The following is a 57671-nucleotide window of genomic DNA, read 5'->3' as shown; positions in this document are numbered from 1 at the left end:
GGTTTCCAGGCTTATGAAGGTTCTTGTGGATATCTGCCACGAGCACGGCAAGGAAGCCATGATGTTTTTGGGAGACCACTGGATCGGTACGGAACCGTTTGGAGAATATTTTAAACAGGTTGGACTGGATGCGGTAGTGGGAAGTGTGGGGAATGGAACCACTCTTCGTCTGATTTCCGATATTCCGGGAGTAAAATATACGGAAGGCCGTTTTCTGCCTTACTTCTTCCCCGATGTGTTCCACGAAGGGGGCGATCCCATAAAGGAAGCAAAGGTAAACTGGGTGACCGCAAGGCGTGCCATCTTAAGAAAACCGGTTGACCGGATCGGCTACGGCGGTTATTTAAAGTTAGCCCTGGAATTTCCGGAATTTATCCAGTACATTGAGGAAGTCTGTAATGAATTCCGCCTTCTTTATGAAAATGTGGGAGGACAAAGCCCGTACAGTCATTTCAAGGTGGGAGTGCTGAATTCCTGGGGAAAGATCCGTTCCTGGGGAACCCACATGGTCGCTCATGCCATTGATTATAAGCAGACCTATTCCTATGCCGGAGTGCTGGAAGCCTTAAGCGGAATGCCTTTTGACGTGGAATTCATCAGCTTTGAAGATGTGATCGCAGATCCGGATGTATTAAAGAAATGCAAGGTAGTCATAAATGTGGGCGACGCCTACACGGCTCCCAGCGGGGGCTCCTATTGGACCGAACCAAAGGTCAGCAGTGCCGTAAAGGCCTTTGTGGCCCAGGGAGGCGGATTGATCGGAGTGGGTGAACCATCGGCCTGCGAATATCAGGGCAGGTATTTTACTCTGGCAAATGTGCTGGGCGTTAACAAAGAAGTGGGTTTTTCTATGTCAACCGATAAATACAACTGGGAAGAGCACAGCCATTTTATTACAGAGGACTCCTCTGAAACCATTGATTTCGGGGAGGGGATGAAGAATATCTACGCTCTGTCTGAAGCTGAAATCTTAAAAAGGGACGGGGAGGATGTCCAGATGGCCGTCAACCGGTTCGGAGAAGGAAGAAGCGTATATATCAGCGGAATCCCTTATTCCTTTGAAAACTCCAGAATGCTTTACCGGGCAATCTTCTGGGCAGCAGGCTTGGAGCAGGAGATGAAGAAATGGTATAGCAGCAATTATAATATTGAAGTCAATTATTATCCGGCCACAGGCAAGTATTGTATTGTAAACAACACGTATGAGCCTCAGGAAACCGTGATTTATGACGGAAACGGCAAAGAATGTTCCATGAAGTTAAAGGCAAATGATATTTTGTGGTTTTCATTTTTGTAATCTGATGGCTCAGGAGAATACGCTTGTTATCCAGTTGCTCCCCGTTTTCCCGGGGAGCATTGTTTCCAAATTAAGATTGAAAGAATCTTTTTTCAAGCTTAAAAAATTAGAAAGGGCCCATGATTATGCAGACAAAGGAAACACTTGAAACTTATGAGGCAATTACATTAGCCGAAGTACGCAGTGCGCTAAACCATGTGGTTGCCCAAATCAGAAATAATATTTCAAAATTTTATGATCGTTTCCCGGCAGCGAGCAGCAATGATCAGATATATTCTGCTTCAGAAAACAATGACTGGACCAATGGATTTTGGACCGGACAGCTATGGCTGGCATATGAACAGACAAAGGAGGCGGTTTTTAAGGAGGCCGCCCTTTATAAAGTACCAGGCTTCCGGGACCGCCTGATCCATAGAATTGTAGTGGATCATCATGATATGGGATTTTTATACACACCCTCCTGTGTGGCAGCCTATAAACTTACCGGCGACAAGCTGGCAAAAGAAACTGCCTTGATGGCAGCAGACAACCTGATGGGACGGTTTCAGGATAAAGGAGAATTCTTTCAGGCATGGGGAAAACTGGGTGATCCTAAGGAATACCGGCTGATTATTGATTGTCTTTTGAATATGCCGCTGTTATTTTGGGCATCAAAGGAAACAAAGGAACTCAAATACCGGGAAGCAGCACTTCGCCATATTCGAACCTGCATGAAATATGTAGTCCGTGAAGATTCCTCTACATATCATACCTATTATTTTGATCCGGAGACAGGAAATCCGGTTGGCGGAGCAACGGCACAAGGGCATAGAGACGGGTCCATTTGGGCCAGGGGCCAGGCATGGGGAATCTATGGCTCGGCAATCGCTTATAAATATTGCCCTGACCCAGTGTACATGGAACACTTTAGAAAGATTACAGCCTGTTTTCTGGAGCATTTACCAAAGGATTTGGTACCTTACTGGGATTTTGATTTTTCAGATGGCAGTACAGAACCAAGAGACTCTTCATCCGGGGCAATCGCAGTCTGCGGAATGCTTGAGATGGCAAAGTTCCTGGAACCGGATGAAGCAAAAAATATTTTGCTGCAGGCAAAACGTTTGTTAAAGGCATTGACACAGCATTGTTTATACCGTACCTGGGATAACACCAACGGAATTTTACTTCATTCCACGTATGCAAAAAGTTCTCCATATAACACGGTAACGGATTGTGGCGTCGATGAATGTACCCAGTGGGGGGATTACTTTTATACAGAAGCGCTAGTACGGATGACCGGTCAGTGGGAAGTATACTGGTAGAAAAGAGAGTAAAAATGAAACTTAATGATGAGAGACTTATTAAAATCGTTCCGTCTGACAGGCAGGTAATGCTGCAGATGACAGAATTTTATGCATTTTTTCATTTTACAGTAAATACGTTTACCGGCACGGAATGGGGATATGGAACAGAATCACCGGAGATATTTAATCCTGATCAAATGGATGCATATCAATGGGTACAGGCTGTTAAAGCAGCAGGGATGAAAGGAGCAATCCTTACCTGTAAGCACCATGACGGATTTTGCTTATGGCCCAGTAAATACACAAAACATTCTGTAAAGTACAGCCCTTATGAGAATGGAAAAGGGGATATTGTAAAAGAAGTAGCGAATGCCTGTAAAAAAGCGGGTCTGAAATTTGGTATTTATCTTTCTCCCTGGGATCGGAATCAGAAAACCTATGGACAGGGGAAACCATATGATGATTATTTCGTATCACAGCTGATTGAACTTCTGACCGGATATGGAGATATTTTCAGTGTATGGTTTGACGGCGCCTGCGGGGAAGGCCCTAATGGTAAAAAGCAGGTCTATGACTGGCAGCGTTATTATGACACAGTGCGAAAATATATGCCAAATGCCTGCATATCCGTCAGCGGGCCGGATGTCCGCTGGTGCGGCAATGAGGCAGGTGATACACGTACCAGCGAATGGAGTGTTGTTCCGGCAGCTTTATCTTTCCCAGAGCGGGTGGCTGCTTTCAGCCAGCATAGTGATGACCCTTCTTTCCGGCAGAGGATTATAAGCAGTACGGAAGAGGATTTAGGAAGCAGAGAACGATTGGCTCAGGAACAGCATGGAATCTGGTATCCTGCAGAGGTAGATGTATCCATAAGGCCGGGCTGGTTTTACCATCCGGAAGAGGATGATAAGGTTCGGTCTTTGGAAAATCTGATGGATATTTACGAAAAATCCGTAGGAGGAAATGCTACCCTGCTTTTAAATATCCCTCCCATGCCCAAAGGACTGCTTCATAAGGAAGACGTAAAAAGGCTAAAAGAGCTGGGCTTGGAAATACAAAAAAGATACGGCAGAAACTTGGCGGAACAATCGGAAATTGTGGTCAAAGGAGTTAATGAATGGATGGCTGTTCATGGTATACAAACGGATGACTATGATACTTACTATCATGGAAACGGCCCTAAGGCAGAATTTAAGATTTCCTGGAATTCTCCTCAAAAGATTTCGGCAGTGATTTTAAAAGAAAACATACTAAAAAGCCAGAGAATTGAGGCTTTTGAAATTTTATCCATCAATCATGGAAAGCTTAAAAAAATATATCAGGGAACTACTGTTGGTTATAAGAAAATCGCACGATTTCCCCAGATCGAAACCGATACACTGGTGATACAGATAGTAGACTCAAGGATAGAGCCCACTCTTTCGTTTATTGGTATCTATGAATTATAAAAACGATTTTATGATAAAAATACCCATGGAATGATAAAAATAACACATAAAGTTAAAATACAACCTATATAAACCAGATAAAATGTCAGCTATAATGGGATTATAAACAAAAGGAGGGTAACAGAAATGAAATTAAGAAGTGCATTCAAACGGGGTGCTGCTTTCAGCTTGGCTGCAGCAATGGTTTTAAGTACAGCCGGATGCAGCCAAACCGATGAAACGAAATCCAATGGGGACAGCAAAGCAGCAACCGAAACTGCGCAAAAAGCGGACAGCGGAAAGCCATATGACGGCGTAACCGTAAAGTGGGCATTGACAGATAACGCTGCAACAGCAACGGAAACAAAAGAAATGATCGAACTGATTAAAGAAAAAACAGGTATTAATGTTGAATTTTTCATTACCCCTACCTCAAAAGCGGGAGAAATGGACAAGGTACTTGTAAGCTTGATGGCTGGGGAAGAAATGGATATTGTAAACAGAACCCCGCTTCAATTAGAAGAATTCTACAAAGCTGCTGTATTAGAGCCGATGGATGAGCTTGCAAAAGCAGAAAATTATGATATGGATACGGTGTATGGCGGCCAGACGGTAAAATTTGATAATCAGACATATGCAATTCCAGCAGAAAAAGACATTTGGCTCACCTATTACAACAAGAAGATTTTTGATGAAGCAAACATTCCATATCCAACTGCAGAAGGCTGGACATGGGAAAAATATGTTGAAACTGCTAAAAAATTGAACAATCCAGAGAAAAATGTCTGGGGCTCATTTATGAGCGATGACGTTGCATGCAATTACATGCTGGCAACACAAAAGGGTGCCTCCCCTTACAAGGAAGACGGTTCCGCTAATTTCGATGATCCTGCCTATGCAGATGCAATGAAATGGTTCTTCAGTCTGGGGAATGAGCTGAAAATCCAGCCAAACTGCCTGGATCTGGCTTCCGGTACATATCCATACAACTCCTTTATGGTAAATGGAAACATCGGAATGTACGTTTACGGCGGCTGGGTGGCAAGCGCCTTATCAGACAAGGTGAAATACCCAAGAGACTGGGAACTGGGAATTCTTCCAATGCCTTATCCGGAAGGCTCCGAGGCGTCTTCTCTGACCATTACAAACTGCTATGGGATCCCTAAGACCTCTAAGAATAAGGCTGCGGCGTTTGAGGCGATCAGAACCATTTGTGAAAACAAATATACCTTAGGTTACGGACGTGTTCCTGCCAAGATCTTAACAGAGGATGAAGCAAAGGCTTATATTGAAAGCAGCCTGCTTCCAAAATTCAAAGATGACAACTTAACAGTAGAAGATTTTATGGCAGGCTGGTTTGACAACAGCAGAGCTTACTTGGGTGAAAAGATCATGGGTACTGCGGATACAACCATTGGACAGATTTACACCGAGGAAGGCCAGCTATACGGCCAGGGACAGAAATCACTGGAAGACACCATGAAATCCATTCAGGACAGAGCAAATGAAGCAATAAAAGAAGCACAGTAATCATAAAAAAGCGCTGCTATGGCATTTGGCAGCGCTTTTTAAATGAGGCAAATAAGCGGCAGGAAAGGGAAAGACAAATGGAGGAACGGATTTATCTCCTACCCAAGGAGGGGGCTTTTTATAAAGCGAATATGGTCTGCCATACAACGGTTTCAGACGGAAAACTGACGCCAGAACAGGTAAAAGAAGAATATGGAAAGAGGGGATACCAGATCGTAGCCTATGTAGATCAGGGGAAGTATTGCCCTCATGGGGAACTGACTACAAAGAATTTCCTGGCCCTTGCAGGCTTTGGGGTTGAGAGTAGGGGAGGTATTGGGGACGGGAATGAAACCGGAAAAGGAACCTTTTCCATGAATTTTTATGATGCAGACCCCCAAAAGATGCAGGAGGTAAAGGCAGAAATCTGCGGACGGGAAGCTTGGGATCAGGGTTTAGCCGGGATTAACGTTTCCATAAAGAAGATGAGTCAACTAGGTTTTCTTGCATGCTGCAGCCATCCATACCGGTCCATGCTAAAATTCGGGGAATATACAGGGCTTGATGGACTTTTTGCCATGGGGATCTATGATTACAGCAGCGACATAGAAGCGCTGAATGGTTACAATCCGCAGGCTTATGATGAAATGCTGCGGCAGGGAAAGAAAATTTATTGTCTGGCTTCAGATGGCAACCGGAATGAATATCCAATGGGGCATCCCCTCTGTGATTCTTTCGGTGGTTTTATTAAGGTCAAAGCAAAGGAGCTTACATATTCAGCAGTGATGCAGGCCTTAAAACAGGGGGATTTCTACAGCTCTATGGGACCTGAGATACTTTCCCTCTATATAGAGGGCCTGGACCTGGTGGTAAAGACCAGCCCGGTGGAAAAAATTTATGTAGCAACAGAAAGCAGAAACTGCCATATAAAGGCAGCCGTTCCAGGTGAACGATTGGAAGAGGCCAGATTTCCCTTAACAGGAAGAGAGGGATATATCCGGGTGGTCTGCCGCAGTGAAAATGGGCTTTATGCAAATTCCAACGCATATTTTCTGAAGGATCTGCCCTTGGAATTTATCACAAAGACAGTGTGCCCCGTTTCACCGGGCATTACCTGAATATGCTTGATTCATTAGGAGGCAAAATTTGGACAGAATCGTACAGCAAAAAAAGATCCGGTCAGAGAAAAATCAAACCATGCTGTTCTGGCTATGCTGGGCGGCTTATTTTTCCACATATCTTGGGCGGCTGAATTACTCCGCTTCCTTAACGGAAATCATCAGGGCAGAAGGATATGAAAAAGGAGCGGCAGGCCTTATAGGAACCGCATTCTTTTTTTCCTATGGACTTGGTCAGCTTTTCAGCGGGATACTGGGAGACCGAAAAAAGCCTTATAAAATGATATTGATAGGGGTACTTGGTTCTGGAATCTGCAATGGAGCTATGGGTTTGTCATCATCCGTCCGGCAGATGGCGGCGGTATGGTGCATCAATGGACTGCTCCAGTCCCTGATCTGGTCCCCTATCATTAAACTATTTTCCGACTGGATCCCGGCAGGCAGCCAGAAAAAATTCTGCGTCAACATCAACAGCAGTGTTCCAATCGGCACTTTTGCAGCCTATGGGCTGACTGCCCTCCTTATATGGAAATTCCACTGGAGAACGGTTTTTTTCTTTTCCGCTCTGTGCTTGACAGCGATCAGTGTAATCTGGTATTTGGGCAGTCATAAAATCATGCGTGATGTAGAAGAAAACGGGATTTTAGAAGAACCGGTATTTGTTTCACAAGAGAAAAAACAGGCGGATGTTTCCATGCGGAACCTGGTTTTAGGTTCCGGAATGATATTCTTTTGCTTTGGGCTGATGTTCCAGGGGGTATTAAAGGATGGGGTGACTACCTGGATTCCAACTTATATCCGGGAAGAGTATCATATGGAATCCGTAATTTCCATTATCAGTACCACCATCATACCGGTTTTTAACTTAAGCGGTGTATATATGGCATCCATAGCCAACCGGAAGGTTTTTAAAAGCGAGATTACCACATCTGCATCGTTCTTTGCTCTATGCGCTGGAGCGCTGGTACTATTGCGGCTTTATCAAGGCGGGTCCGTATTGGTCGTGCTGTTATTATTCGGCATGGCGACAACGGCAATGATGGCGGTGAACACCATGCTAGTCAGCATGGTACCCCTATATTTCGCACCTTACGGGAAATCCTCCACTGCCTCAGGGATTTTAAATTCCTCTGCTTATGCGGGAGGAGCGGTCTCTGCCTATGGAATCGGAGTGCTGTCTGAATGGCTGGGCTGGGATGCCACTATTTTGATCTGGATTATCATTGCCGTTTTGGGAGCATGGGTATGCACGGCCGGAATCGCCCGGTGGAAGCGGTTTCTCCAATATGGTATTTAAGGAATGGGAGGAAAACAGGATGGAAAACAGAATTTATTTATTACCTGGGAATGGAAGGTTTTACAAAGCAAACCTTCATAGCCATACAGTGGTATCAGACGGAAGAATGACTCCGGAAGAGGCTAAGGAGAACTATAAGAAGCGTGGGTATGAGATCGTGGCATTTACGGATCACAGGATCTACCGAAATCATGAGGAATTAAATGATGAGGGATTCCTGGCCCTTGCGGCCGTTGAGGTGGATATTAATGAGACCAGCCCGGACAGACTTGGTCCAAAGGACAAAACATACCATATAAATCTGTACGATACAAATCCCGGATTTAAAAGAGCCAAAAAGGAGCAGGGGATATGCCCGGAATGCAGGTACGGGGATTTTGACGGCATCAATAAGTATCTGGAGGAGATGAAGGGGCTGGGATTTCTTTCCTGCTATAACCATCCTTACTGGTCCATGCAGAATTATGAAGATTATAAAGGCTTACAGGGGCTTTTTGCCATGGAGATCTACAATCATGGATGCGAGCATGACGGGCTGTATGGCTATCATCCCCAGTCCTATGATGAAATGCTCCGTTTAGGCAACCATCTGTGGTGCCTGGCAACGGATGACAATCATAACAGCTATCCCTTTGATCATCCTCTATGCGATTCTTTTGGTGGCTTTACCATGATAAAAGCAGATCGCCTAAGCTATGGTTCCGTAGTGAACGGATTGGTAAACGGCCATTTCTACAGCTCCATGGGACCGGAGATAAAGGAGCTTTATGTGGAGGGCAGGAATCTGGTGGTTAAGACCGGGCCGGTCCAGGCCATCTGCGGGATCACGGATATGGGAAGAACCTGCCGCAGAGCCAATGGGCAGGGAGAATCCCTTACGGAAGCAAGGTTTCCTCTTCATGGAAATGAAATGTATATCCGGGTTGAGTGTAAGGATGAGAAGGGACTTTTTGCCAACAGCAATGCCTATTTTCTTTCTGATATGGAATAAAGCTGGCTCCATGAAGGTTAAGTAAACCGTTCATGGAGCTAGTTTCGCCCATCAGGCAGCAAACATGGTCCTGCAAAGCCACCGGCCGGTTCTCATAAAAAATATTTTATAAGTGGGGGTAATTGAAAAAAAATCTCAAATATGATATGCTGTCCTCATAGCAGCATCCTGATACCAAAAATCCGGTTTGAGGTAGAAGGTTCGGCACCTGAGAAATTGTTTATTTTGCCGCGCCTTTATGGCGCGGTTTTTTGCTTTATCAAGCAGGATCCAGAATAAAATTTACGGAGGAATGATGATGGAAACCAGAATTGCAGTAATCGGTATTGTGGTAGAAGAGGAAGAATCCGTAGAATTACTCAATGACATTCTTCATGAGTACCGGCAGCATATCATTGGCCGAATGGGAATCCCTTACCCTAAAAAACAGGTGAGCATCATCAGCATTGCAGTGGATGCACCCCAGAGCATTATTTCCGCCCTGACCGGTAAGATCGGAAAATTAAAAGGTATCAGTTCCAAAACTGCCTATCAGGGAAAACAGGCATAACAAAGCTGTTTTAAAAGGCAAGCCCTTAAGAAAATTTAACTGACGGAGAAGCAGAAGCTGACCCAAAAGAAAGGAAGTAACACTATGTATGATCCGAAATCCCTAAAAGCGGAAGAATTTATTTCCCATGAAGAAATTCTTGATACGCTTGACTACGCGGAAAGAAACAAATCAAATACTGAGCTGATCGATCAGATCATTGCCAAGGCAAGGCTGGCAAAAGGCCTGACCCATCGGGAGGCCTCTGTCTTACTGGCCTGTGACATTCCGGAAAAAATCCAGGAAATCTACGATCTGGCAGAACAGATCAAAAAGGATTTCTATGGAAGCCGCATCGTCATGTTTGCCCCTCTTTATCTATCCAACTACTGTGTAAATGGCTGTACCTACTGTCCCTATCATTTAAAAAACAAACATATCGCCAGGAAAAAGCTGACTCTTGATGAGGTGGAAAAAGAAGTCATCGCTCTTCAGGACATGGGGCATAAAAGGCTTGCCATTGAAGCAGGAGAGGATCCTGTAAACAATCCCATTGAATATATCCTGGATTGTATTAAAACCATATATTCCATCAAGCATAAAAACGGCGCCATCCGCCGGGTCAATATCAACATTGCCGCGACCACGGTAGAGAATTACCGGAAGCTGAAAGAAGCGGAGATCGGAACCTATATTCTCTTTCAGGAGACCTATCACAAGGAAAGCTATGAAAAGCTCCACCCAACAGGCCCCAAGCACAACTATGCTTACCACACCGAGGCAATGGACCGGGCAATGGAAGGCGGCATTGATGACGTAGGCCTGGGTGTTCTCTTCGGATTAGAGCTGTACCAGTATGAATTTGCAGGACTTCTAATGCATGCGGAGCATCTGGAAGCGGTTCATGGTGTAGGACCTCATACCATCAGCGTTCCCCGCATCAAGAGAGCCGATGATATTGATCCCAATGCCTTTGACAATGGAATTGATGATGAAATATTTGCCAAGCTCTGCGCTCTGATCCGGATTTCAGTCCCTTATACGGGAATGATCGTTTCCACCAGGGAAAGCCAGAAGGTAAGAGAAAAGGTGATCCGCCTGGGCGTATCCCAGATCAGCGGAGGTTCCAGAACCAGCGTAGGCGGCTATCAGGAGGAAATACGACCTACGGATACGGAACAATTTGACGTTTCGGATCAGCGTTCTCTGGATGAAGTAGTTCACTGGCTCATGGATATGGGCTATATTCCCTCTTTCTGCACGGCCTGCTACCGGGAAGGGCGTACAGGAGACCGGTTTATGAGTCTTTGCAAAAGCGGTCAGATCCAGAATTGCTGTCAGCCTAATGCCCTGATGACCTTAAAGGAATATTTGATGGATTATGCTTCAGAGGATACAACAAAAATCGGCGAAGCCCTGATTGCGGCGGAATTAAACCACATTCCAAAGGAGAAGGTCCGCCTGATTTGTAAGGACCATTTAGAAAAGATAGAACAAGGGATCAGGGATTTCCGTTTCTGACCCTGCTGACAGTTGCCCAAGTCTGACAAGCCTGACTTGGGCTCGCTGCCATCGCAGTAATTAACAGTAAAAGAGGTGATCGCCATGGGACTTAATGAAACACCATCCTCCGAGCGGGTACACATTGGATTTTTCGGCCGGCGCAATGCGGGGAAATCAAGCGTTGTCAATGCAGTGACCGGGCAGGAGCTGTCCGTCGTGTCAGAGGTGAAGGGAACGACCACAGATCCTGTTTATAAATCCATGGAGCTTCTTCCCATGGGACCGGTGGTCATCATCGATACGCCGGGCTTTGATGATGAAGGCGCTTTGGGAGAGATGCGGGTAAGGAAAACAAAACAGATATTAAACCGGTCCGACTGTGCGGTTTTGGTGGTAGATGGGGCCGCAGGTAAGACAAAAACCGATGAGGAACTGATCCATTTGTTTCAGGAAAAGAAGATTCCTTATGTGGTTGCTTATAATAAGTGCGACCTTACCGGGGAACAGACCTATGAGGACGGACTTTCCGTCAGTGCGTCGGAAGGACTGTTTATTCAGGAGTTAAAGGAACGGATCGGAGGCCTTGTAAATACCGGAGATACAAAAATGAGGATCGTAGGGGATCTGCTGAATCCTTATGACCTGGTGGTTTTGGTGATTCCCATTGACAAGGCTGCGCCAAAGGGACGCCTGATCCTGCCCCAGCAGCAGGCGATCCGGGATATTCTGGAAGCAGGTGCCGTATCAGTGGCAGTGCGTGAAACAGAATTAAAGGGAACCTTGGAAAGGCTGGGAGCCAGGCCTGCCCTTGTTATTACAGACAGTCAGGCCTTTGAGCAGGTAAGTAAGGATACGCCGGAAGAGATCCTTCTCACATCCTTCTCCATCCTTATGGCCAGATATAAGGGCTTTTTAGGGGATGCGGTAAAGGGAGTGGCGGTCATAGGAGATTTGAAAGATGGGGACAAGATCCTGATTTCCGAAGGCTGTACCCACCACCGGCAGTGCGATGATATTGGTACCGTAAAGCTTCCCCGCTGGCTTCGGCAGCATACGGGAAAGGAGCTTGTGATAGAGACATCCTCCGGCCGGGAATTTCCGGAAGATTTGTCGGACTATAAGCTGATCATTCATTGCGGCGGATGCATGCTGAATGAACGGGAAATGGAATACCGGAGAAAGTGTGCGGCAGATGCCGGGGTGCCCTTTACCAATTATGGAACAGCCATCGCTTCTATGAAGGGTATTTTGAAAAGGAGCCTAAAGGTATTCCCTCATCTGAAAGAGCTGCTGCCCTGATAAGTTATGCCTTTGGTTTGCCGGTATCATACAAATGTTAATGGATTGTATAAATATGTTTGTTCCTGTTGACTTGCGGATATGCTTATGATATGTTAATGATAGCCAGATATAGAGGGACAGTCATCATGAGGTAACTGAAAAAGCCTTAATTTTATTGGCAAGCAGTGAGATCAATAACCGGAACTGTCAGGTTCCGGTTTTATTTGAAAAGACAAGGCCTGTGTCCTGGTTAGGAACAGGTCTTGTCTATTTTGATTGCCCGGGAGGTTTTTGACGGCAGGAAAAGATCGTATAGGTGAAGGGAGATAAAAAATGGATTTTTTATTGTCAGGTATTACTTCTATTACAATTCCTCAGTTAGTCATGTATTTCGTAGGGTTTTTACTGATCTATCTTGCGGTTAACAAGGGGTACGAGCCTTCCCTCCTTCTCCCCATGGGATTCGGAGCAATCCTGGTCAACCTTCCCATGTCAGGTGTGGTGGATCAGATCCTCCCCGGCATAGGCAATACCCATGGGATTATTCAGTGGCTGTTTGAATCAGGGATCGAAGCCTCGGAAGCGCTGCCTCTCCTCCTTTTTATCGGTATTGGAGCCATGATTGATTTTGGCCCCCTTTTGTCCAATCCCATTATGATGCTGTTCGGTGCGGCAGCCCAATTTGGTATCTTTCTAACCATATCTGTAGCGGTATTGCTTGGTTTTGAACTTTCTGATGCAGCTTCCATTGGGATTATCGGTGCAGCTGACGGACCCACCTCCATACTGGTTTCTCAGATCCTTAAGTCAAACTACATCGGACCAATTGCGGTGGCGGCTTATTCCTACATGGCCCTGGTTCCTCTGGTCCAGCCTTTTGCCATTAAGCTGGTCACCACCAAAAAGGAACGCCAGATCCGAATGCCTTACAATCCCGTATCAGTGTCCAAAAGGATCCGGATTCTTTTTCCCATCGCAGTTTCCATGATTGCAGGATTTGTTGCCCCCCAGTCTGTTTCTCTGGTAGGCTTTCTGATGTTTGGAAACTTATTAAGAGAATGCGGGGTTCTGCACAGCTTATCCGATGCGGCACAGAATATACTTGCCAATCTGATTACTCTGCTGCTGGGGATTACCATTTCCTTCAGTATGAGAGCTGAAGCTTTTGTGACCTGGCAGACCCTTGTGATTCTTGTCCTTGGTCTTTTTGCTTTTGTATTCGATACCATAGGAGGAGTGATGTTTGCCAAGTTTATTAATCTATTCCGTAAAAACAAAATCAACCCCATGATCGGCGCAGCCGGTATATCCGCTTTCCCCATGTCAGCCCGTGTTGTACAGAAGATGTCCATTAAGGAAGACCCTACCAATCATCTGCTGATGCATGCGATCGGGGCAAATGTTTCCGGGCAGATTGCCTCTGTTTTGGCAGGGGGAATTGTCTTGAACCTTTTGACCACCTTATTATGAACGGGATCCGTTGACGGAATCTCTGCTGACGGATAGAAAGGAGCCAGCTATGTTAGATAAATTTCTTTTGTCACTGGGTATTATGTGGAAGGGAATGCTCAGTATATTTGTAGTTATCATAATTATCACACTGCTTATCATGGGATTTCAGTGGATTGAGAAAAACCTTCTGGATAAAAAGGATAAGTAATGTAAGAAATGACAAGCAATTTTATCGTGAAGGTTAAAATCACTGAAGATTGACAAACTGCCCATACTGTATTATGATAGCTTTGGCTTTTATAAATAAACCTGTTCTTTGCCACCGGGTAAAGAATTTTAAGGTGTTCTGAAGTATTCCGTTAGGTCGTAGAAGGAATATTTTAAGAACACCTTTTTTATGTTATAAGGAGGATAAGAAAGATGGTACAATCTGTTTTAAAAAGCTATGTCAAATATGTAAGCCTTAATATTCTTGGAATGATAGGACTCTCCTGCTATATACTGGCGGATACCTTTTTTGTATCAAAGGCACTGGGCGCTGCAGGCCTGGCGGCGCTGAATTTTTCCATTGGGATTTACAGTCTGATCCATGGCACCGGACTGATGATCGGCATGGGAGGCGCTACCCGGTACAGCATTTTAAAATACCAGAATGAGGGGAAACAAATCAATTCCGTTTTTACCTCCAGCCTAAAGCTTGGGGCCGTTGCCGGAATATTATTTGTAATAACAGGAATACTGGGTACCGATTCTCTGGCTGTAATATTGGGGGCGGATGCAGCCACTTTACCGCTGACCAGGAAATATTTAAGTACCATACTTTCCTTTGCACCGATTTTTATCCTCAATAATGTTATGCTGGCATTTGTGAGGAATGACAATAATCCTAAATTGTCCATGATTGCAATGCTGACAGGGAGCTTTTCCAACATTATTCTGGATTATGTATTTATGTTTCCCATGGGAATGGGGATGTTTGGTGCCGCTTTTGCCACCGGTCTGGCCCCCGTCATCAGTCTTGGGGTTTTATCCCTGCACTTTTTAGGGGGGAAAAGCGGCCTTGGGTGGATTCGAAGCAGAATTCAGCTGAAAACTGTACGGGATATCCTGGGTCTGGGTCTGTCTGCATTGATTACGGAGGTGTCCTCTGCCATTGTTTTGATCACCTTTAATCTGGTTATCCTGGGCCTGGAGGGAAATCTGGGTATTGCATCCTATGGAATTGTGGCCAATATTGCACTGGTAGGGATTTCGGTTTTTACAGGAATTGCCCAGGGGATACAGCCGCTGGTCAGCAAAGCCTATGGCTCAGGGAACGGTGTGATGATTAAGAAACTGCTCCGTTATGCAGTTGCCACCTCTTTGGCTGTAGCATCAGTCATTTATTCTCTGGTATTTTTCTGCTCAGATCAGATGATCAAGGTATTCAATAGTGATCAGAATGCCGTAATTGCATTGCTCGCCAGGGAAGGGCTTAAGATTTATTTTATCGGGTTTTTCTTTGCAGGAATCAATATTATTATAAGCATGTATTTAAGTGCTGCCGAGCGGGGAATGCTTGCCTTTCTTGTTTCCGTGGCACGGGGCTGTATTGTTCTTGTACCCATGGTGCTCCTTTTAAGCCGGATCTGGGAAATGACAGGGGTTTGGCTGTCATTTGTTATAACAGAAGGATTGGTGAATGTCCTTTGCGTAATATTGATGTTTTGGAAAAAAGTACAGTTGCTTATGAGGAAGCTTTATAATCCCCAGGACTTTTTCCGGTCACTTCCTTAAAAGCACGGATAAAGTGTGCGGAATCATTATAACCCACCGCCTGAGCGATTTCGTAAATTTTCATATTGTTGTCAGCAATGAGACGGATGGACTTTTCAATGCGGCAATTACGTAGATAATCACGGTAGGTGAGACCGGCCTTGCTCTTAAAAAAGGAGGAAAAATAGCTTTTGTTCATGTAAACATGGGCGGCTACCTCTTCCAGGCTGATGCATTCATTGTAATTCTTATCAATGTAGGATTTTGCCTTTTCAATAATGCAGTCTTCCTTATTAGGCAGGGAGTGCAGCACAACCTCCACCAGGTGATTTAAGGAACCGTATAATTCCTTTTCCAGAATCGAAAAGGAAGGGGCATTCTCGATTTGGCCGAACAGATCATGTTCGCTGAATTTCAGCCCGCTGACCGGCTCGATATATTTTGGATTCAGCCGAATCAGTGCATAAATAAAATGATTCAGCGTCTTTTTTGTCTCCTTCACCGGTGGCTTTAAATAATTGCTGACAGCAAAGAAAAGGCGGAGATGATGGAGGGTGTTCTTCATATCATAAACGGCCAGGGAATTTGTTGCCTGATGGATGAATTCGGAAATATCCTTAATAGAATAACCATCATAAGCAGGGTTATGGGGGAGGTCGTAATAGCCCGATTCAAACCAGTCGAGACAATCTTTAAACCCATTGGAGCATTGGCGGAAGGTGATATATTGATTGCTGAATTGAAACTTATAACCCTGGCCGGACAGATGCTCCCCATAGGAAAGGAGGCTGTCAAAGCAGTCGGGGATATCTGTATCAGGAAACAGCATAAATACAAAACAGGAGGCCATTTCCCCTGTTATAATGGTTCGGTATTGGATATGGGACCGGTACAGGCAGTGGTAAAGGTCTTCACGCAGACCTTCCTGAAGCTGAAAAAGCTTACCGGAATAAACGGCATTCAGCTTAATGCAGCCCACGATACAGGCAGAGTCGGGGGTCAGGGTATACTTTTCTTCAAATGCAAGCATATGAGCAGTTTTTTGTATGGGCTTCTGTAAATAGGATTCCAGCAACTGCTGCATGTTAATGGGATAATTACGTCCGCCCAAGCCGCTTTGCTCTGTCATGACCTGGGCCAGCAGCCGGTACAGGAGCTGATTCAACACCGGGAAATCAATGGGCTTTAAAAGATAATCAACTGCACCAAGACGAAGGGCATCTCTTGCAAGGTTAAAGTCGTCATAACTGCTTAGGACAACGCTTTTGCAGGTGATGTGATGCTGCTTGATAAAGCCCAGCAATTCAATTCCGTTCATAACCGGCATCTTAATATCGGTAATCAAGATATCAATGGTATTACATCTTAAGATATCGACCGCGATGGCCCCGTTCTTGCAGCTTAATACGTTTAACTTGTTTTCAAATTCCTTTTCTACGGCATGGGCAAGGCCTTCCAGAATATCCGGATCATCATCTGCGATTAATATATAGTTGCTTGTCATAAGCGCCTCCTCTCACTTTCTGTTCAAACAATTGACTCTTTGATAACCGGAATTTTAATGGTCACGGTTGTGCCCTGATGAAGCCGGCTGTCAATGAATAAATCATACTCTTTTCCGTAATAGAGCTGTATTCTTTTTTTGATATTCTTTAATCCGATGCTGTGAAACGCGGTATTCTTGTCTTCTAAGTAATCCCGCAGCAGGGCCAGGTGTTCTTCATCCATTCCGTTTCCATTGTCAGAAACGGTGAAGATCAAATTGCTGTCTTTTTCATATCCCCATATTTGTATGGAGCCATTGGCAGCATCATCAATAATTCCGTGATTAATGCTGTTTTCCACCAAAGGCTGCAGCAGCAGTTTCAGCATCCGGAAGGAGAGAATTTCAGGATCCAGGCTGGTGCTGATGGACACATTGGGGTAGCTTATACGGATTAAACGGATGTATTCCTCCAAATGAGCATGTTCTTCTTCTACGGTCACCAGCTTATTAGACTCAGAGACGCCAAAGCGGAGAATCTTTGCCAGCAGTTCGCACATGGTTGCCAGATATGGGTAGTTGGCGTTGAGAGAAGCCATCCGCATCCGGTCCAGGGTATTGTATAAAAAATGAGGATTGATCTGAGAGCGCAGCATCTGCAGATTTAGATCCTTTTCTGCCAGGCTTTTCTGATATACCTGCTTTGTCATTTCACCGTAGGATTTTATGACTCTCTTGGTGATCATCCAGGACAGCAGCAGATTGGACAGGAAAATGACCAGGATGATCACCAGGAAAACAGGGCGCAAGAAGGATGAGGACTGGGTGATATCTTTTTTATCCGTGGCGATGACGCTGAATAATGTATGATTGTCGTTGGAAATCAAGTAATAGGCATATGGATCTCCGGCTTTTGGTGATTGTATATCCTCCCAGGGAATAGCTTCAAACCCATCAGAAGAAAATAACAGCTTTTTGTTGATATCAAAGCAGGCAAACTGCTGGGAATCAAATAATTTATTGCATTTAAAATCGTACTGGAGATCAGAAATGTTAATGCCGGCTAAAATGATGGCAACCGGTTTGGAAGCGCTGATATTATTTAACACCCGTCCGGCAAATAACAGTTGGTTGTTCACCTGGTATCCTAAGTCCTCTGCTTCTTTTTGGGTGACAAAGGATAAGGCCCCCCGATTTTCTTTTAAGACGGTGACCCAGTTGCTTTCAGGTAATTCCTTTAAAAGGTGGTATTTTTGGTCGTTGTATTTAAAGGTCATTAAATTCCCTTCCGGACGGTAAAGGAAGAGGCAATTTAACTGGGGGAATAAGATGGTCAGCTGATAATATTTCTCAATGAACAATCCATCCACCCTCCCTGGATTTTCTTTTTGCCTGGCAGGGGATTTTAAATAGCTCCATAGAGAGGGGGACACCTCGTAGGTATCACTGCTGATTAAGGATTTGGAGAGTGTGTCCAGGGCATTGGCGGTATGCTGGATGTTGGTCATTAAGTTACCGTTCAGCTGCCTTATCGCCTCATCAGTCTTATGCCGCTCCAGATTTTGGTACGTGCCGGTGATCATGATGTATGCACCCAGGAGTACGATGGTTTCCAGAATGAGCATCAGCCTCAGCTGCCTGTTCATTTTGGGGGAAGAAAGGTGAAAGTCTGAATTTTTCATTATGGTGGAGGGTCCTTTCTTTGATTGGTATTCTGAGGGGGCCGCAGTGCGAGCTGGTAAAACCGGAGGTTTTACCAGCTCAGGGCATTCGCCCTATGAAACAGGCCATGATAAGATTTTCTTATGTGCGGGCACAACGAAAATCTTCTTCTGTCCCGTTTCGCACTACCCGTTGCTTTCGTGGACATTATACCATACAAAAGCAGGGGAAACGATCACACTTTAAAGAATGTGAAGAAATGGCAATAAGATCAGAAGATATGGCAAGCGTTTGGGGCAGGAATCGCTTATAATGAGCATACGAACTAGAACACCAGTAATTGAAAAGGAGGTTTCTTATGAAAAAGAAAGTTTTGGGGGTTGGGTTGGGAATTACACTTTTAGCATTATCCTTAGCAGGCTGTGGTCTGGCTGCTCAGACGGCTGAGCAAAACAGTATGGAAACAAAAGGAGCTGCCGGTTCCAATGGGGGAAATGGGAAGGGGGCTTCTGCCGATGGGAAAGTAGAGCTGGAATTTTTTAATTGCAAGGTGGAAGGGGAAGCGGTTTTTAATAAAGTAATAGAAAGGTTTGAAGAGGAGAATCCCAATGTGGTAATAAAACAGACAGCACCTGCGGATGCGGAGACGGTGTTGTTCACCAGGGTGTCAACCGGGGATGTTCCTGATATCATGTCCGTATATCCGGCTGAAACAGCCTATCATACCATGATGGATGATGGAGTATATACAGAGCTGACCAATGAAGAGTGGCTTCACAGAGCGTCGGACAGCGCTCTGGAATTTTCTACCTGGAACGGTAAGATCTATGCTATGCCTTTTGCTATGAATTCATTTGGAATTTATTGCAACAGGACCTTATATAAAGAAGCTGGTCTGGAATTGCCAACTACCTGGAGTGAATTGATGGAGGTATGTGAAGCTTTCCAGGCAAAAGGAATTACGCCCTTTACCTTTGTAGATAAAGATCCGGGCTATTTGGCGCAGGAGGGAGAGCGAATCGTCGGCATTATTAAAAATGATGTTTACATAGACACAGAGAATGTAGGGACCACCGAAGCTTCCTTTGGCGATGGGGATAAGCCATACTTCAGAGAACTTGCACAGGCATTGCTTAAAACCAGGGAATATGCAGGAGACACCCTGTCTTATGGCATTGAGCAGTGTGTTGCTGATTTTGCCAACGGGAAGACTCCGATGTTTGTTGCGATAACGGCCAAATATATGGTGATCCAGCAAAACAACCCTGAATTGGACTTTACCTTAATTCCTTACCCCAGTCCTGTAAGCGATGATTATAAGATTCCCATTAACGTGGATATTGCGTACGGCATTTCCAGCAAAACGCCTCATCAGGAAGAGGCAAAAGCCTTCATTGAATTTTTATCAAGACCAGAGATCTATCAGATGGTAGCTGATGAAGAAGGAACCCCTCCGGTAATTGATGGTGTAAATTATCATATTGAACCCTTAAAGGGCATCAAGGAAGTCATTGACAGCGGAAATACCTTCCTGACCATGGTCAATTTCTGGCCGTCAGGCTGGCGCTCTGAATGGTCGGTGTATGTGCAGAAGCTCATTTCAGATAAGAATACGGATAATTTTATGAAAGAAACGGATCGGATCTGTAAAGAAAAATATGGAGCCCAATAACAGAAGACAATAGGGGAGCCGTACCGTCAGGCGGCTGCCTGCCATAAATAAAATGGCTATAAATAAAATGGCTATTGCAACGAGGTACTTACAGTAGCCATTTTTAGAAAGGTAGAAGGATCTATGAAGAAAAGAAAAAGGATAACAGAAAGAAATATAGCGATGTTTGCTTTTTCTGTTCCGGCAACGGTGTTATACATTCTCTTTTTTATCTATCCGGTCGGTGCGGGGATTTATTACAGCCTGACCGACTGGAACGGATTGACCAGTGATTATCAGTTTATTGGTATGAAAAATTATGTCAGGGTGCTGCTCAGCAGCCGTTTTCAGAATGCAATTCGGTTTAACTTCAAATATACGGTTCTGTTAGTTGTAAGCATCGTTGGTCTCAGCCTGATCATGGCTCTTATCTTAAACAGCAAAATCAAGGCAAAGGATTTCTTTCGGGGAGCGTACTTTTTTCCGGCGGTTGTCAGCATGCTGACGGTAGGTCTTATTTTTAATGAGGTGTTTTTCCAGGTTCTGCCCCAGATCGGGCAGCTGTTTCATGTGGAATGGCTGAGCAAAAGCCTGCTGTCCGGTTCTAAAACAGCAATTTATGCGGTCCTGATCACCAATGTATGGCAGGGGATTGCAATCCCCACGGTATTGTTAATGGCAGGCTTACAGAATGTTCCTCAGGAGCTTGTGGAATCAGCAGCCCTGGACGGTGCCGGAAAATGGGATGTATTCAAATTTATTACCTTTCCCTTCCTGCTTCCTGTGCTTACCGTAGTTATGGTATTAGTAATCAAGGATGGTTTGACAATATATGATTATATTGTTGCCTTAACAGGCGGAGGACCCGGCGGTTCGACGGAAAGTACGGCGCTGCTGATCTATAACCATGGCTTTAAGGAGGTTAATTTCTCCCTGGGCATCGCAGAAGCCGTAGTTGTGACCGTAATAATCTGTTCCATTTCATTTATACAGATAACGTTCAGTAATAAAAAAAGTGTTTATCAGGAGGAAGAGGGATGAGTCATAAATTGAAAAGTACGGCACTATACCTCTTCCTGATCATAGGTGTTATTATGATCGCATATCCGGTATATTTAACCTTAATAACTTCCATGAAAACGCCTCAGGAATTAAGCCAGAGCTTTTTTGCTTTGCCAAAGCGTTTTAATTTTAATAATTTTTATGCCATTATAACGGATTCCGGTTATCCTAGGACCGTCCTAAACACCCTGGCAATTACGTTGTTCGCTTCCATTGGAACAATCGCCGTGATTCCCATGGTCTCCTATGCAATTGCCAGAAGCATGAGGGAAAAAAGATATTATAAGTATCTCTATTTCTTTTTACTTGCAGGCATTTTCGTACCTTTTACGGTAAAAATGCTTCCCTTAGTTAAGGTTATGTCGGTGATGAATATGCTGAATATCCCCGGATTGATTATTGTATACATATCAAGCGCTGTCTGTGAAGGTGTTTTCCTCTATGTGGCCTTTATACAGGGCATTCCCATGGAACTGGAAGAAGCGGCCTATATTGACGGTGCGTCTACCTGGAACATTTACCTCCATATCGTATTTCCTCTTCTCAGTCCCATGACGGCGACGGTATTGATCAAAAACGGGCTTTGGTACTGGAATGACTTCCTCCTGCCGCTGCTGACCTTAAATAAGTCACCGGATTTTTGGACCCTTACCTTATTCCAGTATAACTTCAAGATGACACATGCCATTAATTACCCCATGATTTTTGCGGCTTTCCTCCTGTCCATGCTGCCGGTTATGGTATTTTATGTATTCATGCAGAAAAAGATCATCGGCGGCTTGACCAATGGTGCGGTAAAGGGCTAGAAGCTGACAGGAATGAAGGAGTGGAGATGAAGAAAGCAAAGGTATTGTGTAGAATCAGGGATAGAGTCTATGTCAAAAGACTATTCCTGTTATGCTGGCTTGTATATTGTGTATCATATATTGGAAGGCTGAATTATTCTTCTGCTATGGCTGAAATCATCTCAGAGCATATCCTGACTGCTTCCCAGGCAGGCTTTATCAGTATGGCTTATTTCTTTGCCTATGGAACGGGGCAGATGATCAACGGGTTTCTGGGTGACAGGATTAATCCCAGGGGGATGATATTTGTTGGGCTGTTTTGCTCCGGGCTTTCCAATATTGCCATGGGTTTAAGCCATAGCGCCTCATGGATGGCTTTGGCCTGGGGGGCCAACGGATATTTTCAGGCAATGATATGGGCTCCAATTATCCGCATATTTGCGGAAATGCTTCATGGCGAAGACAGGGTAAACTGCAGTGTGAATATTGTTTCATCTCAGATCGTAGGGACCCTGATTTCCTATTTACTGTCTGCGGGGGTGCTGGCTGTTACAGCCTGGCCCGGAGTATTCATTATGGCAGCAGTCCTGCTGGCAGCCGCTTCTTTTTTGTGGAGTATGGGCTTTTGGGATATTTGCCGCCATGGCGAGACCGCCTTGGAAGAACAGGAAATAAAAGAAACCTGCAGACAGGAGGAACAGGTTCCTGCCTCTTTTGGAGAACTAATGGTAACTTCCGGCATTTTGACACTTTTCATACCCATTATGGTGCATGGCATGTTAAAGGATGGGGTGACTTCCTGGGTTCCCACCTATATCAGTGAGTCGTTCGGAATCGCCGCTTCCTTTTCTGTTTTGCTGACCTCCATATTGCCGGTCATCAATTTATCGGGGGCATATCTGGCCAGATTTGTCTACCAAAAGACAGGAGAGAGGATCGGATTATCCGTATGTTTCTTTTTCGCATGGGCAACGGCAGGGCTGCTTCTGTTATGCAGGCTGGGAAGGCTTTCGCCGGTCATAACGGCCTGTTTCCTGGCGATGATTACGGCATCCATGATGGCAGTGAATACGCTGGTGGTCAATATTTATCCATTGCGCTTCCTGCGGCAGGGACGTGTGTCCGGAGTATCCGGCTTCCTCAATGCGATGGCATATTTAGGAACGGCAATTTCGACTTTTACCATTGGTCTTATGGTAGAGTACCGGGGCTGGCAGGCAACCATATACGTATGGCTGGCGGTGACGGTTTTGGCAGGACTTCTCTGCTTATTATTTGTAAGAAAAGAAAGAAACGGATGATTTTGCGCCGTATGGGCAATGGAAAGGAGAGAATATGAGCACCTTACAACTGGCAATTGCAACAGATTTTGCGGGAGAATTTCCCCAAATTGAAAAAATCGGAGAAATATTATATAAAATTGCACAGGCAGGTTTTACCCATATTCACTGGTGCTTTGAATGGGATGGGGATTATATGTATTCCTCCTATGAGATGCAGCAGATCAGAGAATGGATGGATCAATATGGACTGAGAGCAAAAGCTCTTCATGCCTCCAAGGGTTCCAGGCGGAATACAAACATGATTGACGGACATTACCGCAAGGATTATACCTCTGAGGTGGAGTATAACAGAAAAGCAGGGGTGGAATTGATTAAAAACCGAGTCGATCTGGCAGGTTGCATGGGTGCAAAGGAGATCGTTCTTCATCTGTATGTTCCTCATTTCACAATTTGGGAGAAGCCGGAAACAGAGGAGCATTTTTATCAGCAGGTATACCGGTCTTTCGATGAACTGCAGCCTTACTGTATCCAAAAAGGAGTACGCATTTGTATTGAGAACTTATTTGATGTACCGGAACGGTATGAGCTGGATCAGCTGGACAGACTTCTTGAAAAGTATCCGCCGCAGTTCATTGGTTTTTGCCTGGACACAGGGCATGCCAACATGGTTTGGGGCAGGAAAATGACCGATATCATTCATCGGTACCAGGACCGCCTGTATGCGGTCCATATTCATGACAACAGCGGTTCTGCGGATTTCCACCAGGTACCGGGGGAAGGCAATATCATTTGGCAGGAGGTCATGTCAGCCCTTGCCCGGACAGAGTATGAGCTGCCCCTGACTCTGGAATTAACGTGCAACGATGAGAATGTTGATAAGTTCTTAAAGAAAGCATATGAAGCCGGGGAGGAACTTACCGGTATGTACCGGGAAGAAAGAGAAAAACATCATACCGGAGTATTGCCGGGTGAAAGACTGCCGGAACTGATTAAGATCGAATAACACCAAAGGTTGGAATTGATAAGCTGAAAAAATATTTGAAAGAGAATGACACAGATAGGCAGAAATAGCCGTTCCCCGGATTTTGCGCGGGGGATGGCTATTTCTGTATGAACACGCCTCAGTTTCTTTGGCTGTTTCTGGTGAAAGGACTTCTGAATGGAAATGACATTTTCCATTATCTGTGTTATGATAATTTTAAATACCGGGCGTGCTGCCTGGTTTAAGCATCGTGAGGAGGTGGATTATGAATCTTTTTGGCAGCCTGGTTATTGCGTTTTCCATGTACTCCCGTGTTCCAATGCCCCAACTGGAATGGACAAAGGAGCGGATGAAATATGTGATGTGTTTCTTTCCCCTTATCGGAGCAGTCATCGGCCTGCTGAACGTTTCAGTCGTTCTTGGCTGCAATGCTCTTGGTTTTCGCCATTTCGGACAGATTCTTCCTGTGGTAATTCCGATCCTGGTTACAGGAGGCATCCATATGGATGGATTTTTGGATGTGGTGGATGCCAGGTCTTCTCATAAGGACAGGAAGAAAAAGCTTGAGATATTAAAGGATCCTCATACAGGTGCGTTTGCCATCATCGGCTGCGGTGTATACCTGGTTCTCTATCTGACCGCTTTTTTGGAAATGCGACCGTCCATGGTACCGGTCTTTTGCATAACCTTTGTAATTACAAGGGCCTTAAGCGGCCTGTCCGTTGTCACATTTCCCATGGCAAAGGAAAGCGGGCTTGCAGCCTCCTTTTCCGGGGCCGCCCAAAAGAGGGCTGTGGCTGTTGTGATGGTTTTGTATCTGGCAGCGGCGGAGTGGGGAATCTGGTATGTGGGCGGAATGATGCCTGCTGTTGCAACCCTTTTGATCTCTCTTCTGATTTATTGGTATTATTATGCCATGGCAAAGCGGGAGTTTGGAGGGATTACCGGCGATCTGGCGGGATATTTTCTTCAGATATGCGAGCTGGCCCTTGTGGCAGGACTGGCTGCTGTATCCCATCTGGTGCCACTGTAAAAGAGGGGAGAGGAAACCATGATATTGATTGTAGGCGGAGCGTGGCAGGGAAAGCTGGCCTTTGCCGTGGAGCTGGCAAAGAAAGCGTATCCCCTTGATTCACCAGCGTGTTATAATGAAAAAAGGGAAGAGTATGAGATTGCAGAAGGCTCCAGGGACAGCTTTGAAGCTGCCATGAAATGCCGGATCATCCATGGTCTTCATGAGTATATAAGGCGGCTTTTAAAAGAAGGAAAAAGCGTTGATGACTTTCTTTCAGCGGTCCGGCAGCAAAACCCCCATGTTATTATTACCTCCAATGAACTGGGCTGCGGCATCGTGCCCATGGATCCTGGAGAAAGGGAATGGAGAGAAGTGTCGGGAAGGGCGTCTGTAGGGTTAGCCCGGACCTCAGAAGAGGTTTACCGCATGGTATGCGGAATTGCATCTCGGATTAAATAGACAAAAGGTCAGGAAATGGAACATGATAAGACTACATTTAGCAGCAGTGCTGGCAGGATGCTTTCTGGATTTATGCTTTGGAGATCCCCGTTTCCTTTGGCATCCGGTCTGCGGGATGGGCTCGCTTATAAGCTGGCTGGAGAAAAAGCTCAGGAAAAGATTTCCTAAAGGAGAAACAGGGGAAAGGAGAGCCGGTTTATGGCTGGTGATTCTTGTGCTATTGGTCACAGGCGCCCTATCCGGGACAATCCTATGGACTGCTTATTATCTTTCCCCCTATGCCGGATTTCTCATAGAAAGCGTGATGTGCGGCCAGATGATGGCATGGCGTTCCCTGCGGGAGGAAAGCATGAAGGTCTATAAGGCGTTCTTAAATGGAGATGTGGAAGGGGCCAGAGCGGCCGTATCCATGATTGTAGGCCGTGATACAAAAGACTTATCAGAAGAGGGCATTACAAAGGCGGCGGTGGAAACCGTGGCGGAAAACACTTCAGATGGAATCATAGCCCCTCTGCTCTGCATGGCTCTTTTTGGAGGTGTGGGAGTGTTTTTGTATAAGGCGGTAAATACCATGGATTCCATGGTAGGCTATAAAAATGAACGGTACCTCTGGTTTGGGCGGGCAGCGGCCAGGCTTGATGATATCTGTAATTTCATACCGGCCCGGTTATCTGCGGCCCTTATGATAGGAGCAGGGTATGTGTGTCAGTTTTTGTATGGAATCAAGAGAAAAGGAAACCCATACAGCGGCAGGAACGGCCTGAAGATGTTTAAAAGGGACCGGTTCAACCACAAAAGTCCCAATTCAGCCCAGACAGAAGCGGTCTGTGCAGGAGCATTGCAGATCCAGCTTGCAGGAAATGCTTATTATTTTGGAAAGCTATATGAAAAGCCCACCATTGGAGATCCGGTTAGGCCGGTAGAATACAAGGACATCCTAAGGGCAAATCACTTAATGACCGTTACCTATCTGATAGGGCTGTTCCCCGTATTTCTGCTGTTTATTATAGTTTTTTAATCACAATTATTGACCAGGAGAAAAATGATATGGAATACCAGCATGGCGGTGATATTTATACGAATAACGTGATAATGGACTATTCTGCCAATTTAAGTCCCCTTGGACTTCCCAGGGGAGTTAAAGAGGCTGTTTATAAAGCAGCAGATCAGTGCGCCTGTTACCCGGACAGCCGATCCATGAAACTTCGCAAAGAGCTTTCCGGATTTCACGGCATTCCTCCGGAGTACCTCATTTGCGGAAATGGGGCAGCGGATCTGATTTTTCAAATCGTTCAGGCATTGAAACCGAAAAACGCTCTGCTGATTGCCCCTTCTTTTCTGGAATACGAACAGGCCCTTAAAGCGTCCTCCTGTAACGTGGCGTATTTTGACCTAAAGAAGGAAAACGGGTTTCAGCTAAGGGAAAAGGAACTGAAAAACTGGCTGGAAAAAAGCGGGCTGGATTTTCAGATGCTGTTTTTATGCAACCCCAACAATCCAACCGGCTTTGCTGTGAACAAGGAAGGCATGGCAGAGATTCTGGAATATTGCAGGGATCATGGGATCTTTTGCGTGGTGGACGAATGCTTTAATGAATTCCTGCAGGAACCGGAACAGTATTCGGTTCTTGATCTCATAGGCCGCGGCGGTTATGAGAACGTGTTTCTTTTAAAAGCATTTACAAAGCTCTACGCCATGGCCGGGCTGCGCCTGGGTTATGGAATATGCAGCCAAAAAGAGGTTTTGGACCAAATGAATCTTATACGCCAGCCCTGGAGCGTCTCAAGCATAGCCCAGGCGGCAGGAGAGGCGGCTCTTAAAGAAAGATCATACGTGGAGAAAACAAGACAGTTAATCAGCTGTGAACGGGAGTATTTAAAATCAGCCCTTTCTGATCTTGGTTTTCAGGTTTTTGACTCCATGGCCAATTATATCTTTTTTAAGGATTTAAGGCCAAAAGCCCTTATCCGGGAAAAGCTTCTTTATAAACAGCTTCTGGACAGGAAAGTACTCATACGTTCCTGTTTCAACTACAGAGGGCTTGACCATACCTATTACCGCATCTGCGTCAAGCAGCGGAAGGAAAATGAAGCATTTCTTTCTATATTGAAATCCATAGTGACAGAAGGGAAATAACCAAATGGCAAAGACGATTATGATACAGGGGACCATGTCCAATGCAGGAAAAAGCCTGATTGCGGCCGGATTATGCCGGATCTTCAAGCAGGATGGCTACCGGGTGGCCCCTTTCAAATCCCAGAATATGGCTTTGAATTCCTATATTACGGAGGAAGGGCTGGAAATGGGACGGGCCCAGGCGGTCCAGGCGGAAGCGGCGGGAGTAAAGCCGGAGGCAGCCATGAACCCCATCCTGTTAAAGCCAACCAATGACATGGGGGCCCAGGTAATTGTAAATGGCATATCCATAGGAAATATGCTAGCCAGAGAGTATTTTGCATACAAGAAAACATTGGTGCCGGAGATTGAACGGGCATTTCATAAGCTTTCCCAGGAATACGATATCATCGTCATAGAAGGAGCCGGCAGCCCGGCGGAGATCAATTTAAAGCAGGATGATATCGTAAATATGGGAATGGCAAAAATGGCGGATGCTCCCGTACTTTTGGTGGGCGACATTGACCGGGGAGGCGTGTTTGCACAGCTTTACGGAACCGTGATGCTTTTGGAGCCTGATGAAAAAGCCTTAATAAAAGGTTTGATCGTTAACAAATTCCGAGGAGACAAAACCATTCTGGAACCGGGGCTGGACATGATCGAAAAGCAGCTTTCCATTCCGGTGGCTGGTGTGGTTCCCTATATGGATGTGGATTTAGAAGATGAGGACAGCCTTGGAAATCATCTGGCAGGAACGGCCAGAACGGACCGGACTGCTGTTGAGATCGCTGTCATCCGGATGCCCAGAATATCCAATTTCACGGATTTCCAGGTCTTTTCATCAATCCCAAGGGTGTGCCTGCGGTATGTGGACCGTGTATCTGATCTGGGAAATCCGGATATGGCCATTTTACCTGGAAGCAAGAATACTGTGGAAGACTTACTTTGGCTGAGAGAAAGCGGCCTGGAGGCGGCCATCTTAAAGCTTAAAGCCAGGGAAATCCCCATATTCGGCATCTGCGGAGGCTTCCAGATGCTTGGAGAAAGCATATCTGACCCCTTCCAGGTGGAATCGGAAACGGCCGTCTCATCCGTACGGGGCATGGGACTTCTGCCGGTCCGTACGGTATTTGGAAAGGAAAAGACCAGGACAAGAGTGTCCGGCTCCTGTTCCTCTGTAGGAGGAATCTTTGAGGAACTGTCAGGCATGGAGGTGGAAGGCTATGAGATCCACATGGGAGAAACCACCAGATCCGTACCGCCTCTTGCCTATGTTATGGAAAGCCAGTCAGGCTCCCGCCTGGCAAAAATGGATGGCTGCCAAAGGGGAAATGTTTACGGCACCTATATCCACGGCTTCTTTGATAAAGAAGGGATTGCAATGACCATTGTAAAGTCCCTTGCAGAAAAAAAGGGGATATCCATGGAACTGGATGACGGATTTAACTATCAGGAATACAAAGAAGAACAATATGACCGTCTTGCCGCCCAATTAAGGACCAGCCTTGACATGGACCAGATTTATGGGATAATGTTCAGAAAGCAATGAGCAGTGAGAAATAGGACAGGAGAAGATTTTCGTTGTGCCCGCACATAAGAAAATCTTTTCATGGCCTATTTCATAGGGCGAATGCCCGTGAGCTGGCAAAACCTCCGGTTTTGTCAGCTCCACTGCGGACGAAAACTCCGGTTTTACCAGCACCACTGCGGACGAAAACTCCGGTTTTACCAGTACCACTGCGGACGAAAACCTCCGGTTTTGTCAGTACCACTGCGGACGAAAACCTCCGGTTTTACCAGCACCACTGCGGACGAAAACCTCCCCAAAATCACTACCAAGAACCACCCCTCCCAACAAACAAATGAAAGGAAGTACAAATGAAAAGCAAAGAATTAGCGCTGGAGCGGGTACTGCCCGAGGAAATAGAAAAGAGAAGTTTTGAGCTGATAACCATGGAGCTTGGGGGAAAAGTCCTTAACCCAGAATACGAACCCGTAATCAAGCGGGTGATCCACACCACTGCTGATTTTGACTATGCGGACAATTTAATATTTTCTCCCCACGCCGTGCTGGAAGGGATTAAGGCATTAAAAGAAGGCGTCCGGATCATTACGGATACCAACATGGGAATGGCAGGAATCAATAAAAAAGCCCTCAAACGCAACGGCTGCAGCATCAGCTGCTTTATGTCCGATGAGGATGTGGCGGAATATGCAATGCTTCACCATACCACCCGGGCTTATGCCAGCATGGATAAGGCGGCCAAGTTATCGGAGGACTGTATTTTTGCAGTGGGTAACGCCCCTACTGCCCTTGTTCGCCTTTATGAACTAATAAAGGAGGGGATAATATGCCCCAGGCTGATCATCGGTGTTCCGGTAGGGTTTGTCAATGTGGTCCAGTCAAAAGAATTGATCATGTCTCTTCCTGACATTCCTTTTATTGTGGCAAAGGGAAGAAAGGGAGGAAGCAATGTGGCGGCGGCAATCGTAAATGCGCTGCTTTATCAGATACAGCAGCCGTGACCTGGTTGCTTGCTTATTTGGGCGTATAGGCATACCCAAAGAGATTTATAAAAGGGGAAGAACAGCATGGATTTATACAGCATAATTTTAGTAGATGACGAAGAGGAAGTGCGTAAAAGCATCATAAAGAAAATCGAATGGCAGTCGGCCGGATTCCGGGTGGTGGGCGATGCGGAAAATGGGGAAGATGCCATGGAAAAGATTGAGGTTTTGGAACCCGACGTGGTTTTGACGGACATTCGGATGCCTTATATGGATGGCCTGGCCCTTGCCGAAAAAGTACGGCAGCGGTATCCATCCATGAAGGTGGTGATCTTTTCCGGCTATGATGATTTTGAATACGCCCAAAGAGCGATTAAGCTGAATGTGACAGAGTACATCTTAAAGCCGGTTAACGTGGAAGAACTGACATCCATATTAAAAAGGATCAAGGGGAATCTTGATATGGAAATAGAAGAAAAAAGGAATTTAAGCCGACTTCGGGAAAATTACCGGAAAAGCCTTCCCATCATCAGGGAGCAGTTTTTTAATGACCTGGTGCACAAAAATCTTCCGGAGGAAATGGTGGAACAAAAGCTTAAGGAGTATGGGGTGCCTGTCATGGGTGCCAGAAAATTAATCATTGTTGCCATAGATGTAGAAAAAGGAGATGTGAGAGAAACCCTTTCCCTTCATAATGAGAAAGAACTGATTCCTATTTCCGTCATGCAGATTGTACGAGAGAAGCTGGAGGGGTACTGCCGGTTTGCCCTTTTCCAGTCTGTTTCAGAGGCGGAGATGGTAGTGATTGTAGCTCTTGATGATGACAACTCCACCACAGGGCTGATTGATGTGCTGGGAGATATCTGCAAGGAAACAAAGAGGATTCTGGAGGTCCTTGTTACCATGGGCATCGGAAAAAGCTTCCGGGAGCTTTCCGGTTTCCGGGAGGCATACCAGTCCTCCATTGATGCCCTGGGCTATAAAGCCATAGCCGGAAGGGGGACTACCATTTACATCAATGATATGGAACCGGTGGGAGTGGGAAAGCTGGAATTTGACAGCATTACTGAGGCTGATTTAATCTCGGCCATAAAGTTTGGCCCCGATGAAAAAATCGAAGCAGCAGTCACCAGGATCATAGAAAAGATGGAATATGCAAAGGTGCATTACCGCCAGCAGCAGGTTTATATGTTCGGGGTTCTAAACAGTGTCCTGCAGATGATGCAGCAGTATGACCTGGCTCTTGAGGATATCATGGGCGGGGAGCTGAAGGACATGGAAATTTTTCATAAAATTAAGAAAAAAGAAGAATTCGGCCAGTGGCTTTTTAAAATTGCAGGAAAGATGAACCAGTCTATTAATCAGGAGCGTGATATCACCACCCGCCAGGTGATCCAGGAAGCAAAGCAGTATATTATGGACCACTATCAAAATCCGGATCTTTCTGTAGAGATGATATGCCGCCACCTTCACATGAGCCCGGCTTATTTTTCGACCATGTTCAAAAAGGAAACCGGACAGGCCTATATCGCATATCTGACGGATGTCCGGCTGAACAAGGCGGTGGAACTGCTTAATAAAACCGATGATAAGACCTATGTGGTGGCAGCGAAGGTAGGATATCAGGAGCAGAACTATTTTAGTTATGTATTTAAGAAAAAATTTGGAGTATCACCAACTAAATTCCGCGGAGCCAGGTAATGGAAAGAAAGAATATCAGCATTCGTTATACCATATTTGTATATTTTACCGTGACTGCTCTGGCAGCCAGCCTTTTGATCACCTTTTCCTTATACCAGCGTCTTTCTACTCAGGTGGGGGAAATGGTGCAGGAGGAAAACCAAAGCCTCATCAACCAGGTAGCCAGGTCTGTGGAGTCCTATTTACTAACGGTCATGAAGCTGTCGGATTCCCTGTATTACGGAGCCGTGAAAAATGCCGATCTTTCCTCGGAATCCATTAATAACGAAATTACGCTCCTGTATGATAACAACAAGGACAACGTGGACAACATTGCTCTTTTTACACAATCAGGCACCATGGTGGAATCAGTCCCTGCCGCAAGACTGAAAAGCGGTCTTGATGTAACCAGGGAGAACTGGTTTATAAATGCGCTGGAAAAGACAGAAAATCAACATTTCTCCTATCCTCATGTCCAGTATGTTTTTGACAGCAATGAAAACCAGTACCGCTGGGTGATATCCTTATCAAGAGCCGTGGAACTGACGGAGGGTACCTCTACCACCCAGGGGGTACTGCTGGTGGATTTAAGTTATTCCAGCCTGGAACATCTTTTTGATGGAGTAACCACAGGGAAGGGCGGATATGTGTATTTAATCAGCAATGACGGCCAGATCCTGTACCATCCCAAGATCCAGCTCATTGATTCCGGCAGAATGCAGGAAAACAATCTGGTGGCCGCCGATTATAAGGATGGAAACCACCGGGAGGAATTCCAGGGGGAAACCCGGATCATCACAGTAAAATCCATCGGTTATACCGGTTGGAAGATCATTGGGGTAACTCCTAAAAATGTGGTTTCCTTAAACTCCATTAAGACCAGGCTCTTTATTGTATTCCTTATCACCCTGATCCTGTTTATACTTGCCTTGATCAATTCCTATATTTCCTCCCGCATTACCAACCCCATTAAGGAGCTGGAAAAATCCGTAGGAGTCCTGGAGGAAGGAAATTTAGAAACCCCTATATCCATCGGAGGTTCCTATGAAATCCAGCATCTGGGGAATTCCATTAAAAACATGGCAAAACAGATCCGGGTCCTGATGGATGACATAGTGGCAGAGCATGAGGCCAAGAGAAAACAGGAATTTGATACCTTACAGTCCCAGATCAATCCCCATTTCCTCTATAATACCCTTGATATCATTGTGTGGATGATAGAAAACGAACAAAAGGCAGAAGCAGTCAAAGCAGTCACTGCCCTGGCCCGGTTTTTCCGGATCAGCTTAAGCAAGGGTAAGAGCATTATCACGGTTAAGGACGAATTGGAGCACGTCAGGAATTATTTAATGATCCAGCAGATGCGTTTTAAAAACAAATTCACTTATGAGATAGATGCAACGGAGGAATGTCTTGAACTTGCAAGCTTAAAGCTGGTTTTACAGCCTCTTGTGGAAAATGCTATTTATCATGGAATGGAGTTTATGGATGGGGATGGAGAGATCATACTAAAGGTCTGGAAAACAGGAGATGACCTTTACTTTGTGGTGAAGGACAATGGCCTTGGAATGACGGCAGACCAAGTGGCTGGTTTGTTTTCTGATCAGGTTCATGTCACTTCCAAAAAGGGTTCAGGTATTGGTGTTAAAAATGTCAATGAAAGGATCAAGCTGTATTTTGGGGAAAAGTATGGCCTGACCATTGAATCGGAGCCAGATGAAGGAACTGTGATCCTTATTCACCTTCCGGCGGTTCCCTATGGTTCTATGATAGAAAAGAATACCTTTATGCCCGGATACCATGGGTAAGAAAAGGGAAAAGGGAAAATAGATTATGACAAAACAGGAAAAATTGTTGTGGACTCTGCTGGCGGGAGTGCTTGTGATCCTGTTTCTTTTATCCTCCACGGATTTAATCATCAAGGAGAAGAAAACAGAAATATATCCGGTTTCCGTCATCATTGGAGATACTTCCGATGATTATTACGTAAACTTCAGAAAGGGTGTGGATAAGGCGGCTGAGGAGTATAACGTGGATGTCAGCTTTATTACACTCTATGAGAAAGGGGATGCCAATCAGCAGATCGAACTGGTTCAGAGGGAGATTAATGACGGGGCGTCGGCCATTGTCCTGATTCCCGTAAAACCGGTGGAATGTGTAAAAAAAATGGATGATATGGTTTTAAACAGCCCTGCCGTTTTCATGGGAAGTTTGCCGCCCAACGAACAGGTGAAAAGCGGCATATCTCCGGATTATGAAGAGGAGGGACGTTTGCTTGGACAGGCGATTGCGGCGGAGAATTCCCCGGATCTGCCTGTGTGGATATTTACGGAAGGCCTTGATTACGGATATAACCGGGAAGCCTATGACGGGTTGGTATCTGCTTTGTCAAAGTCTGGATTTTCCATGAAGCTTTATGAGAAAAAGGCAGAAGGGACCTTTCGGGAGACCGTTGAGGGCATGGTTTATCCCGGAGGAGGAAAAGCGGTCATTGCAGCCATTGATCCCAGGAGTCTTGATGAGACTGCCGATATTATTTCCGGAAGTCCGGTTTATGGCAATTTTTTGGAAGGGCTTTATGGGATCGGGAGTACGACAAAGCTCTTAAAAGAGCTGGACAATGAAATTATTAAAGGACTGGTTGCAAGCGACCAGTTTGATGCAGGCTATATGAGCATCGAAAAAGCCGTGGAAGCGGTTCATGGGGGGCTTCAAAGAACGCAGATCGTGTTGGATTCTTACTATATCCGTAAATCGGATCTGCGGGAAAGCAAATTTGAAAGGATATTGTATCCAATTGATTAGATGGGGGATGGATTATGAAGAAACGATATGGTATTCTTGCAGTTGCGGTTATCCTGCTGCTGGCACTTTGGGGTGTGTTATATCAAAGCCGGAAGGAGGACGGAAAGGAAGAAAAAAAATCCATTCGCATTGGAGTGACTTTATACCGCGGAGACGATTCCTTTATCAATACCCTCAGGGGAAATATTGAGGAACAGGCCAAAGAGTATGAGAAGGAAACAGGAATTAAGGTAGTCATGGAAATCGTGGATGCCAAGGGGAATCAGAATACTCAGAACAGTCAGGTGGACCGTTTCATTTCTCTGGGCTATGATGCCATCTGTGTAAATATTGTGGATCGTTCCGTAGCATCCAATATTATCGGTAAAGCAATGGATGCGGACTTGCCGGTGGTGTTCTTTAACCGGGAACCGGTGGAGGAGGATATGAGGCGATGGGAAAAGCTTTACTATGTTGGGGAAAATGCGAAAGAGTCTGCGGTTCTTCAGGGAAATATACTGGTGGATGCCTATAAAAAAGATTCCTCATCCCTTGACTTAAATGGGGATGGAAAGGTCAGCTATGTCCTTTTGGAGGGAGAAAACAGCCATCAGGACTCCCTGATCCGTACGGAATGGTCGATTCAGACCTTAAAAGATGGCGGGGTACCATTAGAAAAGATCACCGGAGGAATTGCTAATTGGGACAGAAGCCAGGCTTCGGCCTGGATGGAGCAATGGCTTTTGGAGTATCCGGATGAAGTGGAAGTGGTAATCTGCAACAATGATGACATGGCCTTGGGAGCAGCCGATGCCCTGGATCGAAAAGGGGACTTAAGACCAGTTAAGATTGTAGGGATCGACGGCACACCTCAGGGTCTTGAAGGGCTGCGCACGGGAAGGTTGTTTGGAACGGTGCAATGCGACAGCCAGGAGTATGCCAGTGTGATTTTTAAGATTGCCGCCGCAGAGTCTCTTGGGCAAAAGGTACAGGAAATTGTAAAACTGGACCGGGATAAGTATTATGAGTGCAGCCAGAAGGCCCTGACAACCCATTAAGAACTTTGCAGCAGGCTGCAGAGTTTATTTCCCGTGTAAAAGCCGTTAAATGATTATATAAGAATATTTACCTGGCCCGGTTCTTTTCGGGAATAAAGGAATATAGTTGTGCATAGTGGGTAAAAATATCGAAATTATTTGATAAAAACTGAAGAATCTAAAAAAATCGATACATATCCTAAAAAAATTATATGGAAAACTGCACAAAAGAAAGCTATAATGTGCATGTCGGTAAGGTAAAAACACCAATCGATAACAATATAATGATAAGGGAGGATTTATCATGAGATTACTCAAAAAAGCATTAGCAGTAGGTCTTGCGTCAGCAATGGTATTTTCCATGGCAGGCTGCGGAGCTGGTTCCAAGGGGACTACAGCTGCCCCGACAGAGGCAACTACAGCAGAGACTAAGAAGGAGGATACAAGCGCAGCAGAAACCACCGCAGATGCAGTAAAAGATGCTGTTGGCGGAGATGTGGCGGATAAGAAAGTCGGTATCTCAATTTACAAATTTGATGATAACTTTATGACACTTTACCGGACAGAGCTTCAGCGCTATCTGACAGAAGACTTAGGCTTTAAGAAAGAAAATGTTGTTATCCAGGATGGTAAGGGTGATCAGGCAGAACAGACCAATCAGATCCAGAACTTCATCACTCAGAAATACGATGTATTGATTTTAAACCTTGTGCAGGCTTCTTCTGCTCCGGAAATCACAGATATGTGTAAGGAAGCCGGAATCCCGGTTGTTTACATTAACCGTGAACCAGATACTCAGGAAGAGCAGAGATGGAAAGATGACAAAATCAACGCTACTTATGTAGGCTGTGATGCAAGACAGTCCGGAACCTATCAGGGGGAAGAAATTCTTGAAACCTCCACGAAGGGTGATATTAACGGTGACGGCGTTGTTTCCTATATCATGATCCAGGGTGATCCTGAGAACGTAGATGCTCAGTACAGAACAGAATTCTCTGTTAAGGCTCTTACTGATTCAGGAGCACAGGTGAAAGAACTGTTAAAGCAGCGCGGTGACTGGGATCAGGCAAAAGCTCAGCAGATCGCTCAGGATGCTTTAACACAGTATGGCGACCAGATCGAAGTAATCTTCTGCAATAACGATGCTATGGCACTTGGTGCTCTTCAGGCAATCGAAGCAGCAGGACGTACCGTAAACAAAGACATCTATTTAGTAGGTGTTGATGCTCTGACAGAGGCTGTTCAGAATGTTCTCGATGACAAGCAGACAGGTACCGTATTCAACGATCACTTCTCACAGGCTCATGCAGCAGGCGATATGGCTGTTAAGTTTATTAAGGGTGAATCTGTCGAAAATGTAAATATGGTAGACTATATTAAAGTTACCAAGGAGAATGCTCAGGAAATTCTTGATAAGTTAAAATAATTTCCAGCAGCCGGTAAAAGAAACGGGTGTGTCGGTAAGGCACACCCGATTTTTAAAGGTATCCGAAGGAAATTGCTTTAGAAACACAAAGAACACAGGCAATCAATTGGAAAGGAGAAACGGGATGGCAGAGAAGTACAGACTGGAAATGATAGGGGTCAGCAAATCCTTCCCTGGCGTTAAAGCGCTCGATGGCATCAACTTAAAAGTACGTCCCGGTACCGTTCACGCCCTGATGGGTGAAAACGGAGCAGGTAAATCGACCCTTATGAAATGTCTTTTCGGCATTTATAAAATGGATGAAGGAAAGGTTCTTATCGACGGGAAAGATGTAAGCATCGCAAATCCTGATGATGCCCTCCACAAGGGGCTTGCCATGGTGCATCAGGAGCTGCAGCCGGTACCGGCGCGTTCCATTGCGGAAAATATGTATCTTGGAAGATATCCCTTAATAAAAATAGGCCCTTTAAAAATAGTTGATCATAAGACCATGAACCTGGAAGCAGAAAAATGGTTAAAAGATGTAAAAATGAGTTTTAATCCCAGGGCAAAACTTGGGACACTATCAATCGGACAAATGCAGTCAGTGGAAATTGCAAAGGCAGTGAGCCAGAATGCAAAGCTGGTAATTTTGGATGAACCGACCTCATCGCTGACTGATAATGAAGTGGAGGCGCTGTTTCGCATTGTCAGGGATTTAAAAGCCCGGGGCGTTTCCATGATATATATCAGCCATAAGATGGCTGAGATCCGGCAGATTGCCGACGACATTACGATCATGCGGGATGGAACCTACGTAGGCTCCTGGGAAGTAAAGGACATTTCCGATGAGGAAATCGTAAAACAGATGGTAGGCCGGGAATTAAGCAATGTATATCCGCCCAAGGAAGATTACCGGACAGAGGAAACGGTTTTAAAAGTAAGCCATTTAAGCAGCATCCATCAGCGTTCCTTCCAGGATTGCTCCTTTGAATTAAAGAAGGGGGAGATACTGGGATTCGGAGGCTTGGTAGGTGCCCAGAGAACAGAACTCATGGAAGCCATTTTTGGAATGCGCCACATTGCCGGCGGGCAGATAGAGATCCTTGGTAAAAAGGTGACTGTCAAGCGTCCGCAGGATGCCATTGCCGATTCCGTAGGGATGATCACTGAGGACCGGAGAGGAACCGGTATTTTCGGCTGTCTGAGCATAGCTGATAATACGGCCATAGCCTCTTACCGGAATTATACCAAGGCCGGAACCATCAACAGCAGAAAGGTGGGGCAGGTAGTAAAGGACAGCATTGCAAAGCTGAGTATTAAGACACCCAATGACAGGACCCTGATCCAATCCCTGTCAGGAGGAAACCAGCAAAAGGTAATCATTGCCAGATGGCTGGCGAATAACCCCGATATCCTGATCATGGATGAACCCACCAGGGGGATTGACGTTGGGGCAAAATATGAGATTTACCAGATCATGATTGAACTTGTTAAGCAGGGAAAATCAATTATCATGATTTCTTCCGAAATGCCGGAGCTGATCGGCATGTCAAACCGGATTATCGTTATGTGCAATGGCCATATCACCGGAGAACTGGAAGATGAAGAGGCAACCCAGGAAAAGATCATGGCATTTGCCACTAAATTTGATCTAAACGATAAGGTAACAGAAAATTTCACACAGGAGGTTAAATCATGACAGCAAAAAAAATAAATGCAAAAGATTTACCTATGCAAACTAAAAAAATAAATGCGAAGGATTTTCTTATTAATAATGGAATCATCGTTGTACTGATTATGCTGGCTATTTTTACTGCAATTAAACAGCCGTCCTTTGGTACCCCTGATAACTTGAAAAACATTGCTTTAAACGTAGCACCCCGTTTTATCATTGCATGCGGCGTATCTGGCTGTCTGATAACCAGAGGTACGGACCTTTCTGCCGGACGTATGGTTGGTCTTTCTGCCTGTCTTGCAGGTACTTTGCTTCAGAAGCCTGGGTACAGCGGTAAGTTTTTCCCTAATCTTCCTGATTTCGGCATCTGGTGGGTATTCGTAGTACTGCTAATTTGTATCGCTGTATGCGCCATTTTCGGTCTGATCAACGGTATGGTGGTTTCTTTTCTTCAGGTTCCGGCCTTTATCGGAACTCTGGGTATGCAGCTGATCGTTTACGGTGTATGCCTTGTTTATACCAATGCAACTCCTATCGGTGGTTACCGGGCGGCTTATACAGAGGTGGCAAAGGGCAGGCTTTTAGGAGTGATTCCTTACTTATTTTTAATCGCCCTTGCCATTGGGCTGATAATCTGGTTTGTTTATAACAAGACACCTCACGGCAAATATATGTACGCCATCGGCGGCAATGAGCAGGCAGCAGAAGTTTCCGGTGTAAATACAAAGAAAACAAAAATCATTATCTATGTGACAGCGGCAGCTCTTTATGCATTGGGAGGATTCCTCGTAGGTGCAAAATCCGGCGGTTCCTCTGTTAATATGGGAATGGGCTGGGAGCTGGAAGCCATTGCGGCATGTACCATTGGAGGCGTGTCCGTGAACGGCGGTATTGGTAAGGTATCCGGTGTTTTGATCGGTGTACTGGTATTCGAGATTTTAAAAACCTGTCTGCAGTATCTGGGCGTTGACACCAACTATCAGTATATTGCGCAGGGAATCGTTATTGTAGTTGCGATTGCTCTGGACATCAGAAAGTATATTGCAAAGAAGTAGTTTCTTTCTAAATAGCCCACGGCTTTTGGCCAGGGTTTTTAGAAAAAGGAACCGGAGCATAGACAGCGGACTCTTTCGTATAATTCCGCCCTTGTTCCGGTTCCTTTCCTGATTAAAGACCGTATCTGTACTTAATAGGAAAATAAATAAAAAGGTGAGCCGTAAGTGTCCGGGATAAAAGGAATCCTTTGGACTCCTGCGGCTCGCTTTATCCATAAAGCTATGGCAGCCTGCTCAGCCTGCTGTTCTGATAATCGCCTGAAAAGGTTACGTCTTCTCCAAACCAGGAGGGAGGGATGAAGCGTTCTGCTTCCTCTCTCTCAGGAAATTCCACTTCGGCCAATACAAGCCCTTTAAAACGGCCTTCAAATACATCCAATTCTATGGTCAGATGGCCGGAGTCTTCCAATGGGATCAGGTACCTTCTTTTTGTCAGGATGTGTCCGTCTGCTTTTTTAATCAGATGCTCATAGGATTCCCGGGTCAAAGGGAGATTGTATTCCTCCCGCTCTAAGAGTCCTTTTGATTTGTAGGTAAGGTAAAAGACATCATCCTCTCTGCGTACACGGACGACAGGCTCTGTCGAGAGATACCCCTGCTCTATGAAGTGATAAGGATGGCTGGAGTAACCGGCCGGCGGCTGGGTTATGAGATATTTGCGTTCTATTTCCATTGGAATTCCTCCTGATTCAATGTTTTGCATTTGCATATGCACAGTATACCACATAGGAACATAAAGTAGAAGGTAGAGGCTAAATGGAAAGAAAAATATTGATGAGCCTTGAATGATTGAATTGACTGTATATACTTACGCTACCCTTTGATTCCTTAGTGTACAAATATGGAAAAACGTGTTAATATGGGAAAAACAGTGAAATTCAGGAGATTAAAGATATGAAACGGTTAAGGAAAGGGATCTTTTTGTTTTTTTTCATAGTCTGGACTGCTTTTCCGCTTTATGGCTGCGCTCCTATGGAGCAGAAAAAAGATGTTGGGGAAAGTGCTACATCAGAAGCGGGAACGGAAGGAGTCCCTGAGGAGACAGGCCCTAAGATCGGGGTAAGCATATACCGCTATGACGATACGTTTATGAAGCTGTATCGTCAGGAGCTGAAGCAATATCTGGAAGAAACATATCATGCAGAGGTGATCATGCGCAATGCCGGAGGTGACCAGAAAGAGCAGGACAAGCAGGTGAATCAGTTTATTTCAGACGGTTGTGACGGGATCATAGTGAATCCGGTAGAAATCCCGGCGGCACAAGAGCTTGCAGATGCCTGCAGCAGGGCGGGGATCCCGTTGGTTTTTATAAACCGTGAGCCCAAGGAAGAGGAACAGAAGCGGTGGCGGGAAAAGCAAATGGCAGTATCGTGTGTTGGAACAGATTCCAGGCAGGCAGGAACCTATCAGGGAGAGATCATTCTGGAAACACTTAATAAAGGAGATTTTAACGGCGATGGTGTGGTGTCTTATGTTATGCTCATGGGAGAGAAAGGCAATGAGGACAGCCAATACCGGACGGAATATTCCATTAAGGCCCTGGAAGAAGGAGGAATGAAGACGGAAGAGCTGTTTTCCGGCAATGGAAACTGGAATAAGGATGAAGGGAAAAAGCTTGCCAAACAGGCGCTTGCTTCCTGGGGAAACCGCATTGAAGTGTTCTTCTGCAACAATGATTCCATGGCAAACGGTGCCCTGGAGGCTGTGGAAGAGGCGGGCCGTATACCCGGAAAGGATATTTACCTGGTAGGGGTGGATGCCCTTCAGGATACGGTAACATATATTAAGGAAGGCAGAATGACCGGTACTGTATTAAATGATCATGAGGGACAGTCTCAGATGGCTGCCGATACTTTAAAAAAAATGATTGACGGGGAAAGTGTGGAGACTAGGTACCAGGTGGATTATATCAAGGTCACTGCAATCAGTACCTTTCAAACATTAAAAGGAGAAGATTAATATGGGAAAAGTATATGCGTTTATAGCTGACGGATCGGAAGAAGTGGAGCTGCTGGCAGTTGTGGACATTTAAAAAAGGGGAGGTCAGGACGTAATTCTGGTTTCCGTTACCGGAAAACGGGATGTAATAAGTGCCCACCATATAAAGATCCAGGCAGATTATGAGTTTTCAGAGGTGGACTGTAAGGAGGCCGATGTTTTGTTTCTTCCCGGTGGGATGCCGGGAACAAAAAATTTGGGAGCGCATGAGGGGCTGCTAAAGTCCTTAAAGCAAGCCCATAGGGAGAACAGGAGAATAGGGGCAATCTGTGCGGCCCCAAGTATCTTGGGAAACCTTGGCATTCTGGACGGAAAAAAAGCGACCTGCTATCCGGGGTTTGAACCGGAATTAAAGGGAGCATTGTATACAAAGCAGGGGGTTGTTACCGACGGGAACATAACCACGGCAAGGGGGCTGGGTTATGCGTTGGATATGGGAATTGAACTTCTTGCACTTCTGACGGACAGGGATCATGCGCGTAAGATGAAGGAGGCAATCCAGTACGACCATATTTCCGTATAATGGGCAGGTGAATGTATGAAAAAGAGGTGGGTATTGCCGGTTCTGGCGGCTGTTTTCTTCAGTCTGCTTACCGGCTGTGAGAAGAAAAATCCATATGGATTGTCAGAAAAGGATCCGGTTACCATTACCATCTGGCATTATTATAATGGGGTCCAGAAGGAGGAGTTTGACCGCCTGGTGCAGCAGTTCAATGAAAACGAAGGAAGAGAAAAGGGGATCATTGTCAAGGCGTTTAATAAGGGAAACATTGATGAATTAAGTGCTCTTGTCAATGAAAGCATTGAGAAGAAGATTGGATCAGAGCCCTTGCCGGACGTTTTTTCGGCCTATGTAGATAAGGTATATGAAGTGGATCAGATGGGACTGGCGGCGGATTTAAGCAACTATCTGACCTCAGACGAAATATCGGAATATGTGGATGCCTATATGGAAGAAGGCAGGTTTGACAGCACCGGGGCTATCAAGGTATTCCCCATAGCAAAATCTACGGAGATCCTGACGGTGAACAAAACGGACTGGGATAAATTTGCAGCGGCAACAGGAGAGACGGAAGAGGCGCTTTCCACTTGGGAAGGGATCACCCGCGTGGCAGAATCCTATTATAAATGGACGGACAGCCTGACAGAGGCACCTGATGACGGAAAGGCCTTTTTTGGCAGGGATGCCTTTGCCAATTATATGATTATTGGAAGCTTTCAGCTGGGGCATGAAATTTTTAAGGTAAAGGACGGAAAAACAGTACTGGATTTTCATAAGCCCACCATACGGAAACTTTGGGATAACTTTTATGTCCCTTATGTGAACGGGTATTTTGGTTCTTATGGAAAATTCCGGAGCGATGATGTGAAGACAGGCCAGTTGGCGGCTTTTGTGGGGGCCACCAGCGGGATCGCCTATTTTCCCAACTCAGTGACCCTGGAGGATGGGACCAACTATACCATAGAAAGCAAGCTATATCCTCTTCCCAATTTTCAGGGAACTGTACCCTGTGCAGTTCAGCAGGGGGCCGGTATGATGGTGTTTAAATCGGAAGAAAAACGGGAGTATGCGGCAACGCTTTTCTTAAAATGGTTTACAGCGGTGGAACAAAATATGGAATTTGCCGTTGGTTCCGGTTATCTTCCTGTGAAAAAGGCAGCCGGCAACCAGGAGCTGCTGACTCCATTCCTGACGGAAGCAGGAGAGAGAAGTGCAGTGTCACAGAATCTTCTCATTGGTCTTGAAACAGCCAATCAGTACAGGCTTTATACCTCAAAACCGTTTAAAGGAGGTGACCGCGCCAGAGGAGTGCTGAATTCTTCCATGGCTTTAAAGGCAAAGGAAGATTACAGCCAGATAAGCACTCTCATGAGTCAGGGAGCTAAAAGAGAAAATGCGGTTGCTAATTATGTGACAGAGGAGAATTTTGATAACTGGTATCAGGATACATTAAGGCAGTTGGAAACGGTGATGGGAGAGTAAGCGTGAAAGATGCCTTTCAACCTTGATTCGATAGGGTGCAATTTATGAAGAACAAAAGAAGTGAATCCATTCGCACCCAGCTGCTGGGACCATTGCTTATCCTGCTGGTCCTGCAGGCGGTGGTCATAGCAGGGCTGGTGTTTTTTGGCGGAGTCTCTATTAAATTAAAAAATAATGAGATTCATATATTAAGCGAGAATACGGAAAACACAAGGCTGGGACTGGAAAAGGAGACATTACATCATTGGGTTGTCCTGTTTAACAATTCCGATTTTATAACTTCCGGGATTCAACAGGTGCTGGAGGAAGAAAGACGCCGGTCAAAAGACATTTTTACAGATTATGACCTGAATCGGAAAATCGTTGATAAGATCATGGAAAAGTCCATTGAAATGCTCCATTTGAGCCATGCAACGGGAGTTTTTATGGTATTAAATGGCCCGGCGGCCAAAAACAGTCCGGCTGAAATGAAGGCGGGCTTTTACGTGAGAAATTCTAACTCAGGGGGATATCTAAAGGATAATTCGTCTCTTCTTATGGAACGCGGACTGCCATCCATAGCTGAAAAATATGACATACCGCTGGATTCTTTCTGGGAGCTTGGTTTTCAGGAAAGCGAGGATGGAAAGGCCTCCGCTTTTTATAAAAAACCATATCTTATGGCAGTTCAGTATCAGGCGGCACCGGCTGATTCTATGAAATTCGCCTATTTAAGTTCTCCGTTCCGCTTAAGCCCCAGGGATATGCCGGTTATAACCTATACCATTCCTATTATTCTTAGTGATGGGACCATTGTGGGAGCCTATGGTCTGGAGATGACCTTAAACCAACTGGAACAGATCCTGGGTGATGACCAGACAAACGGCAGCTTTGAAGAGTGCTGGCTATTGGGAATCCGGAATAAGGAAACGAAAACCATTATCCCGGTAGCATATTCCGGCTATTTGTATAACCAGTATTTTAATGAAATTCCAAGGATCAATTATGTGGACAATGAGGAAGAAAGCATAAGCGAACTGGAGTCCTCAGAAGGCACCAGGTGGTACGCCAGCATAAGAAGCCTTGATGTCTATGGCAATAACAGTCCCTTTGAAAGGGAAGAGTGGGTATTGGCAGGTATGGCCCGCCAGAATGATCTGCTTTCATTTTACAATGCCATTCGGCGGATGCTTTTCAGCTCCATGCTGGTGCCCCTTGTATTCAGCCTGTTAGGCGCTTTTGTCATAGGAAAAATTATGACTGAGCCCATCCGCAGGCTGGTCATGGAATTAAGAGGGAAATCAGGAACCAGGGGTCTTTCACTGAAAAGAGTCCGCATCAGAGAAATTGATGAGCTGTCGGAAACCATTGAACAGTTGAACTGGGATGTGGAACGGGCCTCTTCAAAGATATCCAGTATCCTGGAGCATGCCAATGTTCTGATTGGGGTATTTGAATTTGAAGAGGAGGCTGACCGTGTATTCTGCAGCCGGTCTTTGTTTGAAATGCTGGGCTGGGGCTGCATGGAAGAACCCTATTGTTATATAAAAACGGAAAAGTTCAAAAAGTACATGGAAAAGACTTTTACAGGTATTAAAATCAAAGGAGACCGGATCCTGCAGTGTCTGGAAGGTCCGGAGGGAACCCGGTGGGTGGAATTCATTCTGGATGGATCAAAAAAAGGAACGATTCTGGGTGTCTGCTCCGATGTGACTGCTGATGTGGAGGAAAAGGAAAAGCTGGAGCGTGAACGGAATTATGACCTGCTGACAGAACTTTATAACCGGAGGGCGTTTCGGGAACAAGTGGAGGCTGCTGTGAAAAAGCAGAAAAAAAAGCTCTCCGCACTCATTATGTGGGATCTGGATAATTTGAAATATATTAACGATACATACGGTCACGACGAAGGGGACAGGTATATCGTTCTGTTTGCTGACTGCCTGAAACTTTTTTCCGAAAGGGGAGGAATCATAGCCAGATATTCGGGAGATGAATTTGTTACCTATCTGGAAGCGGATGATAAGGAAGAAATCAGAAAAAATGTCAGGGATTTCATGAAGCACATTCAGAAGTTCGCTTTGAATACAGAAGGGGGTTACCAGTTCCCCATCCGTGTTTCAGGAGGACTTTCCTGGTATCCTGATGATGCCCTGGAATTTGAAACCCTGTTTAATTATGCTGATTTTGCCATGTATATGGTGAAGCACAGTGTAAAAGGGATCGTTAAGGAGTTTGATTTAAACGAATATACCCATAACTCCTATATGCTTGCCGGCAGTGAGGAGCTTAACCGGATGCTGGATAGAAAAGAGGTTCGTTTTGCTTTTCAGCCAATCGTAACAAGGGAAGGAACCATCTACGGCTATGAGCTGCTGATGCGCCCCGACTTTGCAAATATGAAGGGGATCAGTGAGGTACTGAATCTGGCAAGGGCTCAGGCAAAGCTATCCCAGATGGAGGCTCTTACCTGGTTTGCAGGCCTTAAGGCTGTTATGGCAGAAATTGAGGCCGGGCAGTTGGGACCGGATGTAAAGCTGTTTATCAATTCCATTGCCAGTGTCTGCTTAACGGAAAACGAACAGGCGGAGCTTTTAGAACTTTACGGTGAGCTTCTTCACCGGATCGTCATTGAAATGACGGAAGGAGAACCGGCAAGTCATAATTTCATGGAGCAGAAGATCGATATAGCCAGACAGTGGAAGGGACAGGTCGCTGTCGATGATTTTGGGACAGGCTATAACAGTGAAGCCATTCTGCTTCGTATGAAACCGGATATCATTAAGGTGGATATCAACCTGGTAAAACGGGTCAACGAAGACCGGAACCGCCAGATCATTTTAAACAACCTTTTGGACTTCGCAGAGAAAAACAGCATCATTGTTCTGGCAGAGGGGGTGGAAACACCGGAAGAGCTGGAATTTCTTATGAATTGCGGGGTTTCTCTGTTCCAGGGATACTATATTGCCAGACCTCAGATGGAGATCAGGCCCCTTGACCCTTACATTGTAAAACGAATGCAGGAGTTTTCAGGAAAAACCTGATTTAATCGTAAATAGTACTGGAATTTACAGGACGAGTATGTTATAATGATAAACTGAAGTGTAACGCCCTGTCGAATTGGCGGTTCACATATATTTCAAGGAGGAACCCTTTAATGAGTTTACAAGTAGAAAAATTAGAAAAAAACATGGCAAAATTAACGGTAGAAGTGTCGGCGGAGGAGTTTGATAAGGCTCTTACCGCAGCTTACAATAAGAATAAGGGCAGATTCAACATCCCTGGTTTCAGAAAAGGGAAAGCTCCTCAGGCCATGGTTGAGAAGATGTATGGATCAGGCATTTTATATGAGGATGCAGTAAATGAGGCTCTTGATGCAACCTATGGCAGTGCAGCAGAAGAAAGCGGACTGGATATTGTATCCAGGCCTGAAATTGATATTGTACAGGTAGAAAAGGGAAAGACTCTGATCTATACAGCGACAGTTGCTGTTAAGCCGGAAGTGACTCTGGGCGAGTATAAGGGAATTGAAGTGACCAAGGCATCTGCCGAAGTGACTGAGGAAGACATTGAGGCTGAGTTAAAGAGAGTCCAGGAACAGAACTCCCGGCTTATTACCGTAGAGGACAGATCTGTAGAGGATGGCGATCAGACAGTCATCGACTTTGAAGGTTTTGTAGACGGAAAGACATTTGAAGGCGGCAAGGGGGAAGATTATCCTCTTACCATTGGATCCCATTCTTTCATTGATACCTTTGAAGAGCAGCTGATCGGCAAAAACATCGGCGAAGAATGCGACGTTAACGTAACATTCCCCAATGAGTATCATGCGACAGAACTGGCAGGAAAGCCGGCATTATTTAAGGTAACAGTAAAAGAGATTAAGAGAAAAGAGCTTCCTGAGTTAAACGATGAGTTTGCAAGCGAAGTTTCCGAATTTGAAACATTAGAAGAATACAAGAAAGACATCAGCGAGAAGGTTGCTTTAAGAAAAGAAAAAGCAGCAGCAACAGAGAACGAAGACCGTGTGGTAGAAAAAGTTGTTGAAAATGCCACCATGGAGATACCGGAGCCGATGATTGACAGCCAGGTAAACAACATGGTCAATGACTATGCAAGAAGAATGCAGAGCCAGGGCCTGTCTCTTGACCAGTACATGAAATTTACAGGAATGACTCTTGAATCCTTAAAGGAGCAGATGAAGCCTCAGGCACTTAAGAGAATCCAGACAAGACTGGTACTGGAAGCTGTTGTAAAGGCGGAGAACATCACTGCTTCTGATGAAGCGGTTGAGAAAGAGATCGCAGGAATGGCAGAAACTTATAAGATGGAAGCCTCTCTGGTGAGAGAATCTCTTGGTGAGAACGGCCTCCAGCAGATGAAGGAAGATCTGGCAGTTCAGGAAGCAGTAGATTTTCTGGTTGCTGAAGCAAAATTAGTTTAAGAAGTTTAACCGGAATAGATTCCTGGCATGATTGTCCGGAGTCTATTCGGCTTTGATGAGGTATTCCTTTTTACCCGTATGATTGGGGCTGTTTCCCGAAACGTTGAGGGATACCCCTTTATGCCCGGAAAGCCTGGGCGATGAAAAGGAAATAACAGACAGGAGGAAGACAGATGAGTTTAGTACCTTATGTCATTGAATCAACCAGTAAGGGCGAGCGTTCTTACGATATTTATTCCAGACTTCTTAAGGAGAGGATCATTTTCCTTGGGGAAGAAGTGTCAGATGTGTCAGCAAGCCTTGTTGTGGCTCAGTTGTTATTTTTAGAGGCTGAGGATCCCAATAAAGATATCAACCTTTATATAAACAGCCCCGGTGGGTCTGTTACTGCAGGCATGGCGATTTATGATACCATGAACTACATTAAATGCGATGTTTCCACTGTTTGTATGGGAATGGCGGCCAGCATGGGAGCGTTTTTGCTGGCAGGCGGCGCAAAGGGAAAAAGATTTGCGCTTCCCAATGCTGAAGTTATGATTCACCAGCCATCCGGCGGAGCGAAGGGCCAGGCTACTGAGATCCGGATCGTAGCCGAGAATATACTGAAAATAAAGAAACGGTTAAATGAAATCCTGTCCGCAAACACAGGCCAGCCCTATGAGGTGATTGAACGCGATACTGAGCGTGACAATTATATGAATGCGGAAGAAGCAAAAGCATATGGTTTGATTGATGATATCATTTACAGCCATGACCGATAAACCATTGTGCCCGGACCGTAAGGGCGCCTGAGGGAAATATCCTGAGGGTGTGGCCTTATAGCCGGACGGCAAGGGCAGTAGGCAGGAAATACCCTGCGGGTATCCCTCTGTGCCCGGACAGCAGGGCAAATGACAGGAAATACCATTTTGGTATTCCTTTATGCCCGGAAGCAGGGTGATTGATAGGAAAGAATGAGGTGTGTATATGCCGGTCAGAACAGACGACAAGATCCGATGCTCTTTTTGCGGAAAAACCCAGGACCAGGTAAAGAAACTCATTGCCGGTTCCAACAATGTCTATATCTGCGACGAATGCATTGATCTGTGTGCAGAGATATTGGAGGAAGAATTTGACAGCCATGAGGAAGAAGGGCCTGATTTTGGCGACATCAATCTGATGAAACCAAAGGAAATCAAGGCATTTTTAGACGATTACGTCATTGGTCAGGACAATGCAAAAAAGGTATTGTCTGTAGCAGTCTATAACCACTATAAGAGAATCACTTCCAGAAAAAAAATGGATGTGGATGTACAAAAGAGTAATATTCTGATGTTGGGTCCTACCGGATCGGGTAAAACCTATCTGGCGCAGACGCTGGCAAAGGTTCTGAATGTTCCGTTTGCCATTGCAGATGCCACCGCCCTGACAGAAGCCGGATATGTAGGAGAGGATGTGGAAAACATTCTTTTAAAGCTGATCCAGGCGGCTGATTACGACATCAGCAGGGCAGAATATGGTATCATCTACATCGATGAAATCGATAAAATCACAAAGAAATCCGAGAATGTATCCATTACCAGAGATGTTTCCGGGGAAGGCGTACAGCAGGCTTTGCTAAAGATCCTGGAAGGTACGGTTGCCAGTGTTCCCCCTCAGGGAGGAAGAAAGCATCCTCATCAGGAGCTTTTGCAGATTAACACCACCAATATCCTGTTCATCTGCGGCGGTGCCTTTGACGGTCTGGAAAAGATCATTGAGCGCCGTTTAAGTGCAGGTTCCATTGGCTTTAATGCGGAAATCGTAGATAAGAACAAGACGGATATTGATGATCTTCTGAAAAAGACTCTTCCTCAGGATCTGGTGAAATTTGGTTTAATACCGGAGTTTATCGGCCGTGTGCCTATTACCGTATCCCTGGAACTCCTGGACAGAGAAGCTCTTGTTAAGATTTTGACGGAGCCAAAGAATGCCTTGGTCAAACAGTATCAAAAATTGTTTGAACTGGATGACGTTAAGCTTGAGCTGACCAGAGAAGCGGTAGAACGGATTGCGGAACTGGCAGTAGAACGAAAGACCGGTGCCAGAGGTTTACGTTCCATTATGGAAAGTGTAATGATGGAGTTGATGTACGAGATTCCATCTGACAGCAGTATTGGAATCTGTACGATTACCAAAGATGTTGTAGATAAAAAGGGTGAGCCGGAGTTGATCTATCGGGACACGGCAGTCCCCAGAAAGTCACTGGCTCAGAAGTTGAGAAAAGATAAGACAGGCGAGATCGCATAGGTCCCTGCATGAGTCGGGAAGGTGTTACAGCGAGAAAATCTGCTGGAACACCTTTTTGAATGCAAAGGAGAGAACACAATGGTGGATAAGACAATCACAATGCCAGTTATCGCCCTGCGAGGCATGACTGTTCTTCCCAAAATGATGCTGCATTTTGATATCAGCCGGACAAAATCCATTGCAGCCGTGGAGAAGGCGATGGTAGGGGATCAGAAGGTGTGTCTGGTTACCCAGAGAAATTCTGAGGAGGCTGACCCTGGAATTGAAGATTTATATCAGGTCGGCACAGTGGCCCTGATCAAGCAGCTGGTAAAGCTGCCGAATAATGTAATCCGTGTTATGGTGGAAGGTGTGGAGCGGGTGGAGCTTTTGGCTCTTGACAGCGAAGAACCTATGCTGGTGGGAGAGGTGGAAAGAACCTTAGAATCCGATGACTCTCTGGATTATATCGCCAGACAGGCTATGATACAGATTATTCAGGAAAAGCTGGAGGAATACGGCAAGGAAAATCCCAGGATTGGGAAGGAAGTGCTCCCCAATCTTATGGCTCTTGCAGATCTCGGTGAGCTTTTGGACCAGATCGCCGTACAGCTTTCCTGGGATTACAGGGTGCGCCAGCAGGTGCTTGAAAGTGCTCTTCTGGAGGATCGGTATGCTCTGGTCATGAAGCAGATGATTACGGAGATCGAGGTAACAAAGGTAAAACGGGAATTACAATCCCACGTAAAAGAGCGGATCGACAAGAATCAGAAGGATTATATATTAAGGGAGCAGCTTAAGGTAATCCGGGAGGAGTTAGGAGAGGACAACCCTCTGTCCGATGCGGACGAGTATTTCAAGAGACTGAAGGCTTTAAAGGCTGATAAGGAGACCAGGGATAAGATCCAGAAGGAAATAGAACGGTTTAAGGCAATGCCTGGAGGAAGTCAGGAAGCCAATGTGGTGCGTATGTACCTTGAGACGGTCCTGGAGCTTCCCTGGAAAAAGCTTTCCAGGGATAATAACAGCATTATCCATGCAGAAGAGATTTTGAATGAGGATCATTACGGCCTGGAAAAAGTAAAGGAGAGAATTCTGGAATATCTGGCCGTCCGTGTCCTTACAAAAAAAGGATCCAGTCCCATTATTTGTCTGGTAGGGCCTCCCGGAACAGGAAAGACCTCTATTGCCAGGTCGGTGGCAAAGGCATTAAACAAAGAATATGTAAGAATCAGCCTGGGAGGAATCCGGGATGAAGCGGAGATCCGCGGGCACCGGAAAACCTATGTGGGCGCCATGCCCGGCAGGATTGTGGAAGCTTTGCGGCAGGCCGGAGTCAGCAATCCTCTGATGCTGCTTGATGAAATTGATAAGGTGAGCAGGGATTACAAAGGAGATACCTCTTCCGCATTATTAGAAGTGCTGGATAGTGAGCAAAATGTAAAATTCCGGGATCACTACGTGGAGATTCCCATCGATTTATCCAATGTTTTGTTTCTTGCAACGGCCAATACGACAACGACCATACCTGGGCCCCTTTTGGACCGTATGGAAGTAATTGAAGTAAATAGCTATACGGAGAATGAAAAATTCCATATTGCAAAGAATTATCTAGTAAGAAAGCAGCGGGACAAGAACGGGCTGAAAGAAAAGCAGGTGACCGTATCGGATGAAGCACTTAAAAAGATCATTCACCATTACACCAGAGAGGCCGGAGTCAGAAACCTGGAAAGGCGGATCGGGGCTGTTTTCAGAAAGGCTGCAAGAGAATTCCTTGAGGATGAAACGAGGGCAGTCAGGATTACGGAAAGTAATCTGGAGAGATATTTAGGTAAGGAAAAGGTGCTTTTTGAGGATGTCAATGAGGAAGACCAGGTGGGGATCGTAAGAGGTCTTGCATGGACCAGCGTAGGCGGCAATACCCTTCAAATTGAAGTCAATGTCATGCCGGGAAAGGGAACACTGCAAATGACCGGACAGATGGGAGATGTGATGAAGGAATCCGCCCAGACGGCTTTGAGCTATGTCAGGTCAGTGTGCCCGGAATTTAAGATAAAAGATGATTATTTTGAAAAGCACGACATCCATCTTCATATCCCGGAAGGAGCAGTTCCTAAAGATGGCCCGTCAGCAGGAATCACCATGGCAACCGCTATGCTGTCTGCGGTTACGAACCGGAAGGTAAACGCCAGGGTGGCCATGACAGGGGAAATTACGCTCCGTGGCCGGGTTCTGCCTATCGGAGGTCTTAAGGAAAAGATCCTTGCTGCCCGTATGGCACATGTAGAAAAGGTTCTCGTTCCAGAGAGAAACCGCCCGGATATTGCAGAACTTTCAGAGGAGATCACTGGTGGCCTTGAAATTATTTATGCAAAGGACATGCAGGAGGTTATAAAAGAAGCTTTCGTCCAGGAATAGAGATGCCTGAAAAGCAGGGTGGGCCCTGCCCGGAAGACATGGGCAGGAAAGAGGAAACCCCCTAGGGGATACCTGTAAAACAAGGGCAGGAAAGAGGAAACCCCTAGGGGATACCTGTATGCCCAGAAAACATGGGCAGGAAAGAGGAAATTATATGATCATTAAAACTGTAGAGCTGGAGACTGTATGCGGCATCACCAGCAAGCTTCCGGAGAATACAAAGCCGGAGTTTGCCTTTGCAGGCAAGTCCAATGTGGGAAAATCTTCTCTCATCAATGCCCTGATGAACCGCAAATCTTTTGCCAGGACCTCGTCCCAGCCGGGGAAGACTCAGACCATTAATTTTTATAATATCAATGATGCGTTATATTATGTGGATCTGCCAGGTTACGGCTATGCAAAGGTTTCTCAGGAAGTAAAGGCCAAATGGGGAAAAATGATAGAAAATTATCTCCATAAATCACCAATGCTTCGGTGCGTATTTTTGCTGATTGATATCCGCCACGAGCCCTCTGAAAATGATAAGACCATGTATGACTGGATCGTTTATAATGGTTACCAGCCGGTAATCATCGCCACCAAGCTGGATAAGATCAAGAGAAGCCAGGTACAAAAATCGGTAAAAATTCTTCGCCAGGGCCTTGGCCTGGGAAGTGATGTGATGGTCATACCCTTTTCCGCTGAGACGAAGCAGGGAAGGGAAGAGATATGGGAGATGATATCAGAAACCGTAAATAGTCTTGACAAGGAGTAAAAATCTTTTTATAATGAACCTATTTATTACATAGCGTTCATTATAATAGGAAGAGGAGAAAACAGTTATGAAAAAGACAATGAGAAAAATTGCATCCGCTTTTATGGCAGCCGCTTTGGCAGCGTCCTTTCTGACTGCCTGCGGAGGCGGAAATAGTAACACAGGCACGTCTGCGGCAGCCGGTAAGGAGACAGGAGATAAAAAGGTGTTGAAGGTTGCCATGGAATGCAGCTATGCGCCGTACAACTGGACCCAGCCTACAGATGCCAATGGAGCCGTTCCTATTTCCGGAAGCTCTGATTTCGCTTATGGCTATGATGTCATGATGGCAAAGAAGGTTGCAGAGGAGCTGGGCTATGAACTGGAAATCGTAAAGCTGGACTGGGATTCCCTTGTTCCTGCGGTTCAGTCCGGAAAGGTTGACTGTGTGATTGCCGGACAGTCCGTTACTGCAGAACGTATGCAGTCCGTTGATTTTACAGATCCTTACTATTATGCAACCATTGTGACCCTGGTAAAAGCAGGAGGCAAGTATGAGAATGCAAAGAGTGTTGCTGATCTTTCCGGTGCAGCCTGTACTTCCCAGTTAAACACCATCTGGTATAACAACTGCCTGCCGCAGATTCCCAATGCAGACATCCAGCCTGCTCAGGAGTCTGCACCGGCAATGCTGGTAGCGTTAAGCTCCGGCAGAAGCGATCTGGTTGTGACGGACAAGCCTACCGGACAGGCAGCGCTGGTTGCGTATCCTGATTTCAAGCTTCTTGATTTCACCGGAACAGAAGGAGAGTTTAAGGTTTCCGATGAAGATGTGAACATCGGCATTTCTCTGAAGAAAGGAAATACAGAATTAAAGGATGCCGTTAACGGAGTGCTTGCCAAAATGAGCAAGGATGACTTTAATAAGATGATGGAAGAGGCAATTTCCGTACAGCCATTATCTAAATAGGCCAGGCCGATACTTGGCCGCATCTGCAGGCAGGAGGAATGCTGTATTCCTGAGGCCGGCTGATTGCTTGCAGGAATAAAGAATAGAATCAGGATTTGCAGGCACGGAACAAGAGCGTTCTTATTTCGTGCCGCTTGTTCTGTTTCGATGAAGTTACGAAAAGGAGAAGGTAGTATATGTCTTTGCCGTCAGATTTTTTTGGAAGAATAGTGTTTATACTGCAGAATTATGGCCCGTCCTTTCTAAAAGGGGCTGGAAAGACAATGGCAATTGCCATTGTCGGCACATTAATCGGATGTATCATAGGTTTTGCCGTAGGTATTATTCAGACCATTCCGGTTCAAAAAAGTGATAATCCGGTAAAAAGGTATTTGTTAAAATTAGTAAAGTTTATTCTAAATATTTACGTAGAGGTATTCCGCGGAACTCCTATGATGGTTCAGGCCATGTTTATTTTCTACGGCTCTTCCGTGCTGTTTGGCATCAACATGTCTATCGTTTTTGCTGCCTATTTTATTGTATCCATTAATACAGGAGCCTATATGGCTGAGACTGTAAGAGGAGGAATCCTTTCCATTGATCCGGGCCAGACAGAGGGTGCCAAGGCCATCGGCATGACACATTTTCAGACTATGGTTAATGTCATCATGCCTCAGGCTCTGCGCAATATCATGCCTCAGATCGGCAATAACCTGATTATCAACATTAAGGATACCTGTGTCCTTTCCGTCATTGGGGTAGTGGAGCTGTTCTATGCAACCAAAGGCGTTGCAGGTGCTTATTATACGTATTTTGAAGCATTCGGAATTACCATGATCATTTATTTTATCCTGACTTTTACCTGTTCCAGGATCCTGCGTCACTGGGAAAAGAAGATGGACGGTCCGGACAGCTACGATCTGGCTACCACTGATACCCTGGCTTACACCAGCGGTATGGTAAAGTTTCCGGATCCCAAAGAGAAGGAGGATAAATAAATGGAAGGCAAAAAAGTTTTAGAGATCCATCATTTAAGCAAAACCTTTGGGACCAATGTAGTGCTGCGGGATATTGATTTTTCGGTGGATGCCGGAGATGTGACCTGTATCATCGGAGCTTCCGGTTCCGGAAAGTCAACGCTGCTGCGCTGCATCAATCTGTTGGAAACCCCCACCACCGGCGAGATCCTGTACCACGATGTGGACATAACGGACCGGAAAATGAATGTTCCATCTTACCGCACCAAGGTGGGCATGGTGTTCCAAAGCTTTAATCTGTTTAATAACATGACTGTCTTGGAGAATTGTCTGGTAGGCCAGGTGAAAGTGCTTAAAAAGGATAAGGAAGAGGCAAGAAAGAAAGCTATGATGTATTTGGAGAAAGTAGGTATGGCTCCTTACATCAATGCAAAGCCAAGACAGCTTTCCGGCGGTCAGAAGCAGAGGGTGGCTATTGCCAGAGCCCTTGCAATGGAACCGGAGATCCTGCTGTTTGATGAGCCTACTTCTGCACTGGATCCGCAGATGGTAGGAGAAGTTTTGGCAGTTATGAGGACTTTGGCCAAAGAAGGGCTTACGATGATCATAGTAACTCATGAAATGGCATTTGCCAGGGATGTGTCCAGCCGTGTGGTCTATATGGCAGGCGGCGTCATCGAAGAAGAAGGTGCACCGGCCGATATCTTCGGTAATCCAAAGAAAAATTCAACAAAGGAATTTTTAAACAGATTTATGCAGGGATAAGAAAAAGCTGATCCAGTAGATTCATTGGATCAGCTTTTTTTGCAAAATATTGCTCCTTTTATCGTTATGAATTCGAATCCCCGGAAACCCGTTGGGGCTGAACCACTTCCTTATGGACCGGCTCTGCATGGATCGGAGCAGCCGCTCCTGTTTTTTTTGTTGCACTGTCACAGACCGGTTTGGAAAAAATTTTCCTTACCTTAATGCGGATATAAGTTTCCGCCGCTTTGATAGAAAGCACAATTATTAAAATTGGAAGGATGATGGTTAAAATCAGTTTTGCTTTCAAATAGAATTTTTTTTTCTTATACTCCTTCCGATAAAAATAATACTGTTGGCTTATCTTAGGAAACAATGGATTTTTTGACTGAGTTTTATTCAAGATGAATCCCCCTTCTGTTTACTTTCGGATAAAATATTAAGAGCCGCTCATCAGCGCTTTCATGGCAAATGCATAAATTTCCTGGCTTTTTGATTTCCAGTGGTCACACATAATTTCTGCCTGATCTTTATCCGGAACAGACAGCTCCAGATTGATCAGACAGTTTTTTCCCTCCCGGACCTGACAGTGGACAATGTAGTCATGACTGGTGGATTTATAGAAATCAGCAGTTACCCCAACCTCATTGCGGAGCCGGAACTTGTTTTCCTTTAAATATTCATCCATATCATTGATGATTGCCGGGGAAATTTTGTTGCCGAAAAAGGAAAGGGTTTCTTCCCCTTCCCTGGTAATCTCGTACCGGCTGCTGTTGTGGTTGGTTTCCACATGAAGAAGTCTTGCCTCCAGCAGTTCATTCAATGCCTGATTGAGCGTGAAATATGTGGTATATTCATGCTCCAGAAAAAAGTTTGACAGTTGTGCGCTTGTCAGGGGGAAATTAACCTGTTTCAGCATGTATAAGATCATTAGTTTGTACAGGGTCATGGGTTCTGACAGCATAGTTACCTCCAGTGATGCGCTTGCCGCGCCGTAAATTCAGGGATGGTGAAAGCAGCTTTCAACCGGATCCTTTGTGTTTCTACTGCCGGATATGGTCTTTCACTGCCTGGCTTACGGCAGCCGCAACCCGTGGGTCAAAAGCTTCCGGCAG

General features: G+C 45.4%; 48 protein-coding genes and 1 pseudogene (2 of these 49 running past the window's edge). 43 read left to right on the top strand and 6 right to left on the bottom strand.

Features of this window, described 5'->3' with window-relative positions; genetic code table 11:
* The 13 genes from gnpA to CLOSA_RS12075 all read left to right on the top strand — a co-directional run.
* Nucleotides 1-1297 carry the 3' portion of a 1,3-beta-galactosyl-N-acetylhexosamine phosphorylase gene (gene gnpA / locus CLOSA_RS12130; protein ID WP_013273062.1) on the top strand. It extends 872 nt beyond the left edge of the window, so only the last 1297 of its 2169 coding nucleotides appear in the window; the start codon falls outside the window, past its left edge; it ends in the stop codon at nucleotides 1295-1297.
* Nucleotides 1298-1422: 125 nt separating this feature from the next.
* Nucleotides 1423-2598, top strand: coding sequence for a glycoside hydrolase family 88 protein (locus CLOSA_RS12125; protein WP_013273061.1), 1176 nt, complete (start codon nucleotides 1423-1425; stop codon nucleotides 2596-2598).
* A 14-nt stretch (nucleotides 2599-2612) separates the two neighbouring features.
* Nucleotides 2613-4028, top strand: coding sequence for an alpha-L-fucosidase (locus CLOSA_RS12120; RefSeq protein WP_013273060.1), 1416 nt, complete (start codon nucleotides 2613-2615; stop codon nucleotides 4026-4028).
* A gap of 126 nt (nucleotides 4029-4154) precedes the next feature.
* On the top strand, nucleotides 4155-5537 hold the full coding sequence (locus CLOSA_RS12115; protein WP_013273059.1) for an ABC transporter substrate-binding protein: 1383 nt from the start codon (nucleotides 4155-4157) through the stop codon (nucleotides 5535-5537).
* Nucleotides 5538-5614: 77 nt separating this feature from the next.
* Nucleotides 5615-6634: a CehA/McbA family metallohydrolase domain-containing protein gene (locus CLOSA_RS12110; RefSeq protein ID WP_013273058.1), complete on the top strand. Its 1020-nt coding sequence runs from the start codon at nucleotides 5615-5617 to the stop codon at nucleotides 6632-6634.
* A gap of 28 nt (nucleotides 6635-6662) precedes the next feature.
* Nucleotides 6663-7931 (top strand): MFS transporter, encoded by a 1269-nt coding sequence (locus CLOSA_RS12105; protein ID WP_013273057.1) that lies wholly within the window; start codon nucleotides 6663-6665, stop codon nucleotides 7929-7931.
* A gap of 19 nt (nucleotides 7932-7950) precedes the next feature.
* Complete coding sequence (locus CLOSA_RS12100; RefSeq protein ID WP_013273056.1) at nucleotides 7951-8922, top strand: PHP domain-containing protein; 972 nt, start codon at nucleotides 7951-7953, stop codon at nucleotides 8920-8922.
* 298 nt (nucleotides 8923-9220) lie between these two features.
* Nucleotides 9221-9472, top strand: coding sequence for a TM1266 family iron-only hydrogenase system putative regulator (locus CLOSA_RS12095; RefSeq protein WP_013273055.1), 252 nt, complete (start codon nucleotides 9221-9223; stop codon nucleotides 9470-9472).
* 84 nt (nucleotides 9473-9556) lie between these two features.
* Nucleotides 9557-10972, top strand: a complete 1416-nt coding sequence (gene hydG / locus CLOSA_RS12090) for a [FeFe] hydrogenase H-cluster radical SAM maturase HydG (RefSeq protein WP_013273054.1) — start codon at nucleotides 9557-9559, stop codon at nucleotides 10970-10972.
* Between the two features lie 84 nt (nucleotides 10973-11056).
* Nucleotides 11057-12253 (top strand): [FeFe] hydrogenase H-cluster maturation GTPase HydF, encoded by a 1197-nt coding sequence (gene hydF / locus CLOSA_RS12085; protein WP_013273053.1) that lies wholly within the window; start codon nucleotides 11057-11059, stop codon nucleotides 12251-12253.
* A 315-nt stretch (nucleotides 12254-12568) separates the two neighbouring features.
* Nucleotides 12569-13705, top strand: a complete 1137-nt coding sequence (locus CLOSA_RS12080; RefSeq protein ID WP_013273052.1) for a sodium ion-translocating decarboxylase subunit beta — start codon at nucleotides 12569-12571, stop codon at nucleotides 13703-13705.
* 49 nt (nucleotides 13706-13754) lie between these two features.
* Nucleotides 13755-13895, top strand: a complete 141-nt coding sequence (locus tag CLOSA_RS22915; RefSeq protein ID WP_013273051.1) for a hypothetical protein — start codon at nucleotides 13755-13757, stop codon at nucleotides 13893-13895.
* A 212-nt stretch (nucleotides 13896-14107) separates the two neighbouring features.
* Nucleotides 14108-15463, top strand: a complete 1356-nt coding sequence (locus tag CLOSA_RS12075) for an MATE family efflux transporter (RefSeq protein WP_013273050.1) — start codon at nucleotides 14108-14110, stop codon at nucleotides 15461-15463.
* Here the strand turns inward: CLOSA_RS12075 and CLOSA_RS12070 are convergent.
* On the bottom strand, nucleotides 15414-16946 hold the full coding sequence (locus CLOSA_RS12070; protein ID WP_013273049.1) for a response regulator transcription factor: 1533 nt from the start codon (nucleotides 16944-16946) through the stop codon (nucleotides 15414-15416). The two genes, CLOSA_RS12075 and CLOSA_RS12070, sit on opposite strands and share 50 nt — an antisense overlap.
* Nucleotides 16947-16969: 23 nt before the next feature.
* A complete protein-coding gene (locus tag CLOSA_RS21755; protein ID WP_013273048.1) occupies nucleotides 16970-18607 on the bottom strand; it encodes a sensor histidine kinase in 1638 nt (545 codons plus the stop codon).
* 338 nt (nucleotides 18608-18945) lie between these two features.
* Here CLOSA_RS21755 and CLOSA_RS12060 point away from each other — a divergent pair, with 338 nt between their 5' ends.
* The 18 genes from CLOSA_RS12060 (at nucleotide 18946) to CLOSA_RS11975 (ending at nucleotide 40086) form a co-directional block, all read left to right on the top strand.
* A complete protein-coding gene (locus CLOSA_RS12060; RefSeq protein WP_013273047.1) occupies nucleotides 18946-20259 on the top strand; it encodes an ABC transporter substrate-binding protein in 1314 nt (437 codons plus the stop codon).
* A 123-nt stretch (nucleotides 20260-20382) separates the two neighbouring features.
* A complete protein-coding gene (locus CLOSA_RS12055) occupies nucleotides 20383-21279 on the top strand; it encodes a carbohydrate ABC transporter permease (protein ID WP_013273046.1) in 897 nt (298 codons plus the stop codon).
* The gene (locus CLOSA_RS12050; protein WP_013273045.1) at nucleotides 21276-22106 is read left to right on the top strand and encodes a carbohydrate ABC transporter permease; all 831 of its coding nucleotides are present in this window, start codon (nucleotides 21276-21278) and stop codon (nucleotides 22104-22106) included. Before CLOSA_RS12055 ends, CLOSA_RS12050 begins: the two co-directional genes overlap by 4 nt.
* Before the next feature lie 26 nt (nucleotides 22107-22132).
* A complete protein-coding gene (locus CLOSA_RS12045; protein WP_013273044.1) occupies nucleotides 22133-23386 on the top strand; it encodes an MFS transporter in 1254 nt (417 codons plus the stop codon).
* 34 nt (nucleotides 23387-23420) lie between these two features.
* Nucleotides 23421-24371 (top strand): sugar phosphate isomerase/epimerase family protein, encoded by a 951-nt coding sequence (locus tag CLOSA_RS12040; protein ID WP_013273043.1) that lies wholly within the window; start codon nucleotides 23421-23423, stop codon nucleotides 24369-24371.
* Between the two features lie 244 nt (nucleotides 24372-24615).
* A complete protein-coding gene (locus tag CLOSA_RS12035) occupies nucleotides 24616-25383 on the top strand; it encodes an adenosylcobinamide-GDP ribazoletransferase (protein WP_013273042.1) in 768 nt (255 codons plus the stop codon).
* A gap of 18 nt (nucleotides 25384-25401) precedes the next feature.
* Nucleotides 25402-25824: a bifunctional adenosylcobinamide kinase/adenosylcobinamide-phosphate guanylyltransferase gene (locus CLOSA_RS12030; RefSeq protein WP_013273041.1), complete on the top strand. Its 423-nt coding sequence runs from the start codon at nucleotides 25402-25404 to the stop codon at nucleotides 25822-25824.
* 22 nt (nucleotides 25825-25846) lie between these two features.
* Entirely contained in the window at nucleotides 25847-26842 is a 996-nt protein-coding gene (gene cbiB, locus CLOSA_RS12025) for an adenosylcobinamide-phosphate synthase CbiB (protein WP_013273040.1), read from the top strand.
* 29 nt (nucleotides 26843-26871) lie between these two features.
* A complete protein-coding gene (locus CLOSA_RS12020) occupies nucleotides 26872-27960 on the top strand; it encodes a pyridoxal phosphate-dependent aminotransferase (protein WP_013273039.1) in 1089 nt (362 codons plus the stop codon).
* 4 nt (nucleotides 27961-27964) lie between these two features.
* Nucleotides 27965-29488 (top strand): cobyric acid synthase, encoded by a 1524-nt coding sequence (locus tag CLOSA_RS12015; RefSeq protein WP_013273038.1) that lies wholly within the window; start codon nucleotides 27965-27967, stop codon nucleotides 29486-29488.
* 329 nt (nucleotides 29489-29817) lie between these two features.
* Nucleotides 29818-30465, top strand: coding sequence for a precorrin-8X methylmutase (locus CLOSA_RS12010; RefSeq protein WP_013273037.1), 648 nt, complete (start codon nucleotides 29818-29820; stop codon nucleotides 30463-30465).
* A 66-nt stretch (nucleotides 30466-30531) separates the two neighbouring features.
* Nucleotides 30532-32148: a response regulator transcription factor gene (locus CLOSA_RS12005; protein ID WP_013273036.1), complete on the top strand. Its 1617-nt coding sequence runs from the start codon at nucleotides 30532-30534 to the stop codon at nucleotides 32146-32148.
* On the top strand, nucleotides 32148-33935 hold the full coding sequence (locus CLOSA_RS12000; RefSeq protein ID WP_013273035.1) for a sensor histidine kinase: 1788 nt from the start codon (nucleotides 32148-32150) through the stop codon (nucleotides 33933-33935). Before CLOSA_RS12005 ends, CLOSA_RS12000 begins: the two co-directional genes overlap by 1 nt.
* 25 nt (nucleotides 33936-33960) lie before the next feature.
* Nucleotides 33961-34932: a substrate-binding domain-containing protein gene (locus CLOSA_RS11995; protein ID WP_013273034.1), complete on the top strand. Its 972-nt coding sequence runs from the start codon at nucleotides 33961-33963 to the stop codon at nucleotides 34930-34932.
* Nucleotides 34933-34946: 14 nt separating this feature from the next.
* Nucleotides 34947-35969 carry a galactose ABC transporter substrate-binding protein gene (locus tag CLOSA_RS11990; protein WP_013273033.1) on the top strand — a complete coding sequence of 341 codons (1023 nt, stop codon included), beginning with the start codon at nucleotides 34947-34949 and terminating at the stop codon, nucleotides 35967-35969.
* A gap of 283 nt (nucleotides 35970-36252) precedes the next feature.
* Nucleotides 36253-37374: a galactose ABC transporter substrate-binding protein gene (locus CLOSA_RS11985; protein ID WP_013273032.1), complete on the top strand. Its 1122-nt coding sequence runs from the start codon at nucleotides 36253-36255 to the stop codon at nucleotides 37372-37374.
* Between the two features lie 124 nt (nucleotides 37375-37498).
* Nucleotides 37499-39055, top strand: coding sequence for a sugar ABC transporter ATP-binding protein (locus tag CLOSA_RS11980; RefSeq protein ID WP_013273031.1), 1557 nt, complete (start codon nucleotides 37499-37501; stop codon nucleotides 39053-39055).
* Between the two features lie 32 nt (nucleotides 39056-39087).
* Nucleotides 39088-40086, top strand: coding sequence for a galactose/methyl galactoside ABC transporter permease MglC (locus CLOSA_RS11975; protein ID WP_041709142.1), 999 nt, complete (start codon nucleotides 39088-39090; stop codon nucleotides 40084-40086).
* 220 nt (nucleotides 40087-40306) lie between these two features.
* Here CLOSA_RS11975 and CLOSA_RS11970 read toward each other — a convergent pair whose 3' ends face one another.
* The gene (locus CLOSA_RS11970; protein ID WP_013273029.1) at nucleotides 40307-40759 is read right to left on the bottom strand and encodes a CYTH domain-containing protein; all 453 of its coding nucleotides are present in this window, start codon (nucleotides 40757-40759) and stop codon (nucleotides 40307-40309) included.
* 221 nt (nucleotides 40760-40980) lie between these two features.
* Between CLOSA_RS11970 and CLOSA_RS11965 the strand changes: the two genes are divergently transcribed.
* From CLOSA_RS11965 to CLOSA_RS11910, 12 genes and pseudogenes are all read left to right on the top strand, one after another.
* Nucleotides 40981-42045, top strand: coding sequence for a galactose ABC transporter substrate-binding protein (locus CLOSA_RS11965; RefSeq protein ID WP_013273028.1), 1065 nt, complete (start codon nucleotides 40981-40983; stop codon nucleotides 42043-42045).
* Nucleotide 42046: 1 nt separating this feature from the next.
* A pseudogene (locus CLOSA_RS11960) lies at nucleotides 42047-42607 on the top strand (DJ-1 family glyoxalase III).
* Nucleotides 42608-42622: 15 nt separating this feature from the next.
* Nucleotides 42623-44068 (top strand): extracellular solute-binding protein, encoded by a 1446-nt coding sequence (locus CLOSA_RS11955; RefSeq protein ID WP_041708625.1) that lies wholly within the window; start codon nucleotides 42623-42625, stop codon nucleotides 44066-44068.
* Nucleotides 44069-44112: 44 nt separating this feature from the next.
* Nucleotides 44113-47088, top strand: a complete 2976-nt coding sequence (locus CLOSA_RS11950; protein ID WP_013273026.1) for an EAL domain-containing protein — start codon at nucleotides 44113-44115, stop codon at nucleotides 47086-47088.
* A gap of 113 nt (nucleotides 47089-47201) precedes the next feature.
* Nucleotides 47202-48488 carry a trigger factor gene (tig, locus tag CLOSA_RS11945; RefSeq protein ID WP_013273025.1) on the top strand — a complete coding sequence of 429 codons (1287 nt, stop codon included), beginning with the start codon at nucleotides 47202-47204 and terminating at the stop codon, nucleotides 48486-48488.
* Between the two features lie 173 nt (nucleotides 48489-48661).
* A complete protein-coding gene (clpP, locus tag CLOSA_RS11940; RefSeq protein WP_013273024.1) occupies nucleotides 48662-49249 on the top strand; it encodes an ATP-dependent Clp endopeptidase proteolytic subunit ClpP in 588 nt (195 codons plus the stop codon).
* A gap of 205 nt (nucleotides 49250-49454) precedes the next feature.
* Entirely contained in the window at nucleotides 49455-50756 is a 1302-nt protein-coding gene (gene clpX, locus CLOSA_RS11935; protein ID WP_013273023.1) for an ATP-dependent Clp protease ATP-binding subunit ClpX, read from the top strand.
* Nucleotides 50757-50834: 78 nt separating this feature from the next.
* Nucleotides 50835-53153: an endopeptidase La gene (gene lon / locus CLOSA_RS11930; RefSeq protein WP_013273022.1), complete on the top strand. Its 2319-nt coding sequence runs from the start codon at nucleotides 50835-50837 to the stop codon at nucleotides 53151-53153.
* Nucleotides 53154-53307: 154 nt separating this feature from the next.
* Nucleotides 53308-53907 carry a ribosome biogenesis GTP-binding protein YihA/YsxC gene (yihA, locus tag CLOSA_RS11925; protein ID WP_013273021.1) on the top strand — a complete coding sequence of 200 codons (600 nt, stop codon included), beginning with the start codon at nucleotides 53308-53310 and terminating at the stop codon, nucleotides 53905-53907.
* 67 nt (nucleotides 53908-53974) lie between these two features.
* Nucleotides 53975-54856: a transporter substrate-binding domain-containing protein gene (locus CLOSA_RS11920; RefSeq protein WP_013273020.1), complete on the top strand. Its 882-nt coding sequence runs from the start codon at nucleotides 53975-53977 to the stop codon at nucleotides 54854-54856.
* Nucleotides 54857-55038: 182 nt separating this feature from the next.
* Complete coding sequence (locus tag CLOSA_RS11915; RefSeq protein ID WP_204593072.1) at nucleotides 55039-55833, top strand: amino acid ABC transporter permease; 795 nt, start codon at nucleotides 55039-55041, stop codon at nucleotides 55831-55833.
* On the top strand, nucleotides 55834-56577 hold the full coding sequence (locus CLOSA_RS11910; protein WP_013273018.1) for an amino acid ABC transporter ATP-binding protein: 744 nt from the start codon (nucleotides 55834-55836) through the stop codon (nucleotides 56575-56577). It begins immediately after the preceding gene.
* Nucleotides 56578-56641: 64 nt separating this feature from the next.
* Here CLOSA_RS11910 and CLOSA_RS11905 read toward each other — a convergent pair whose 3' ends face one another.
* From CLOSA_RS11905 to CLOSA_RS11895, 3 genes are all read right to left on the bottom strand, one after another.
* Nucleotides 56642-56959, bottom strand: coding sequence for a hypothetical protein (locus CLOSA_RS11905; RefSeq protein WP_013273017.1), 318 nt, complete (start codon nucleotides 56957-56959; stop codon nucleotides 56642-56644).
* A 36-nt stretch (nucleotides 56960-56995) separates the two neighbouring features.
* Nucleotides 56996-57520, bottom strand: coding sequence for a DUF4364 family protein (locus CLOSA_RS11900; protein ID WP_013273016.1), 525 nt, complete (start codon nucleotides 57518-57520; stop codon nucleotides 56996-56998).
* Nucleotides 57521-57599: 79 nt separating this feature from the next.
* Nucleotides 57600-57671, bottom strand: partial view of an NAD(P)-dependent malic enzyme gene (locus CLOSA_RS11895; RefSeq protein WP_013273015.1) — the final stretch only. 1083 nt of this gene lie beyond the right edge of the window; 72 of the gene's 1155 nt are visible here — the last part of the coding sequence; its start codon lies off the right edge, out of view; the stop codon is at nucleotides 57600-57602.

The sequence above is a fragment of the [Clostridium] saccharolyticum WM1 genome, assembly GCF_000144625.1.
Classification (GTDB): Bacteria; Bacillota; Clostridia; order Lachnospirales; family Lachnospiraceae; genus Lacrimispora; species Lacrimispora saccharolytica.
The sequence above is the reverse complement of the archived record's forward strand: the minus strand, read 5'-3'. Positions and strand labels throughout refer to the sequence as shown.

Excerpts from the sequence above, each read along its gene's own strand:
- CLOSA_RS12125 (WP_013273061.1), top strand. The coding sequence starts at position 1,423 with ATGCAGACAAAGGAAACACTTGAAACTTATGAGGCAATTACATTAGCC.
- CLOSA_RS12120 (WP_013273060.1), top strand. The coding sequence starts at position 2,613 with ATGAAACTTAATGATGAGAGACTTATTAAAATCGTTCCGTCTGACAGG.
- CLOSA_RS12115 (WP_013273059.1), top strand. The coding sequence starts at position 4,155 with ATGAAATTAAGAAGTGCATTCAAACGGGGTGCTGCTTTCAGCTTGGCT.
- CLOSA_RS12110 (WP_013273058.1), top strand. The coding sequence starts at position 5,615 with ATGGAGGAACGGATTTATCTCCTACCCAAGGAGGGGGCTTTTTATAAA.
- CLOSA_RS12100 (WP_013273056.1), top strand. The coding sequence starts at position 7,951 with ATGGAAAACAGAATTTATTTATTACCTGGGAATGGAAGGTTTTACAAA.
- CLOSA_RS12095 (WP_013273055.1), top strand. The coding sequence starts at position 9,221 with ATGGAAACCAGAATTGCAGTAATCGGTATTGTGGTAGAAGAGGAAGAA.
- hydG (WP_013273054.1), top strand. The coding sequence starts at position 9,557 with ATGTATGATCCGAAATCCCTAAAAGCGGAAGAATTTATTTCCCATGAA.
- hydF (WP_013273053.1), top strand. The coding sequence starts at position 11,057 with ATGGGACTTAATGAAACACCATCCTCCGAGCGGGTACACATTGGATTT.
- CLOSA_RS12080 (WP_013273052.1), top strand. The coding sequence starts at position 12,569 with ATGGATTTTTTATTGTCAGGTATTACTTCTATTACAATTCCTCAGTTA.
- CLOSA_RS22915 (WP_013273051.1), top strand. The coding sequence starts at position 13,755 with ATGTTAGATAAATTTCTTTTGTCACTGGGTATTATGTGGAAGGGAATG.
- CLOSA_RS12075 (WP_013273050.1), top strand. The coding sequence starts at position 14,108 with ATGGTACAATCTGTTTTAAAAAGCTATGTCAAATATGTAAGCCTTAAT.
- CLOSA_RS12070 (WP_013273049.1), bottom strand. The coding sequence starts at position 16,946 with ATGACAAGCAACTATATATTAATCGCAGATGATGATCCGGATATTCTG.
- CLOSA_RS21755 (WP_013273048.1), bottom strand. The coding sequence starts at position 18,607 with ATGAAAAATTCAGACTTTCACCTTTCTTCCCCCAAAATGAACAGGCAG.
- CLOSA_RS12060 (WP_013273047.1), top strand. The coding sequence starts at position 18,946 with ATGAAAAAGAAAGTTTTGGGGGTTGGGTTGGGAATTACACTTTTAGCA.
- CLOSA_RS12055 (WP_013273046.1), top strand. The coding sequence starts at position 20,383 with ATGAAGAAAAGAAAAAGGATAACAGAAAGAAATATAGCGATGTTTGCT.
- CLOSA_RS12050 (WP_013273045.1), top strand. The coding sequence starts at position 21,276 with ATGAGTCATAAATTGAAAAGTACGGCACTATACCTCTTCCTGATCATA.
- CLOSA_RS12045 (WP_013273044.1), top strand. The coding sequence starts at position 22,133 with ATGAAGAAAGCAAAGGTATTGTGTAGAATCAGGGATAGAGTCTATGTC.
- CLOSA_RS12040 (WP_013273043.1), top strand. The coding sequence starts at position 23,421 with ATGAGCACCTTACAACTGGCAATTGCAACAGATTTTGCGGGAGAATTT.
- CLOSA_RS12035 (WP_013273042.1), top strand. The coding sequence starts at position 24,616 with ATGAATCTTTTTGGCAGCCTGGTTATTGCGTTTTCCATGTACTCCCGT.
- CLOSA_RS12030 (WP_013273041.1), top strand. The coding sequence starts at position 25,402 with ATGATATTGATTGTAGGCGGAGCGTGGCAGGGAAAGCTGGCCTTTGCC.
- cbiB (WP_013273040.1), top strand. The coding sequence starts at position 25,847 with ATGATAAGACTACATTTAGCAGCAGTGCTGGCAGGATGCTTTCTGGAT.
- CLOSA_RS12020 (WP_013273039.1), top strand. The coding sequence starts at position 26,872 with ATGGAATACCAGCATGGCGGTGATATTTATACGAATAACGTGATAATG.
- CLOSA_RS12015 (WP_013273038.1), top strand. The coding sequence starts at position 27,965 with ATGGCAAAGACGATTATGATACAGGGGACCATGTCCAATGCAGGAAAA.
- CLOSA_RS12010 (WP_013273037.1), top strand. The coding sequence starts at position 29,818 with ATGAAAAGCAAAGAATTAGCGCTGGAGCGGGTACTGCCCGAGGAAATA.
- CLOSA_RS12005 (WP_013273036.1), top strand. The coding sequence starts at position 30,532 with ATGGATTTATACAGCATAATTTTAGTAGATGACGAAGAGGAAGTGCGT.
- CLOSA_RS12000 (WP_013273035.1), top strand. The coding sequence starts at position 32,148 with ATGGAAAGAAAGAATATCAGCATTCGTTATACCATATTTGTATATTTT.
- CLOSA_RS11995 (WP_013273034.1), top strand. The coding sequence starts at position 33,961 with ATGACAAAACAGGAAAAATTGTTGTGGACTCTGCTGGCGGGAGTGCTT.
- CLOSA_RS11990 (WP_013273033.1), top strand. The coding sequence starts at position 34,947 with ATGAAGAAACGATATGGTATTCTTGCAGTTGCGGTTATCCTGCTGCTG.
- CLOSA_RS11985 (WP_013273032.1), top strand. The coding sequence starts at position 36,253 with ATGAGATTACTCAAAAAAGCATTAGCAGTAGGTCTTGCGTCAGCAATG.
- CLOSA_RS11980 (WP_013273031.1), top strand. The coding sequence starts at position 37,499 with ATGGCAGAGAAGTACAGACTGGAAATGATAGGGGTCAGCAAATCCTTC.
- CLOSA_RS11975 (WP_041709142.1), top strand. The coding sequence starts at position 39,088 with ATGCAAACTAAAAAAATAAATGCGAAGGATTTTCTTATTAATAATGGA.
- CLOSA_RS11970 (WP_013273029.1), bottom strand. The coding sequence starts at position 40,759 with ATGGAAATAGAACGCAAATATCTCATAACCCAGCCGCCGGCCGGTTAC.
- CLOSA_RS11965 (WP_013273028.1), top strand. The coding sequence starts at position 40,981 with ATGAAACGGTTAAGGAAAGGGATCTTTTTGTTTTTTTTCATAGTCTGG.
- CLOSA_RS11955 (WP_041708625.1), top strand. The coding sequence starts at position 42,623 with ATGAAAAAGAGGTGGGTATTGCCGGTTCTGGCGGCTGTTTTCTTCAGT.
- CLOSA_RS11950 (WP_013273026.1), top strand. The coding sequence starts at position 44,113 with ATGAAGAACAAAAGAAGTGAATCCATTCGCACCCAGCTGCTGGGACCA.
- tig (WP_013273025.1), top strand. The coding sequence starts at position 47,202 with ATGAGTTTACAAGTAGAAAAATTAGAAAAAAACATGGCAAAATTAACG.
- clpP (WP_013273024.1), top strand. The coding sequence starts at position 48,662 with ATGAGTTTAGTACCTTATGTCATTGAATCAACCAGTAAGGGCGAGCGT.
- clpX (WP_013273023.1), top strand. The coding sequence starts at position 49,455 with ATGCCGGTCAGAACAGACGACAAGATCCGATGCTCTTTTTGCGGAAAA.
- lon (WP_013273022.1), top strand. The coding sequence starts at position 50,835 with ATGGTGGATAAGACAATCACAATGCCAGTTATCGCCCTGCGAGGCATG.
- yihA (WP_013273021.1), top strand. The coding sequence starts at position 53,308 with ATGATCATTAAAACTGTAGAGCTGGAGACTGTATGCGGCATCACCAGC.
- CLOSA_RS11920 (WP_013273020.1), top strand. The coding sequence starts at position 53,975 with ATGAAAAAGACAATGAGAAAAATTGCATCCGCTTTTATGGCAGCCGCT.
- CLOSA_RS11910 (WP_013273018.1), top strand. The coding sequence starts at position 55,834 with ATGGAAGGCAAAAAAGTTTTAGAGATCCATCATTTAAGCAAAACCTTT.
- CLOSA_RS11900 (WP_013273016.1), bottom strand. The coding sequence starts at position 57,520 with ATGCTGTCAGAACCCATGACCCTGTACAAACTAATGATCTTATACATG.